Here is a 57671-nt window from a genome sequence, read left to right as displayed (position 1 = left end):
ACCGGCTCGACGGCGGCGGTCTCCTCGCCGCCCCCGCCGTGGCGCGGCTCGAGGCCGTGCTCGCCCGCGCCGAGCGCGAGCTCGCCGAGGCGGAATCCGCCGAACGGCGCCTCGACGACGCGGCGGTCGCGCTGACCGGCGACGAGCAGCGGCTCGAGGCCGCGCTCGACGCCGCCAGAACCGAGGCGGATGCCGCGTCGCGCGACCTGGCCGACCCGCGCCTGTCCGCTGCCGCCGAGGAGCTCGGTGCGGCGATCGCCGCCGGCTCGGCCGCGCTCGCCGAAGCACCCGCAGGGCTCCCGGATCCGCTCGCACGGCGGGCGCGGCTGCGCGCGCTCGGCGACCGGCTCGACACCGCCCTCGCCGAGGTGCGCCGCGCGGGCGGGCGGCTCGACGGCGCGAGGTCCGCGCTCGCCGGGGCGCTGTCGATCGCCGAGCACACGCTGCGCGAGGCATCCGCCGTCATCGATCGCGGGCGCGGCCGCGTCGGAGCCGACGCGCGCACCCGCCTGGCCGACGCCGAGCGCGAGCTGGTGATCGCCCGACAGGAACCCGACCCGGTGGCCGCGCTCGACGCCGCGCGCCGCGCCGCGGCCCGCGCCGCCGACGCCGACGCGCTCGCCCGCTACGACCTGTCGCGCTGAACGCCGGCGCCGGTGCGTCCGGGACGACCGGGCCCACGGGGAGAAATATGACGCGGCCGACATGAGCGCCGGCGCCGCCGCCGATAGGGTGCACGGGTGAGTTCGGCCGCATCGCAGTCCAGGTATCAGGTCCGCTTCGAGCAGGGCGCCGACGGTCTCGCGCGCGTCGGCGAGGGCATCGACATCGTGGTGTGGGCCGATCCGCTCGTCGACGACGAGACCGCCGGTGCCGCCGCGCTGGCCGCGCTCGCTGCCGCGAACGGCGTGCGCCCCGAGGCATCCGTCGCCGTCGCCGGCTTCGTGGATGCGACCGCGACCGCCCGCTGGATCCTCGCGGAACAGGAGCGACTCGGCCGCCGCGCCTACCTCGCGGTGATCGCCGCCGACCGCGGCGACGGTTTCGACGCGATCGACCTGCTCGCCGCGGGCGCCGTCATCGACGCGCTGACCACGCTCGGCATCGACGACACATCGCCCGAGGCCGCCGTCGCCTGCGCGTCGTTCGCGGGGCTGCGCCGTGCCGTGCGGCACCTTACGACCGCGTCGGGCGCCGGGCGTGCCGCCGCCGAGGCGGGGCGCACCCACGAGCAGCTCCTGGCGGCGGGGCAGCTCGACGCCTCCGACGCACCGCGCGTCGTGCGCCAGGCCGGCGCTCGCGGCTAAGCCGCTTTCGCCAGCTTGCGGGCCCGGTGCGCCCGCACCTTCGCCCGGTTGCCGCAGCGCTGCATCGAGCACCACCGACGGGTGGCCGCACGCGACGTGTCGAGGTACACCATGCCGCAGTCGTCGGCGCTGCACGCGCGGATGCGCCCGTGGCGATCGGGCGAGAACAGGTCGACGGCGTCGCGCGCGATCGTCGACATCGCCTGACCGACGGTCTGCACCGAGCGGCCCGCCTGCCGGGACCCGCCGGCGAGGGTCGGCGGGATGTCGGGGGTCGCGGCGACCAGGTTGATCACGTCGATGTCGTCGCCGCGCAGCTCCTGTCCGCGGCTCGCGGCCAGTGCGAGCCGCGAGATCGCGTCGCGCAGCATGGTCGCGTCGAACAGGTCGCGCGTGCGCGCCGCGCCGATCGCCACGGGGAAGCGGTCGCGCAGCCAGACGCTCAGGTCGTCGGGGCTGTGCAGCTGTTCGATGACGGATGCCTCGACGGCGAGCCCGCCCGTGTACCCGAAGTCGAGCGCGAGCGAGCCCGAGTCGAACCACCAACGCTGGCCGTCGGGGGAGACGATCCACTGGCCGACGGGGACGGAGACGGTGGAGACGGTCACCGTTCTATCTAAGCGGCTGGGGCGGGGTGCTCGTGTCGCCTGCGCCCAAGGTCGCGCCCGCGCCTGCGCTCGCCGCGAGCCGGCGCATCGCCGGCGTGATCTCGCGGCGGCGCCACACGATGAGGTTCGCCCGGTCGAAGCCGCGGCGGCAGAGCCCGCAGCTCAGCGCCCGCACGGGCGGCCGGTAGCGGTAGTGCACGTGGCCGGCGGGGCAGCGGCCGACCCAGGGCGCGAGTTCGTGCACGACGGCCCCGTCGTGCGTCCGGCGGCCGATGTAGCCGAGGCCCGCGGCGATCTGCGCCCACTTCGGGCCATGCCCGGCGCGCTCGCCGGCGAGGGCGTGGGCGACCTCGTGCAGCAGGATCTGGTGGATCTCGTCATCGCCGTAGCGTGCCGCGAGGTATCGCGACACCGTGATGCGCCGCTGGGTGTAGTTGCAGAGGCCGGCGCGTTTCTTGGCGTGGTCGAAGCCGAAGCTCCACTCGGCGGGGTCGAGGTGCTCGGCGATGAGCACTTCGGCCCACTTCCGCACCCGCTCCAGATCCGCCATGGACGAAGAATAGCCCCGCCCCGGTGACACCGCACCGACGACCTTCCGACGCCCGCGTCACCCCGCCGGTGCGAGCGGAACCCGCAGCAGCCGGTCGTCGTCGGGGCCGGGCGATCCGCGCCCGTCGGTGTTGTTCGTGAGCACCCAGAGTTCGTCGCCCTCGCCGGGCACCACGTCGCGGATGCGCCCCAGTTCTCCGGCGAACCAGTCGGCCGCGGCCGGCGCCGCCTCCGAGGCATCCGTCGCCGGGGAGACCGCCCAGACCCGCTCGCCGCGCAGCGCCGCGAGGAACACGGTGTCGCCGACGACCGCGAGCCCGCTGGGGCTCGCCTCCGAGGTCGCCCACTGCAGCACGGGGTCGCTGAACCGCTCATCGCCCGCGATGCCCTCGACGACCGGCCAGCCGTAGTTGGCCCCGCGGGTGATGCGGTTCAGTTCGTCCCACGTGTTCTGGCCGAACTCGCTGGCCCACATGCCGCCCGCGGCATCCCACCCGATGCCCTGCACGTTGCGGTGGCCGAGGCTCCAGACGCGGTTGCCGAACGGGTTGCCGGGCGCGGGCGCCCCGGCTGGGGTCATCCGCAGGATCTTGCCGTTCGGCGACGCCGGATCCTGGGATGCCTCGCGCACGCCCGCGTCGCCCGTGGTCGCGTACAGGAACCCGTCGGGGCCGAACGCGAGCCGCCCGCCGTTGTGGTTGCCGGCCTTCGCGATGCCGGTGAGCACCTCCTGCGGGGCGCCGATCGCGTACGAGCCGGGCCCGCCGGTGAGCGGCATCCGCACGATGCGGTTGTCGTCGGCGGCGGTGAACATCGCGTAGAGGTACGCCGGGTCGGTGCCGTCGGTCGGGCGGTGCGCGAGGCCGAGCAGACCTCCTTCGCCCGACGGCACGACACCGGGCACCTGGCCGACCGTGCGCAGCGAGCCGTCGCCGGCGACCTCGATGATGCGGGCGGTGTCGCGCTCGGAGACCAGCACGCCGCCGTCGGGCAGGCGCACCGCCGACCACGGCGCGTCGAGCCCCGTTGCGATGACGCCGGGGGCGCCCGCCGGCTGCATCGGCACGGGCGGGGGCGATGGGGTCGCGGGTGCGGTGAGGGTCGGGTCGGGCGAGGGCGAGCCGGGCCCGGATGCCTCGGGAGAGGCGAGCACGCTCGGCGTGGGCGCCGGCCCGGCGGTGCACGCGGCGAGCACGGCCGCCATCAGCAGCGACCCCGTCAGCCGGGCGACGGTCGACGCGGCGCGCCGGGTGCCCGCGCCGGCCGTGCGGCGCGCGCTCGAGATCGCGAGCGGATGCCGCATCGCGCGCCGATCGTCGGCCGATCCCATCTCTCCAGTGTCCCGCCGACGGCGGCACAATGGGAGCATGCCCGCGAGCATCGACCTGAACTGCGACCTCGGCGAGTCGACGCCGGCCAGGCCGATCGCCGACGAACCCCTGTTCGGCGTGGTCTCGAGCGCGAACGTCGCGTGCGGATTCCACGCCGGCGGCGACGCGACCATGCGCCGGTCGGTCGAGCTCGCGATCGTGCACGGCGTCGTGCTCGGAGCGCACCCGGGGTACCGCGACGCCGAGGGCTTCGGTCGCCGTGAGCTCGGCACGCCCGCCGACGAACTCGCCGCCGAGCTGCTCGCCCAGCTCGAGGCGCTCGACGGGGTCGCTCGTGCGGCCGGGCAGCGCGTGCGGTACGTGAAGGCGCACGGCGCGCTCTACCACCGGCTCGGCGTCGACGAGGTCGCGGCGCGGGCGCACGCGCGGGCGATCGCCGCGTTCGATCCGGCGCTCGCCGTGCTGGGCGCGGCGGGCGGCGCGCTCGAGCGGGCGGCGGATGCGACGGGGCTGCGGTTCGCCCGCGAGGCGTTCGCCGACCGCGGGGTGCGGACCGACGGGTCGCTCGTGCCGCGTGGCGAGCCGGGCGCGGTGCTCACGGACCCGGCTGCGGCCGGACGTCGCGCGGTCGAGCTCGCGGCGCGCGTCGACGTCGACTCGATCTGCTTCCACGGCGACACCCCGGGTGCGGCGTCGATCGGCCGGGCGGTGCGCGACGCGCTCGAGGCGGCCGGGTTCGCGGTGCGGTCCTTCGCGACGGAGCCCGTGGCATGACCCGGCGCATCCTGCCGAGCGGCGAGCACGCGCTGCTCGTGGAGTGCGCCGATCTGCCCGAGGTGCTCGCCCTGCACGACGCGCTCGCCGCCGACCGGCCCGCCGGACTCGTCGAGCTGGTGCCCGCGGCGCGCACCGTGCTCGTCGTGATCGACCCGCTGCGCCTCCCGCTCGAGTCGGCCGAGCGGTGGATCCGGCGCACGGTCGCGGGTGCGGCGGCTGCGGCGGCTGCGAGGGGAGGGGCGGATGCTCCCGAGCCGGCGTCGCCCGCACCGCTCGTCGTCCCCGTGGTCTACGACGGACCCGACCTCGCCGACACCGCGGCGTCGCTCGGCGTGAGCGCCGACGACCTGGTCGCGCGGCATACGTCGACCCCGTGGCGGGTCGCGTTCATCGGGTTCGCGCCCGGATTCGGTTACCTGGTCGGCGACGGCTGGCCGTTCGAGGTGCCGCGTCTGGCGTCGCCGCGCACGCGCGTGCCAGCGGGTTCGGTCGGTCTCGCCGGGGCGTTCACCGGCGCGTACCCGCGTGAGACCCCCGGCGGGTGGCGGCTGATCGGCCGCACCGACCTCGCGCTGTGGGATCCGAGCGCGCCCGACCCCGTGCTGCTCGTGCCCGGGCGACCGGTGCGATTCGAACGGGTCGGCCCGTGAGCGCGGCATCCGGTGCCGCCATCGAGGTGCTCGACACCGGGCCGCTCGCGCTCGTCGAGGACCTCGGCCGGCCGGGCCTCGCCCACCTCGGCGTCGCGCCATCCGGTGCGCTCGACCGCGGTGCGCTCGCGTTCGGGAACCGGCTGGTCGGCAACCCCGCCGGCGCAGCCGGGCTCGAGCTGCTCGGCGGCGGGTTCCGCGCCCGCTTCACCGCCCCGCGCTGGTTCGCCGTCACCGGCGCGTGGGGTGCGGTGCGACTCGACGGGCGGCGCATCCCGCCCGACGCGGCCGCGCACGCCGACGCCGGATCGACCCTCGAGCTCGGCGCACCCGAGCGCGGTCTGCGCTGGTATCTCGCGGTCCGCGGCGGTGTCGACGAGCCGCCCGTGCTCGGCTCGCGTTCGACCGACACGCTCGCCGGGATCGGCCCCGAGCCCGTCGCGACCGGGCGCATGCTGCGGTTCGGCGGCGAGCCCGAGGCATCCGTGCCCGCCTTCGACGGCGCGGTCGCGCCGCCGCCCGATGGTGCGGTCACCCTCGCGCTGCGCCCCGGTCCGCGCGCGGAGTGGTTCACGGATGCCTCGCGGCAGGCGCTGTTCGAGGCGACCTGGCGGTGCTCGCCCGCGGCCGACCGGGTCGGCGTGCGCCTCGACGGGGTGCCGCTCGAGCGCCGCGTCGACGGCGAACTGGCGAGCGAGGGCACGGTGCCCGGGTCGATCCAGGTGCCGCCGTCGGGGCTGCCGGTGATCCTGCTGGCGGACCGCCCGGTGACCGGCGGCTACCCCGTGATCGCGATCGTCGCCGACGCCTCGCTCGACGCCGTGGGGCAGCTGCGCCCGGGCCAGCCCGTGCGCTTCCGCCACGCGTAGCGGGCCGACCGCCCGCGGGAGAGGATCGCAGCGGGTGCGACGCCGGCCGGGTCAGCGCGAGAGGAAGACGGAGCGGGCCGGCGGCGGGCTCGGCACCGCGGTGGCATCCGTCGCGATCTTCGCGCCCGCGACGAATCGGCGCAGTTCGTCGCCCTCGACGAGCTTCGCGGGGGCGGGGTCGCTCGCGAGCAGTCGGGGCATCCGATCGAAGGGCAGCGGCGACGCGGAGGCGTACATCACGACGTTGCCGAAGCGGCGCCCCTTCAGCATCTGCGCGTCGGCGGCGATCGCGACGTGCGCGTGCACGTGCTGCAGGGTCGCGGCCTGCGAGCGGGCGAACGCGAGCCCGGCGCCGTCGGCCACGTTCACGGTGACGATGCCCGAGGGGCGCATGCGCCGCGCGAGCAGTTCGTGGAACTCCACGCTCGTCACGTGCGCCGGCGTGCGCGCACCCGAGAAGATGTCGACCACCGCCACGTCGACGGCCCCGTCGAGCCCGGCGGGCAGCTTCTGCAGCACCTCGCGCGCATCGCCCGTGCGCACCCGGATCTGCTCGCCGCGGGGGAGCGGCAGGTGCTCGCGCACGAACTCGACGAGGTCGCGTTCGAGCTCGACGACCTGCTGGCGGGATCCGGGGCGGGTCGCCGCGACGTAGCGCGGCAGGGTGAGCGCCCCGGCGCCGAGGTGCAGCGCGGTGATCGGCTCGCCCTCGGCCGCCACGAGGTCGATCGCGTGCCCGATGCGGCGCACGTACTCGAAGCCGAGCCACTCGGGGCGCTCGAGGTCGACGTGCGACTGCGGGGTGCCGTCGACGACGAGGGTCCACGAGCCGGGCTGCTGGCGCGACGGCTCGAGCCGGGCGAGGTAGCCGCTGTCGGCGAGGCGGCGTTCGGGGGCGTCGGGCACGGATGCCACGCTACGCCCTCGCCCCGATCACGGCACCGTCTGCACTCGGAGGCACCGCATTCGGTGCCCTCGACTGAAGACGGTGCCTTCGGTGCGGTTCGCGGTCAGCACGCGTCCCACAGCACGTAGTCGAGGCGCGGGCCGACGAGCACCTCGGCGGGGTGCGGGCCTCGTTCGCGCAGGCGCTGCTCGAGGAGCGGCGGCAGCCCATCCGGGGCGGCGACGAGCACCGCGTTGCCCTCCTCGGCGCCGCCGAGCACGGTCGGGTCGCCCGCGACGAGCAGCTCGGCCTCGGGCCGCACGCGCGCCACGACGCGCGCGAGTTCGCGAAGCCGCGCGAGCCCCGCGGCATCCGCCACATTGGCGACCAGCATCCCGCCCGTGCCGAGACGGTCGACCGCATCCGCCAGGAACGCGCGGTCGGTCGTGAACGCGGGCGGCTCCAACCCGGTGTAGAGGTCGAGCACCACGAGGTCGTACGCCGCCTTCGCGAGGGACGGCAGCGCCGTCGAGGCATCCGCCACCGAGATCGCCAGGTCGGCGCGGGCCGGAAGCGGCAGCCGCTCGAGCACCTGCCGAACCAGGTCGGCGTCGTGCTCGACGACGAGCTGGTGCGAGCCGGGCCGGGTCGCCTCGACGTAGCGGGGCAGGGTGAGCCCGCCGCCGCCGAGGTGCAGCGCGCGGATCGGCTGACCCGGCAGCCCGATCGCGTCGATCACGTGCCCGATGCGCCGCACGTACTCGAAGAACAGCCGGGTCGGGTCGGCGGGGTCGACGTGCGACTGCGCGTGCCCGTCGACGAGCAGGGTGACCCCGCCGGCGATGCCGTTCACGTCGAACTCGATGCCCATACCGGCATCGTGCCACCGGCGCCGCCGCACCGCTCGCCTACGGCGTCGGCGACCCCGGCGCGCGCTCGGCTTCGAACGCGTCGAGGGCGGCGGTGAGCAGGGTGTCGCGATCGAGGCCGGTCCGGGCCGAGAGCTCCGCGATGCGGCGTTCGAGATCGGATGCTCCGCCGGATGCGTCGTGGGTCGGCGCTGCCGCCGGCGCATCCGCCGGGGCGACGGCTTCGGGCCGATCGCGCAGCAGCCCGCCGATGACGGGCAGCACGATCGTGCCGAGTGCGTCGACGATCGCGACGATGCCGAGCACGCGCCAGTAGTCCAGGTTCGACGGCCACTCGGTGAGGATCGGCAGCAGGACCATCACGGCGACCACCGCGACGGCCGCGAGGGTGACCGCGAGCGCGACCCGGATGGCGGGGTGCCGTCGGCCGGCGAGGAGCAGCAGCAGATTCGCATGGGCGAGGCTGAGCGCGGCGACGGCGGCGATCAGGAACCCGCGACCGACCGGCTCGATCCATCCGGCGACCTCGGGCGTCCACGGAACCCAGATGGTCACGACCCCGAGCACGAGTGCGATCGCACTGACGGCGAGCCCGACGAACCCGACGACCCGCACCGAGCGACCGGCGATCGCGAGGTGGCAGAGCACCACGCTGCTGAACCCCGCGACGAGCAGCGTGGTGAACAGGACCCTGACCTGCGCGTCGCCGAAGTCGGAGCCGAGCAGCACGAGGATGCCGATGAGCGCGGTGACCGCGAGCGAGACCACCAGGACGATGACCGCACCCCGGCGGATGCCTCGCAATCGCGTCGTGCGGGGATCGCGGGGCGGGGCATCCGTCTGGTGCGTGCCGGGCGCGGAATCGGGCATTTGGCCTCCTCGTCAGGGTGGTGCGTGCACCAAGGATGCCGGTTCGCGGCCCGTCCGCACAGCGGCCCGCGCGGGGTTATACCCGAGATCGGCGACGAGGTCAAGAATTCGACTGGACATGGCGCGTCGGATCGCTTATAGTTGAGGTTTGCGCTCCCAGACCCAACTTGCCTTCATATTGCGGTCGGCTTCCATGCGAGTCCGGGGTCATTCGACCACCGGAGATGCATCCGTCTGAGGGGTCCACTCCACCACCATCGACAGTGAACACGGCCCTTCATCGGGCCCCGGAGGTCATTTCCTTGGCTGCTGCGCGCAACGCATCGACGCCCACCCAGAAGAACGGACGCGGTGCAAGCCGCCTCTCGTTCGCGAAGGTCACCGACACCCTCACCGTACCCGATCTGCTCGCCCTCCAGACCGAGAGCTTCGACTGGCTCGTCGGCAACGAGGCTTGGCGTGCACGCGTCGAGGCTGCGATCGAAGAGGGTCGTCAGGACCTGCCCGAGGCCACCGGTCTGGAGGAGATCTTCGAGGAGATCTCCCCGATCGAAGACCTCGGCGAGACCATGCAGCTCTCGTTCTCGAACCCCGAGCTCGAGCCCGAGAAGTACACCATCGAGGAGTGCAAGGAGAAGGGCAAGACCTACTCCGCTCCCCTCTACGTGAACGCCGAGTTCATGAACCACCTCACGGGCGAGATCAAGACCCAGACGGTGTTCATGGGCGACTTCCCGCTGATGACCCCGAAGGGCACCTTCGTCATCAACGGCACCGAGCGCGTCGTCGTGTCGCAGCTCGTCCGCTCGCCCGGCGTCTACTTCGAGCGCACCCCCGACAAGACGAGCGACAAGGACATCTACTCCGCGCGCGTCATCCCGAGCCGCGGCGCGTGGCTCGAGTTCGAGATCGACAAGCGCGACCAGGTCGGCGTGCGCATCGACCGCAAGCGCAAGCAGTCGGTCACGGTGTTCCTGAAGGCCCTCGGCCTCACCTCGGAGGAGATCCTCGAGGAGTTCGCCGGCTACGAGTCGATCGCCCTCACCCTCGAGAAGGACAACATCCTCACGAAGGAAGAGGCGCTGAAGGACATCTACCGCAAGCTCCGCCCGGGCGAGCAGGTGGCGACCGAGGCGGCGCGCGCGCTGCTCGACAACTTCTACTTCAACCCGAAGCGCTACGACCTCGCGAAGGTCGGCCGGTACAAGATCAACCAGAAGCTCGGCCTCGAGGCCCCGCTGACGGACTCGGTGCTCACCGTGCAGGACATCGTCGCCACGATCAAGTACCTCACCGCGCTGCACGAGGGCAAGGCGACCCTGCCGGGCCGTCGCAACGGCAAGGACGTCGAGATCCGTCTCGACGTCGACGACATCGACAACTTCGGCAACCGTCGCATCCGCGCGGTGGGCGAGCTGATCCAGAACCAGGTCCGCACCGGTCTCTCGCGCATGGAGCGCGTGGTCCGCGAGCGCATGACCACGCAGGACATCGAGGCGATCACGCCGCAGACCCTGATCAACGTGCGACCCGTCGTCGCGGCGATCAAGGAGTTCTTCGGCACCTCGCAGCTGTCGCAGTTCATGGACCAGAACAACCCGCTGGCCGGCCTCACCCACAAGCGCCGCCTGTCGGCGCTGGGCCCCGGTGGTCTGTCCCGCGACCGCGCGGGCGTCGAGGTCCGCGACGTCCACCCGTCGCACTACGGCCGCATGTGCCCGATCGAGACGCCGGAAGGCCCGAACATCGGCCTCATCGGCTCGCTCGCGTCGTTCGCGCGCATCAACTCGTTCGGCTTCATCGAGACGCCGTACCGTCGCGTGGTGAACGGCAAGGTCACCGACCAGATCGACTACCTCACCGCCGCGGAAGAGGACGACTTCATCGTCGCCCAGGCCAACGCGCCGCTGAAGGCCGACGGCCACTTCCAGGAGGACCGCGTCCTCGCCCGCAAGAAGGGCGGCGAGGTCGACCTGTTCCCGGCCGACGAGATCGGCTACATGGATGTCTCGCCGCGCCAGATGGTCTCGGTCGCGACGAGCCTCATCCCGTTCCTCGAGCACGACGACGCGAACCGCGCCCTCATGGGTGCGAACATGCAGCGTCAGGCGGTGCCGCTGCTGCGCAGCGACTCGCCGGTCGTCGGCACGGGTATGGAGGGCTACGCCGCGATCGACGCCGGCGACGTGATCACCGCCGACAAGGCCGGTGTGGTCGCCGAGGTCTCGGCCGACGCCGTCACCATCCAGCTCGACGAGGGCGGCACGCAGACCTACTACCTGCGCAAGTTCGACCGCTCGAACCAGGGCACGTCGTACAACAACCGCGTCGTCGTGAACGCCGGTGAGCGCATCGAGGTCGGCGAGGTCATCGCCGACGGTCCCGCGACCGACAACGGCGAGCTCGCGCTCGGCAAGAACCTGCTCGTCGCGTTCATGCCGTGGGAGGGTCACAACTTCGAGGACGCGATCATCCTCAGCCAGAACCTCGTGAAGGACGACGTGCTCTCGTCGATCCACATCGAGGAGTACGAGGTCGACGCCCGCGACACGAAGCTCGGCAAGGAGGAGATCACCCGTGATCTCCCCAACGTCAGCCCCGACCTGCTGGCCGACCTCGACGAGCGCGGCATCATCCGCATCGGCGCCGAGGTCCGCCCCGGCGACATCCTGGTCGGCAAGGTCACGCCGAAGGGCGAGACCGAGCTGAGCGCCGAAGAGCGACTGCTCCGCGCGATCTTCAACGAGAAGAGCCGCGAGGTGCGCGACACGTCGCTGAAGGTGCCGCACGGCGAGCAGGGCACGATCATCGGCGTCAAGGTGTTCGACGCGCAGGACGGCGACGACGAGCTCGGCTCGGGCGTCAATCAGCGCGTGGTCGTCTACATCGCCCAGAAGCGCAAGATCACCGAGGGCGACAAGCTCGCCGGCCGCCACGGCAACAAGGGCGTCATCTCGAAGATCCTGCCCGTCGAGGACATGCCGTTCCTCGCGGACGGCACCCCGGTCGACGTCGTGCTCAACCCGCTCGGCATCCCCGGTCGCATGAACTTCGGCCAGGTGCTCGAGACCCACCTCGGGTGGGTCGCCAAGCAGGGCTGGAAGGTCGAGGGCAACCCGGCGTGGGCCAAGCGACTGCCGAAGGCGGCGCACGAGGCCGCCCCGAACACCAAGGTCGCGACCCCGGTGTTCGACGGCGCGCTCGAGGCCGAGATCGCGGGCCTGCTCGACTCGACGCTGCCCAACCGCGACGGCGAGCGGCTCATCGACTCGTCGGGCAAGACGCAGCTGTTCGACGGCCGCTCGGGCGAGCCGTTCCCGTACCCCGTCTCGGTCGGCTACATGTACATCCTGAAGCTGCACCACCTCGTCGACGACAAGATCCACGCGCGTTCGACCGGCCCGTACTCGATGATCACCCAGCAGCCGCTCGGTGGGAAGGCGCAGTTCGGCGGCCAGCGCTTCGGCGAGATGGAGGTGTGGGCGCTCGAGGCCTACGGCGCGGCGTACGCGCTGCAGGAGCTGCTCACCATCAAGTCCGACGACATCCTCGGCCGCGTCAAGGTGTACGAGGCGATCGTCAAGGGCGAGAACATCCAGGAGCCCGGCATCCCCGAGTCGTTCAAGGTGCTCATGAAGGAGATGCAGTCGCTCTGCCTGAACGTCGAGGTGCTCTCGGCCGACGGCACGGCGGTCTCGCTCCGCGACACCGACGACGAGGCCTTCCGCGCTGCGGAGGAGCTCGGCATCAACATCTCCGCGCGCTTCGAGTCGTCGAACATCGACGAGATCTGATCCGCCAGGTACGAAACGACTTCAGGAATCTAGGAGAGAAATTGCTCGACGCAACGACGTTCGATGAGCTTCGTATCGGCCTGGCCACCGCCGAGGACATCCGCAAGTGGTCCTACGGCGAGGTCAAGAAGCCCGAGACGATCAACTACCGCACGCTGAAGCCCGAAAAGGACGGGCTCTTCGGCGAGCAGATCTTCGGCCCCTCCCGCGACTGGGAGTGCGCCTGCGGCAAGTACAAGCGGGTGCGCTTCAAGGGCATCGTCTGCGAGCGCTGCGGGGTCGAGGTCACCAAGTCGTCCGTGCGCCGTGAGCGCATGGGCCACATCGAGCTCGCCGCCCCGGTGACGCACATCTGGTACTTCAAGGGTGTGCCCAGCCGCCTCGGCTACCTGCTCGACATGGCGCCGAAGGACCTCGAGAAGGTCATCTACTTCGCCGCGTACATGGTCATCGACATCGACGAGGACGGCCGTCACGCCGACCTGCCCGGCCTCGAGAACGAGCTCCGGCTCGAGATCGAGACCATCGGCAAGCAGCGCGACGCGCGCATCGCGACGCTGATGGAGCGCAAGGAGACCGAGCTCGCCGAGCTCGAGGCCGACGGCGCCAAGGCCGACGTGCGCAAGCGCGCCGAGGCCGCCGCCGACAAGGAGATGGCCGGCGTCCGCAAGTCGGCCGACGAGCAGATCGCGCACCTCGAGCGCGTGTGGGAGGACTTCCGCACCCTCAAGGTCGGCGACCTGAAGCCCGAGGACTCGGTCTTCCAGGAGCTGCAGGACCGCTTCGGCATGTACTTCGACGCCTACATGGGCGCCGAGGCCATCAAGAAGCGCCTCGAGAGCTTCGACCTCGCGGCCGAGGCCGACGACCTGCACCTGCAGATCGCCGAGGGCAAGGGCCAGAAGAAGATCCGTGCGATCAAGCGCCTCAAGGTCGTGAACTCGTTCCTGCAGACCGGCAACTCGCCGGCTGCGATGGTGCTCGACGTGGTGCCGGTGATCCCGCCCGAGCTGCGCCCGATGGTGCAGCTCGACGGCGGCCGCTTCGCCACGAGCGACCTGAACGACCTCTACCGTCGCGTGATCAACCGCAACAACCGTCTCCGTCGCCTGCTCGACCTCGGCGCGCCCGAGATCATCGTGAACAACGAGAAGCGCATGCTGCAGGAGGCCGTCGACGCGCTGTTCGACAACGGCCGCCGCGGCCGCCCGGTCACGGGCACCGGCAACCGTGCGCTGAAGTCGCTGAGCGACATGCTGAAGGGCAAGCAGGGCCGGTTCCGTCAGAACCTGCTCGGCAAGCGCGTCGACTACTCCGGCCGTTCGGTCATCGTGGTCGGCCCGCAGCTGAAGCTGCACCAGTGCGGCCTGCCGAAGCAGATGGCGCTCGAGCTGTTCAAGCCGTTCGTCATCAAGCGCCTGATCGACCTGCAGCACGCGCAGAACATCAAGGCCGCCAAGCGCATGGTCGAGCGGAGCCGCCCGCAGGTGTGGGACGTGCTCGAGGAGATCATCCGCGAGCGCCCCGTGCTGCTGAACCGTGCGCCCACGCTGCACCGCCTGGGCATCCAGGCGTTCGAGCCGCAGCTCGTCGAGGGCAAGGCCATCCAGCTCCACCCGCTCGTGTGCGCGGCGTTCAACGCCGACTTCGACGGCGACCAGATGGCGGTGCACCTGCCGCTGTCGGTCGAGGCGCAGGCCGAGGCCCGCATCCTGATGCTGGCGTCGAACAACATCCTGAAGCCGTCGGACGGCCGCCCGGTGACCCTGCCCTCGCAGGACATGATCATCGGTCTGCACCACCTGACCACGCAGAAGGACGGCGCGAACGGCGAAGGCCGTGCGTTCTCGTCGATCGCCGAGGCGATCCTCGCGTTCGACCAGAACCGCCCGGGCGACATCAAGCTCGACCTCGGCGCGAAGGTGAAGATCCGTCTCGACGGGCTGCACTTCGCCGAGGGCGACGAGCCCGAGGGCTTCGAGCAGGGCAAGCCGTTCCTGTTCGAGACCACGCTCGGCCGTGCGATCTTCAACGAGGCGCTCCCCGCCGACTACCCGTTCTTCAACAAGCAGGCCGGCAAGAGCCAGATCTCGCAGATCGTGAACGACCTGGCCGAGCGCTACCCGAAGACCGAGGTCGCCGCGACCCTCGACCGCATCAAGGACGCCGGCTTCCGCTGGGCGACCCGTTCGGGCGTGACCGTCGCGCTCTCCGACATCGTCGAGCTCCCGCAGAAGCAGGAGATCGTGTCGAAGTACGAGAAGCAGGCGGCGAAGGTCCAGTCGCAGTTCGACAAGGGCCTCACGACCGACCTCGAGCGTCGTCAGGAGCTCATCCAGATCTGGACGAAGGCCACCGACGAGGTCGCCAAGGCCATGCAGGAGGAGTTCGCGAACAACGCCGACAACACCATCAACCGGATGGTGACGTCGGGTGCTCGCGGTAACTGGCTGCAGGTGCGCAACATCGCCGGTATGCGAGGCCTGGTGAACAACCCGAAGGGTGAGATCATCCCTCGCCCGATCATCTCGTCGTACCGCGAGGGCCTGAGCGTGGCCGAGTACTTCATCGCCACGCACGGTGCCCGCAAGGGTCTGGCCGACACCGCCCTGCGTACCGCCGACTCGGGCTACCTGACCCGTCGTCTGGTGGACGTCTCGCAGGACGTCATCATCCGTGAGGACGACTGCGGCACGACGAAGGGCCTCGACCTGCCGATCGCGGCGGTCGACGCGGCCACCGGCGAGCTGGTCCGCGACCCGAACGTCGAGAACTCGGTGTTCGCCCGGTCGCTGGCCGCGGACGCGGTGAACGCCGCGGGCGAGGTCATCGCCGAGGCCGGCTCCGACGTCGGCGACGTGCTGATCGACAAGCTGGTCGCGGCCGGCGTCGAGTCGATCAAGGTGCGCTCGGTGCTGACCTGCGAGTCGGCGGTCGGCGTCTGCGCGGCGTGCTACGGCCGTTCGCTGGCCACCGGCAAGCTGGTGGACCTCGGCGAGGCGGTCGGCATCATCGCCGCCCAGTCGATCGGCGAGCCCGGCACGCAGCTCACGATGCGTACCTTCCACACCGGTGGTTCGGCTTCGGCCGATGACATCACGCAGGGTCTTCCCCGCGTGCAGGAGCTCTTCGAGGCCCGCACCCCCAAGGGTGCGTCGCCGATCGTCGAGGCCCCTGGTCGCATCACGATCGACGAGACCGAGCGTCAGCGCAAGGTCATCCTCACGCCCGACAACGGCGACGAGCCGATCGCGTACAACGTGCTCAAGCGTTCGACCCTGCTGGTCGAGGACGGCCAGCACGTCGAGCTCGGTCAGCAGCTCATCGTCGGCACGGTCGACCCGAAGGAGGTCCTCCGGGTCAAGGGCGTGCGCGAGGTGCAGAAGCACCTGGTCGACGGTGTGCAGGAGGTCTACCGCTCGCAGGGCGTGCCGATCCACGACAAGCACATCGAGGTCATCGTCCGTCAGATGCTGCGCAAGGTGACCGTGGTCGACCACGGCGACACCGACCTGCTGCCGGGTGAGCTCGTCGACCGTTCGCGGTACAACGAGATCAACCGGGCCGCGCTCACCGAGGGCAAGCGCACCGCGTCGGCCCGTCAGGAGGTCATGGGTATCACCAAGGCGTCGCTGGCGACCGAGTCGTGGCTGAGCGCCGCCTCCTTCCAGGAGACGACGCGCGTGCTCACCGAGGCGGCGATGCAGGGCAAGAGCGACCCGCTGGTCGGCCTCAAGGAGAACGTGATCATCGGCAAGCTGATCCCGGCCGGCACCGGCCTGGCGAAGTACCGCAACGTCACGGTCGAGGCGACGGAAGAGGCGCGTGCCGAGCGGTACCCGAACCGCATCTTCGCCGACGACGCGACGTTCAACGAGGGCGACCTCAGCTTCGTCGACTTCGACGCGTTCTCGAACGACGACTTCACGCCGGGCAACTACAGCTAGCGTGAGGCGCGTCAGGCGCTGAGCCCGAAGGCCCCGCATCCGATCGGATGCGGGGCCTTCGGCGTTCCAGCCGGCACCCCCCGGGTCCGTCCTGCAGACACGGGCGGGTGGGCGGGCGACCGGCGGAGGGCACGGATGGCTCGGATGCCGCGTGGTTCCGCGGCACGCGGCATCCGCGTTGCTAGCATGATCGGCGACCGACGGCGCCCAGCGCGCCCGGAAGGAGCGCGATCATGAGCGACACGACGAACGGGCCGGATCCCGAGCGACGCGATCCCGAGTCCACCGACGCCGCCGATGAGGCGCTCGGGGGCACCGGGCCGGTCGACGACGAGCCCACGATCTTCGACGAGCCGGCTGCCTCCGAGGCATCCGAACCATCCGATGCATCCGCGGTATCCGGGCCCGACCTCGACGCCGAGCCGCTCGCGGCCGCCGAGCCCGAACCGGCCGCCGAGCCCGAACCGGCCGCCGAGCCCGTGGTCGACCTGGGGCCCGAGCCCGCCGTCGAGTCCGAGGCATCCGAGGTGATCGCAGCCGAACCGGTCGACGCCGCACCGGTCGTCGACGAGGCCGCCGAACGCGCCGCCGCCGAGGCGGCGCAGCGCGCCGCGCTCGACGAGGCGGTGCAGCGCGCGAACGCCGTGCCCATGCCCGAGACCGCGTTGCCGGCCCCGGTCGCCGCCGAGTCGTTGCGCGATCCGCTCGCCGCGGACGAGCCCGTCCGCCGCGAGACCTACGTGTCCGCCGACGGGTCGACCGACACCGTCGGCGCCGCCGCAGCCGGCGCAGCGGCGGGTGCCGCCGCGGGTGCGACCGCGCCGGGCGTCGGTGCCGGCTACCAAGCCCCGCAGACCGTCTACGTGCAGGCGCCCGCGCCGCCGCGCAACCGCGGCAACCGCGGGTTCGGCGTGCTCGTCGCGGCGCTCGGCGCGCTGGTGTTCGCGGCGCTCTACGCCGGCGTGGCGTACCTGCTGCTGTCGGCCCAGGGCGGTGACGCGGCGGGCGTCTTCGTCACCTTCGTCTCGCGTCCGGTGTTCTGGGTGCCGATCATCGCCGCGTTCGTCGGGTTCGCCCTGCTCGCGGCGATCGTGAATCGCGGGGCGTACTGGACGTACGCCGTGTTCGGGCTGCTGGTCGGCGTGCTCGTCTACTTCTCGTACATCGGTGCGGCGCTGCTCACCGTGCAGGCGTGGACCCTCACGTTCGAGCAGGCGCAGCAGTTCATCTCGCAGCGGTGGCTCGATCCGTTCGCCGTCGTGGCGGCGGTCATCGCACGGGAGATCCCGGTCTGGTTCGGCGGATGGATCGCCGCGCGCGGCCGCACGGTCACCCAGCGCAACCGCGAGGCGCTCGAGGCGTACGACCGCGAACTCGCCGCCGGGCCGAAGCTCAGCGTCGGGTAGGCGGGCGTCGCGGCGGCGGGTTCCGGCCGGCCAGACGCTCAGCCCGAGCAGGGCAGCTCGGCGAGCGACGCGTCGAGGTCGGGCGCCTCGCCCCAGCCCTCGAACACGAACGAGCCGTCGCCGCTGCCGTCGGCCGCGGTGAACGACCGGGGCAGCGGCGGGCCGAACCGTTCGACCACGAGCACGCCCAGCGCCGCATCCTCGGTGCCGACGACGACCTGCAGCGTGTCGACGTCGCCCGCGGGTTCGGCCACGCTGAGCGACTGCCCCTCGAGCAGCGCGCCGATGAGGTCGGGCGGCGAGAGCAACGGTGCGAGGCGCTCCAGCAGCGGGCCGGATCCCACCGTGCACACCACCGAATCGGCGGTCTCGGGTGCGCCGGTCGCTGCGGCCCAGTCGGCGTTGCCGAGGATGCGGGCTTCGCCGGCGGATGCCACGACGCGCACCTGCTGATCGCCGGCGTTCACCCGCGCATCGAACGCGTCGGCGCGGCCGCGGTAGTCGACCGTGAGGGTCCGGCCGCGGTACGCGTCCTCCGTCGGGTCGTCGGGCGCGACGAGCTCGGTCATCGAACCGGTCAGGTGCACCGGCCCGGCGTTGCGCACGGCGCCGAGCAGTTCGGCCTCGATCGCCTCGCTCGAGCCCAGCCACAGCCCGTTGCCGCTCGATCCGTCGAAACCCTCGAGGTCGATGCCGGCCGGCGGTGCGGGTGCGGGTTGCGCGCTGCCGGAGCATCCGCTCAGCAGCGCCGCGATCGCGATCGCCGCGACCGCGCCGCCGAGCCGGGCGCCGCGGAACCCGGCGCCGCCGGGCCGAGCGCTCCCGAACCTGGGGCCGCGCATCACGCGCCCGCGTCGGACACGCACGCGCCGGCGCCGCCCTGCGACTGCAGGGTCGCCGCGTCGAGCGTCACCTCGCCCGACACCTGCGCGGGCCGCACGACGAAGCAGGTCGCGTCGTCGTAGAGCCCGAGGGCCGAGGGGATCCACGCTTCGGTGCTGGCGACGACGAGTTGGGTGAGATCGGTCGCGGTGCCGTCGGCGGCGACCGCGAACAGCGCGTACTCGGCGTCGGGCCCGCCCCAGTCGAGGTGCAGGTTGCCGCCCTCGAGCGAGATCGACAGCCCGTCGACGCGCACGGACGAATCGGTCACGACCGAGACGATCCACCAGGCGACCGCGGCGCCCAGGGCGAGCACGGTGAGGATCATCGACACGATGAAGGCCGGATGCTTCCACCAGCGCCGTTCGCGCGCCGGCGCCGCGGCGAGCTCGGGGAGCACCGCGGCCCCGCCGCCGAGCGAGCGCGATCCGGCGCGCGCGCCGAGTGCGGGCTGGCCGGCGCCGTGGCCGATGACGCCGCGCTCGGCGGGCGCCGAAGGCATGATGCGGTCGACCATCGCTCGTCCTCCGGGGGTGGATGCAGGGATGCGGGGTCGGGCGAGCCGACCGCGTACCATGCTATATCGGTGTCCGCGCGGGTCTCGGGCGCCCTCGAGAGGAGCATGGTGCGGCGACGGATCCGGCACGGTGCGGCACTGGCCGCGGTGCTGCTCGCGCTCGCCGCGTCCGGCTCGTTCGGCCCGGGCGGTGGGCTCGCGTTCGCGGCCGAGCAGCCGTCGGATGCCCCGGCTCCCGCCGCGCCGACGACGATCGCGATCCCGTATCTGGGCACCGAGCAGATCACCCCCGCCGCACCGTGGCGCATCGCCGACTGCGCGGCGGTGACCGGCGCGAGTCCGCTCGTGGTGGGCTGCACCGAGGAGGCGATCGACCTCGCCGCGCCCGAGTACGACCCCGACGCGGGCCTCACGCGCCTGCAGGTGCCGTTCACCAACGGCGAGGTGGGCATGACGGTCGAGTACCTCGTCTCGCTCGCGAAGCCGGATGCCCCGGTGCTGCGTCCCTCGCAGGCCGCGCAGCCCGTGGCCGCCGGGTCGCTGCTGCGGGTGCCGATCAGCGATCTCGGTCTGACGTGCACGGCGTGCGCCGAGGGCGGTGCGATCGAGGCGGTCGGCGTCGATCCGGCCGCGGCGGGCAGCGCCTGGGCGACCCCGACGCACCTGGTGTTCCGGGCTGCGGCCGGGTACGCCGGGCCCGTCGAGGTGCAGGTGCGCGTCGCCGACGACTACGGCACCTGGTCGGTCGAGGCATCCGTCTACGCGGGCGTCTACCGGCCCTCGGGCCCGCCGGTCGTCGCGGTCGACGTCTTCGCCCCCCTCGAGGGCGGCGCCGCGACCGTCGACCTGGGCGACCTCGTCGCGTCGGTCGCCGGCGACGAACTCGTGCTCGTCGGCTGCGGCGGCGGCATGCACGGCCAGGTCGCGTGCAGTGCCGACGGTGTGGCGACGTACTCGGGTTCGGGAGCGATCGACCAGTTCTCGTTCCGGTTCGCCGCGGGCGGCGAGCAAGCCGGGGGGTCCGTGACGCTGGTGCCCGCCGATGCCGGGCTGCCCACGTCCGGGCCGGTGCCGATGGCGCCCGTCGTCGACGACGGCGCAGCATCCGACGGTGCGGCCGACGGTGACGGCGACGCCGACGCCGAGGCATCCGAAGCCGAGGGCGCGGCCGATGCCGCCGCCGGAGTCGCGCTCGCCGTGATCCCGGCCGAGCCGGTCGACCACGACGGCAGCACCGCCGGCGTGTTCACCCCGCTGGTCGCCACCCTCGACCGGGTGGGGGCCCGATGACGTTCCATGACGCGATGACGCGCCGAGCCGGCAGGTTCCGAGCCGCGACGTTCCCAGAGAGGCAGCACGTATGAGCCTGAGACTCACCATCGACGATCGCGCCGGCGGCGAGGCCGCCGGCACCTGGATGCTCGACGTCGACGAGGCCACCACCGTCGGCGAGGTCGCCGAGTCCCTCGGCCTGCCGCCGCAGGCGCTCACGAACGACCCGCGCCCCGAGGCCTCGCTCGCCGATGCAGGGGTGCGTTCGGGCGCGACCGTGCCCGCCGCAGCGTCGATCCGCGAACTCGGCGCCGGCACGCTCCGGCTCGAGATCGTCGGAGGCCCGTTCGCGGGGGACGCGCTGCCCGTCGCCCGCGGCGCCGCGGTGCACGTCGGCAGCGGAGCATCCGCATCGCTCGTGATCGCCGACCCGGCCCTGCTCGACCTGCACGCCGCGATCACCGTCTCCGACGGCGCGCCCGGCGCCGACGGTCGCCCCGCCCCGCTGACCGCCACGATCGCGCCGGCGCCCGGCGCCGATGTCTGGGTGAACGGCGAGCGGGTCGACGGGCACGCGGTCGTGGCGCCGGCCGACCTCGTGCAGGTCGGCTCGAGCGTGCTGCGCCTCGGCGTCGCGCCCGTGTCCGACGCCGACCTCACCGTCGACTCGCTCGGCGACCGCGGGTTCAACCGGCCCTCGCGGATCCGCGCCGCGGCGGTGCAGCCGGTGGTCTCGCTGCCCGGCGACAAGCCCGACGACAACGACGCCTCGCCGATGCCCTGGCTGTCGGCGATCATGCCGATCGTGCTCGGCGTCACCATGGCGGTGCTGTTCAACCGCGCCGTCATGCTCATCATGGCCGCGGCCAGTCCGATCATGGTGATCGGGTCGTTCCTCACCCAGCGCCGGCTCGCGAAGAAGAAGGGCCTGAAGACCGAGCAGGACTGGATCGACGACGTCCACGCCGCCGGCGACCGCATCGCCGACCTCGCCCGCCGCCAGCGCATCGAATCCTGGTACCGGCTGCCCGACCCCGTCGTGATCGGCGACATCGCCACCCGGCCGCTCGCCCGGCTCTGGGAGCGACGCCGCACCGACGCCGACGCGCTCGCCGTCCGCATCGGCGTGGGCGAGATCGAGCTCGACGCCCGGTTCGAGGGCGGCGGCAAGGACCGCGCCCAGCCGCGCCGGGTCGGCATCGCGCCCGCGCCGATCGCCCCCGACCTGCGCAAGGGCGTGCTCGGCGTCGCCGGGCCGGCCGACGCGGTGCGCAGCGTCGCTCGCGCCGCGGTCGCCGGGTACGCGACCCTGCGGTCGCCGCGCGACGCCGAACTCGTCGTGATCTGCCCCGACGACGCCGACTCGGCGTGGTCGTGGGTGCAGTGGCTGCCGCACGCCCAGCCCGGCGGGCCGGCCGGGGGATCGTCGCTGCCCGCCGCGATCGGCAACACCGACGACTCGCGACGCGAACGACTGCGCGAACTCACCGTCGAACTCGAGCAGCGTATGCGCAGCGCCGGGCAGCGGGGCGGCGAGACGCCCAACGACATCGTCGTCGTGGTCGACGGCGCCCGTGAATACCGCATGCTGCCCGGCATGGTGCCCCTGCTCGAGCACGGCACGGCGCACGGCATCCACGTCATCGCACTCGACAACGACCGGTCGCGGCTGCCCGAAGAGGCGCGCAGCGTGGTCGCGATCGACGCGTTCGACCCGGCGGTCGCCCGCGTCGAGACCGGCGACGACTACCACCCGATGGTGCTGCTCGACGGGCTGAGCGTGCCGCGCTGCGAGCAGATCGCGCGCAGTCTCTGCTCGATCCGGCACAACAGCGGCGTCGGCGATGACGCGATGCTGCCCACCGCGGTCCGCTACGCCGAACTGCTGAAGGTCGACCTCGACGACCCCGAGCCGATCGTGCGGCGCTGGCAGTCGCAGCCGCGCAACACGTTCGTGGTCGTCGGTGCGACCGGCGAGGGCGAGTTCGCGGTCGACATCTCGCGCGACGGCCCGCACGCGCTGGTCGCCGGCACGACCGGTTCGGGCAAGAGCGAGTTCCTCCAGGCCCTCGTCGTGTCGCTCGCGATGGCGAACCGGCCCGATGCCCTCAACTTCGTGCTCGTCGACTACAAGGGCGGGTCGGCGTTCGCCGACTGCGAGCGCCTGCCGCACACGGTCGGCATGGTCACCAACCTCGACGCCCGCGAGACCGAGCGCGCGCTCGCCTCGCTCGATGCCGAGCTGAAGCGCCGCGAGAAGGTGCTGCGGGACCTGAACGCGAAGGACGTCGATGCGGCGTGGGCCAAGGACGCGGATGCCTCGGCCCGACGCGGGCTCGCGAGGCTGATGATCGTCATCGACGAGTTCGCCGAGCTCAAGACCGAGCTGCCCGAGTTCATCGACGGGCTCGTGCGCATCGCGCGAGTCGGCCGATCGCTCGGGGTGAACCTCGTGCTGGCGACCCAGCGGCCCGCCGGCGTGGTCACCCCCGAGATGCAGTCGAACATCAACCTGCGGGTGGCGCTGCGCGTCACCGATCGAACCGACTCGAACGACATCCTCGGCTCGGCCGAGGCGGCGTTCATCAGCCCGTCGACCCCCGGCCGCGGGTACGTGCGAACGGGCCCGGGCGCCGCCCCGGTCGCCTTCCAGACCGCCCGCGTCGCGGGCATCCGGCCCGGCATCGCGCGCGCGGTGAAGGTGCTGCCGCGCAAGGCCCGGCTCGCCTGGGACCGTCTCGGCTACCCGGCCAGGTACCCCGCCGTCGCCGCGCAGGCGCAGAACACCGACCACGACGACACCGATCTGCGTGCGCTCGTCAACCTGGTGACCGCGGCGACCCAGCAGCTCGGCATCCCCAAGAACCCGTCGCCGTGGCTCATGCCGCTGCCCACGACGCTGCCGCTCGAGAAGTTCCAGGACCAGCCGATCCCCGACGGGCATGTCGTGCTCGGTCTCGAGGACGTGCCGGGGGAGCAGTCCCAGCGCAGCCTCACCTGGGGCGTCGAAGACGGCTCCCACCTGCTGTTCGCGGGCGGTTCGATGTCGGGCCGCACCACGGCGCTGCGCACCCTGCTCGCGCAGATCGTGCAGCAGTACTCGCCCGCCGACCTGCATCTCTACGTCGCCGACTTCGGCAACGGCGCCCTGCTGCCCCTCGTCGACGCGCCGCACACCGGCGCCGTCGTCACCCAGCTCGACGCCGACCGGCTGCCGCGCCTCATGCAGCGGCTCCTCGAGGACCTCGGCCGCCGTCAGGCGGTGCTGTCGGCGGCGGGCGTCGGCCACATCGTCGAACAGCGACTGAGCGCGCCCGAGGCATCCCGACTGCCCTACGCGCTCGTCGTGGTCGACGGCTGGGAGCGCATGCTCTCGACGATGAACCCTGATCAGCTCGTGACGTTCCGCGATCAGTTCATGCGGCTGCTGCGCGAGGGTCCCGCCGTGGGCGTGCGGGTGCTGCTCACCGGCGATCGGGCGATCTCGGGCGACAAGGTGTCGTCGTTCATCGACGAGCAGTACATCCTGCCCTTGCGCGACCTCAACGACTACCGTGCGTTCAGCATCATGGCCCGTGACATCCCGCTCGATCTGCCGCCCGGCCGCGTGCTCTTCGGGGCCGCCGGAACCGAGGCCCAGCTCGCCGTCCTCGTCCGCGACACCGCGGGCGAGGTGCAGACCGCCGCGTTCCGCCGCATCGTCGAGCAGGTGCGCGACCACTTCGACCAGTTCCCGCAGCTGGCCGAACTGCCGCAGCCGTTCCGCGTCGACCCGTTGCCGGGCCACTTCGCGCTGACCGCCGCGTACGACCTGCCGCTCGGCGACTCCGGGCCCGCCGACGGCCCGGTCGTCGCGGTCGGCGGCGACCTGCTCTCCCGGTTCACGGTCGACTGGCCCGCCGAGGGCGGGCTGCTCGTCACCGGCGGTCGGAAGTCGGGTCGGTCGTCGGCGCTCGCGGCGATCACGCACCAGCTGGCCTGGCGCAAGGTGCCCCTGCTCGTGGTCGCCACGCGCGATTCGATCCTCACCGAGGTCGCTGCGGGCCACGGCATCCGGGTGATCACGTCGGCGACCACCACGCCGCCCGAGCTGGAGGCGGCGCTCGAGGGGCTCGGCGACCACGTGACGATCGTCGTCGACGACGCGGAGGTGTTCAAGAATGCGCCCATCGAGCACGCGCTGACGGGCGTGAAGCACCAGTCCACGTTCCTCGTGGCCGCCGACTCCGAGTCGCTGTCGGGGCTGTTCGGCGGGCCGGTCGTCGAGGCAAAGCGGTCGCGCCGCGCGCTCGTGTTGCGTCCCGAGTCCTCGATCCTGGGAACGCAGGCGGTCGGTTCGCCGATCCCGAAGTTCATGCTCGGCCGGGGCACGCCCGGGTCGGCGGTGTTCACGACGCCCGCGGGCTGGCTGCCGGTGCGCGTCCCCGACATCCGCCAGTGAGCCGCAGTACGTAGACTGACCCGGGCGCCCGCCCGAACCGAAGGGAGCATCGTGGCATCAGCCCACTGCGTGTACTGCGACGCGACGCTGCAGCCGAACAGCATGTACTGCGTGCAGTGCGGTCAGCTCATCCCGCAGGCGAACGAGCCGCAGCGCCCGCCCGCCCCGCCGCAGTTCGGCCAGCCGCCCGCCGCCGTTCCGCCCGCCGGACAGCCGCAGCAGCCCGCCGCAGCCGCCGCAGCGGCGGCCGCTTCGCCCGCGCGCCCGAGCATCGAGCCGATCCCGTTGCCCCGCTCGCTGCCGTGGCAGCAGGCCGGGGCCGACCACGCGGTGGCGCAGCCCGCGCCGGCGCCCGCGCAGCCCGCGCCCGTCGAGCGGGTGGAGCTCGCGTTCTCGACCGGGCAGCGGGTCGTCGTCACGGGCAGCGCCGTGATCGGGCGCAAACCCACCGACACGGCGCTCGCGATGGGCGCCCGAGCAGTCGAGGTGCAGGACGACACGCGATCGGTCTCGCGCGTGCACCTGTTCCTCGAGGTCGCCGACGGCGTGGTGCTGGTCGGCGACGCGGGGTCCGCGAACGGGTCGCGGCTCGAGCGTGCGGGCCTCATGACACCGCTCGAGGCGGCCGGAACGCGCGTGCGCGCCCTCGTCGGGGACCGCATCTGGCTGGGCGACCTCAGCTTCGAGCTGCGGGCGGCGTGACCCGGTTCTCCACACGGGGAGTCCTCCCCATCGGAATTCCACATGGTTTGCGGCTAACGTGAACACGGCGCCGGATCGGAGCACGCTCTCCGGGGCAGGCGCACAGGTCACGATCCCTTACGGAGGAACCACCATGGCGGACATCCGCGTCACATCCGACTCCCTCGCCGGCGTCGCCGGCCAGCTCTCCAGCGGCTCGCAGTCGATCGAGTCCCAGCTCTCGAACCTCAAGTCGCTCGTCGAGGGTCTCGTCTCGGGCGACTGGTCGGGCGCCGCGTCGCAGAGCTTCAACGAGCTGTACTCCCAGTGGGACCAGGCCGGTCTCCAGCTGAAGGAGTCGCTGCAGGGCATCAGCGACCTGCTCAACCAGGCTGCGCTCTCGTACGAAGACAACGAGAACGCGATCGCCGGCACCTTCAACGGCTGATCCCCTTCCGGTTCCACCGGGTTCCACCGGGTGCCGACGGCGTCGCGCCGCCGGCACCCGCCCTGACTGGCATCGAGTGAGAGGGCCGAAATGGTCACCTTCAGAGTTCGCGCAGATCGGCTGAGCGAGGTCGCCGCGCTGATCGGCACCGTCGTGGCGACGTTCGACTCCAACCTGGCACAGGTCGACAGCGCGGTCTCGCGCGCCGTCGATGTGACCTGGGTCGGCGAGGACGCCGACAAGTTCGGTCAGAACTGGGCGGCCTTCCAGACGCTCGCCGGCCAGGTCCGTTTGGCGCTCACCGGCCTCCAGCACGGACTCATGGCGGCCGACACCACCTACACCGCGACCGAGTCGGGCATCGGCAAGGGCTTCAAGCAGCGTGAGCAGGCCGTCGGCGCGGTGCGCGGCAACACCGGCGGCCTCGGCCGCCGGGTCGCCGCCGGTGAAGAGAAGGCCGAAGACATGGCCGAGTTCTTCGGTCGCGACTACGCCGGCGACGACGAGGTCGAGCAGTTCGGCGGCGGGGCCATCGGCCACCGCCCCGGCACGGGTCAGGCGACCGGCGGGGGCAAGGGCGACACCGACGGCGACGGCGACGACGACTCGATCGGCACCGGCCCGTACATCGCGTCGCAGAACCTGGACTCGGGCATCTTGGGCGACCAGCCTGTCGCGTTCATCGCAGCCGAGCAGTCGGCCGGCGCCGAGAAGGGGAAGACGGATGTCTGAGCAGCAAGCCGACACGAGCGACCTGCGTCAGCTCGCGCAAACCATGAACGAGCTCGTCAACTACTGCTCGGCGCTGAAAGAGGGAGCCAGCGGTTTCGCGTACATGCTCCCCACCGAGTGGCAGGGCCCTGCGATGCAGGCCTTCCTCGGTTCCTTCGCGGCCTGGGCGGCCGGCGCGGCCGCTCTGCAAGATGTCGCCGAGAGCCTGCACGACCAGGTGCAGCTCTCGTTCGACGCCTACTCACAGACCATCGAAGATCTCGACTCCTCATGGACCGAGATCGAAGCGAACCTCGGCTAAGGGCTGACTCATGGCGCAGGTGAAACTCGACCCCGCTCGTCTGGTGCAAGACGGCGACCACCTCTACGCGATCGCGCAGACTGTCGACAGCGCGATCTCGACGCTGACCTCGAAGCTCTCGGGGCTCGGCGGCATGGCGGGCGACGACGACTCGGCCGAAGAGTTCTGCGAGGGCAGCGAGGGCTACGACGCCATCGCCGGCCCGACGATCGACGCCGTGCGTTCGATCTCGAACGGACTCCGCCTCCTCGACTCGGCGCTGTCGAACACCGCGCGTGCGTACGATGCGGCGCAGAAGCCGGCCGCCGGGCTCGATCCCGCGACCGCGTCGCCGGCCGAATCGACCCCGTACTTCGACGAGTCCACGACCCGGGTGCCGAGCGCGCTCGGGCCCGGTTGGCCGGGCCCGCTGGGCGAGTTCCAGGAGTTCCTCGAGTGGGGTCTGCACCAGCTCGGCGTCGTGATCCCCACCGGTGACGAAGACCAGCTGCAGAAGGCGGCCGATGCCTGGGGTGCGTTCGGCAACAGCCTGCAGAGCGCCAAGACGCGCGTCACCGGCAGCATGACGAACGTCAGCGCGGCGATGCTGCCGCAGCAGAAGGCGATGCTCAGCTGCCGTGACGGGCTCGCCGAGAGCATCACCAAGCTCGGCGAGAGCGCCGATGCCATGCAGGGGTGGATCGCCGACTTCCGCACCCAGCTGCGCCAGACGCGCGAAGAGCTCGGCTGGTTCCTCAAGCAGATGGCGATCGAGCTCGCCGCCGACCTCGCGATCGGCGGTCTCCTCAGCATCGTGACGGTGGGTATCGGCGCGCTCGCGACCGCTGCCAAGGCGACGGCGACGGTGCTGCGCTGGTGCCAGAACATCGCCCAGCTCATCATGAAGCTGAAGACGTTCCTCCAGGGCCTTCGCGGGGTCGCCGGCGTGCTCGTGCGCGGTGCCCTGCACATGGCGAAGGAAGGCATTCAGGCCGGACTCGCCAGCGCGATCGCGACGGTCGCGGTCAACAAGATGCGCCAGAACGACAAGGACTACACGCCGCAGGACGTGGGCGTCGCCTTCGTGTCGGCATTCGCGGGCGGTGCGATCGCGGCCCCTGTCTCGCGGGTGCTCAGCGGCGGGCACGGCGCAGGCCTCGGCCGACAGGTCTTCGGCGAGAGCACGGGCGGCGCGGCCGACGGGTTCATGAGCGCACTCGCCGAGTCGGGCATGACGGGCCAAGAGTTCAATCCCATCTCGAGCATGGCGTTCGGCGCCCTGCTCGGCGGTGGGATGACGCTCGCCGGACACGGCGTGAAGTCGGTGCTCCCGAAGCCCGGCAACGGCACGTCGGGCCCGGGTACCCCCGGCGGAACCACGACGGTTGACCCCTCGGTCGAAGCACCCACGCCCGCCAGCACCGGCGCCGCGTCGTCGTCGCAGGGCGGCGGCAACTCGTCCGCGGCGCCCGACACCTCGAGCATCCCGTCCTCGGTCTCGTCGGGCGGCAGCAGCTCGGCGCAGGGCGGCGGCGGCGTGCACGTCGACATCGACTCGCCCACGGCCGGCTCCGGTGCCGGCGGCGCGAGCAGCTCCGCGGCTGCGGCGAGTGTCGACCTGAGCGTGTCGACCCCCGACGCGGGCTCCGTCTCGAACGGCGGCACGCCCGACGTGTCGTCGAACGGTTCGGTTCCCGATGTCGCGTCGAACGGGTCGACTCCGGATGTGGCTTCGAACGGTTCGACTCCGGATGTGGCGTCGAACGGTTCGACTCCGGATGTGGCTTCGAATGGTTCGACTCCGGATGTCGCGTCGAACGGTTCGACTCCGGATGTGGCTTCGAACGGGTCGACTCCGGATGTCGTCTCGAATGGTTCCACGCCGGATGTCGCGTCGACCGGCTCGACCGCCGACGTGTCGTCGAACGGCTCGACCGTCGATGTCTCGTCGAACGGGTCGACGCCCGACGTGTCGTCGAACGGGTCGATCCCCGACCTCTCGTCCATCCCCGACGTGTCGTCGCACGGTCCGCTCGCCGACGCGTCGTCGCACGGTTCGATCGCCGACGTGTCCTCGACCGGCTCCGCGACCGACGTCTCGTCCAACGCGTCGATCCCCGACCTCTCGTCGATCCCCGACGTCGCCTCCCACGGCCCGCTCGATCTCTCGCCTTCGCAGGGCGACGTGTCGGTCGACGGCACCTCGCCGGCCGATGCCGGCGCCACCGCGACGCCGGCGACCGAGGGCGCAACGGCTCCTGCCGCGAACGAGGGCTCCTCGCTCGACCATGCCGCCGACCCGACGGCGGCCGACTCGACCGCTTCGGACACCTCGGCTGAGCAGGCTGCCTCCGAGGCATCCGATGGCGACGCATCCGATGCCGACCCCGCCGACGTCGACCTCTCTCCCGAGAACGTGGCCGCGGCGGGCGGCGGCGCGGCCGCAGCAGTCGCCGCCGGTGCCGGGCTGATCGGCGGGAAGCCGTCGTTCCTGCCGACCCACGTGGGCGGTGGCGGTTCGACGCCGAAGGCGCCGACGGCACCCGGCTCACCGAACTCGTCGTCGCCGACTGCGCCCACCACCCCGGCGACCCCCGGATCGCCGGTCGACGGCGGAACTCCCGCCGACGCGAGCGGCACGGGCTCGCCCGCTGACGCGTCGCCCACCGGTCCGGCCGAAGCCGGCACGCCGGCGAACGGCGACGGGACTCCCGGCGACAACGCCGACCCGAAGCCGCCGGCCGACGCCGTGCCGCACGCGACCACCGATCGCAGCCTGCCCGACATGGACGCGGCCCGCAGCGAGATCAACCCGAACTACGACCCGTCCGACCCGGCGAACGGGTACGCCACGAACTGCGGCAACACCACGGCGAACTACTTCGACTACCTGAACGGCAACCCGGTCTCCGAGGCCGGCACGGGCACGCTCACGGTCGCGGAGATGGAAGCCCGCACAGGCTTCCCGCAGACGACGGCGACGCCGGCGCAGATCGACGCCACCCTGCGCGAACTCGGTGCCGGTTCGCACTGCGTGGTCGGTCTCGACCGGTCGGTCATGATCGACGGCGAGCTGACCCCGACCGACGGCCACTGGATGACGGCGTACTTCGACGGCGAGACCGTCTGGGCGATCGATGCCCAGACCGACACCCGCACGCCCTGGCCTCCGCACGAGCCGAACGCCTCGCACTGGGATGCCTCGTTCCACCCCCAGAACGTCGTCAACCCCGACGGCTCGCACGTCTACGACGTTCCCGACGCGACGACCCCCGAGGCCGGCGATGCAGGGAGCACGCCCGACCCGGCGAAGACGGGTGCTGACGGCGCCGACTCGACGATCGATCTCGCCGCCGACCGGGCCGCGAACAGCACGACGTGGCAGAGCAAGGCGACGGTCGCACCCGACCACGCCTCGGACGGCTCGCAGGGCGCCGGCACGACGTTCAACGGCTACCAGATCCCCGAGCTGACGCCCGAGATCCGCCAGGAGCTCGATGCCCTCGCCGCGCAGGACGGCTCGCCCATCGTGCGCAACGAGGACGGCTCGTACTCGCTGAAGGAGTCGATCGACGTCGACTCGTTCGAGATGAAGAACCCGAAGCACGACTGGGTGGAGTTCCAGCGCCAGGTCGACCTGCAGCAGCAGGGGATCAACCAGCTCACGATCGCCGAGCTGCGGCACAACATGGACTTCTTCGACCAGCACGGTCGGGTCGCGAAGTCCGAGCAGGCCGCGGCGAACCAGGCACTCGCCGACAGTGGCACGCCGATGAACGGTCGGGCGGTGCTGCACGGTCCCGACCAGGTCGGCGGCGGTCGTCCCGACCGGTTCGACGGAGACGGCGATCTCGGCATCAACAGCTCGCTCGGCAACCAGTGGCGACGCCGGGTCGCCGACCTCGGCATCATGTTGGACGCCGCGGCGGACGCGATCGACCCGAAGCTTCGCGCACACATCAAGGTGAACGTCGACCTCAGCGCCACGAACGTACGCGACGGCCTCACGTCTGCCCAGCCGGCGACGTCGTCGCACGCGGTTGCGGCGACGAGCGCGGGTACCGCGACATCGAACACCACGCCGAGCGCCCCCGGGGTTCGCGCCGGAGCCACGACCGCGGGGACCGTCCAGCAACCCGGGGCGGATGTCACGCCGTCGCCCGATGTGATGTCGACCCCTGACCCGACCGCGACGTCGGGTTCCGACTCGGACCCGACCGGGCAGCCCGCGACAGCAGGCGACCCGGGTGAAGCATCCGGCGACAGCAGTGGCCACGCGGCGGACGCCGAGCAGACCGGACCAGCGACGCCCGGAGACTCAGCCGGGCTCGACGGAACACAGACGGACCCGTCCGACGCGTTCCTCGAGTCGGACCTGAACCGGCTGCCGACCGCCGAGTCGATGACGCATTCGGTCGATTCGACCAACCAGGAGGGGTATCGCACCGACCCCGCCCTGTACGGCAACAACTGCCACCGGGTGGTCACGGCACTCGAATTGCGTCAGCGCGGATGGGACGCGATCGCAGCGCCGACCGTTTGGGGCTTCGACATCGATGCGAACGGCCAGCAGGTCCCGACGCCGCAGGGCCGATGGAACGAATCGATCGCGCGCGACTGGGCCCAGAAGGACGGAACGGTTCGCGACTTCGAGGTGGTGCAGCCGACCCCGGGCGTGCCCGTTGCTCAGGCGCTCGCGGACCTCACCTCCGGGTGGGACATCGGTGCACGTGGCTTCATCTCGGGACAGTGGAAATCGGGTGGTGCGCACATCTTCACGGTGGAGAAGACCGCACAGGGTCTGCGCTTCGTCGACGCGCAGCCCTCCGTGCCGAAGCAGCCGGACTTCGGCCATGACGTCTCGCAGTACCTCGACGAACTGGTCTACGACTATTCGGACCCGGCGCGCCCGCTCCCGCAGCGCGGGCCCGCGTTCGGAATCCATGTGCTGCGTGTCGACGACCTCGTTCCCCGCGAGTCCGTGCTCGAGAGCGTGATGCCGGGCGACGGAGACAAGACGGCACAGATGCTGGAAGCGCTCGAGCCGGCTGACCAGTTGCAGCGGACCGCCGACTGGCAGGCGCAGAACGCCAGACTGATCGCCGAGTACGACTCGGTGATCCACGACCCGAGCGCGTCCCCGACGGACGTGGAGGCGGCGAAACGCTCGAGGCACGCCTTGATGAGGCAGAACGCGAGCCTGATGCGCGGTGAGAAGGCGATCCAGCAGTTCCTGGCGAACCCGCCGGCTCCGACCACGCCCTCGAACCCGCCGGCACAGCCCGGACCGAGCTCGAGCAAGCGGGCGATGGTCGCCGGGGCAGCCATCGGTGCCGCCGCGGCGGGCGCAGGAGCCGTGTTCGCCATGGAGTGGCTTGGCGGTGACGACGAGGATGAGTGAGACTGGCGACATGATGACGGTCGACGAGGCGCGCTCCGCGTTCGAGCAGTACGTCCGCGAGCACCCGCTCCCGCTGCAGGGAACGCTGCATGTCGACGGCTGGTTCGAGGATGCGGACGACTTCCTTCCGGTCTGGGGGGCGCGTGAGTTCTACGTCGACGGAGATCCCACGTACACCCGCATGGACAACCTCGTCGTGCTCATCGACAAGCGAAGCGGCGCCGTGCGACGGGAAGACCGTTTCGCGAGCTTCGACAAGGTCAAGAAGATGACTCGGGTCGCCTCTTCGTAGACCGGTCGACGGTCACGTGGAGGGGGTGCCCGAGGAGCGGTGCTCCAGTTGGGCGCGCCGGCGACGACAACCGTGCGCTCTTCATCGCGCAGCGCACAGCTGAGGTGCGTCTCGGCGACGGGGCGCTGAGCGCGGTGATCCACGCCACCCTCTCCGCCGCGCACGGCATCGCCTTGTCGCAGTCGCTTGAGCATCGAGCAGTACGACGCTCGTTGCGCCGTTCGCGGTGGTCGAGGTTCCGATCCCCGGCCGTTCGGCCTGAATCGCTCAGGTCGTGCGGCGTGGGAGGGTGAGGGACATGGCGGCATCGGCAGAACTGGACGCGTTCCTCGATTCGGTGGCGTCGTTCACGCCTGAACAGTTCGCGACGGTCTTGAGTGAGGCGCGACGGATCGGTGCGAAGGCACGGTCGGCGGCGCGGAAGGCCGCGAAGTTGTCCGCGGCCGACTTCAGCGCGCTCGACCATCGGGTGCGTGCGCTCCTCGAGCCCTTGCACGAGGCGTTGTCCGCCGCCGGCCCGGGTGCGGTGTCTTCGGCAGTATCGGACACGCTTTCGGCGGCGCACGGCATCGTACGTCGGACGCGTCTCTCGTCCGAGGAGTACCTGGCGCTCGTCGGGCCGTTCATCGTCGCGGGTGCGATCGCGCCCGAGGCCGACCAACCGATCGACGAGTAGCGCTCGGGAACGTCGACACCGACCGCCGTGTCGGAAGAATCACGATGCTGGATCAGCCCACCGTGCGCTTTCGAGGGTCGGTACCTTCCGACGATCGCCTCCGACTGGGTGCGGGCCGATGGCACGCGACGCCAGTTCTCACAGCTCGACGACGCATCGAAGTACCTCGACCGCATGTACTTCAACGACCCGAAGCGCGGGGACATCGAGGTGTTGCGCGTCGACGATCTCGTCCCGACCTCCGAGGTCGTGAAGACGGCCAAGCCCGACATCGCGTCCGAGCGCTCCCTCGTGGAGCAGTGGAGCCGCAGCACGGACATGGCGGACCGCCCCCGCGAGATGATCGATCGCGAGATCGCCGCGAACAACCGCTGGACGGCGAGGAGGACCAGAACTGGCGTCTCGAGGAGGGCCTCCGTCGGTTCGAATCCTCCCTCCCTCCGGTCGCAGCGCTCCCGCAGCAGAGCGCGCGACTCCCGCATTCGAGCGTGCTGCTCCCGGCTGCGGGGCTCTGGCCCGACCCGCACGCGCCGTTGGGTGCGGTGCGAGAATGGCTGAGCAACGACGAAGACGATGTCGACCAGGAGGCGTGACGCGTGGTGACGATCCAGGAGGCGCGGCGGTCGCTCGAGCAGCACTTCGGCGAGCATCCGCCGGCGATCTCGGGCCACCTGCACATCGGGTCGGAGTGGTACGAGGACGCGGACGATGTTCTTCCGACGTGGGGTTCTCGCGAGTACCTCGTGGACGGCCATGTGCAGTTCAACCGCAACGACAACCTCGCGATCTTCATCGCGAAGCGTACGGGTGAGGTGCGTCGTGAGGCGTACATCCTGAACCTCGACAAGATCGATGCGATGACCCCGGTCGACGCGCCCGATGCCTGATCTCGAGGCACTCGCGACCGATCCGCGTTTCGTGGCCGCGCTCTCGGCCGCGCGCTACGAGCGGTTCGAGTGGCACGAGGCACTGCTCGCCGTCGGCGACATGGAGGTGCTCTACCTGGTTCGTTCCGTCGGCGGGCGGTTCTCACTGAACCTCAAGTCCCGCTCGTCGGCGGAGCGCGAACGCGCGACGGCGGACGAGCTGGAACTGATCGTCGACTTCCTTCGGTTCCTCGTCCGGTCGGATGTGCAGGTCGTCCACCGCGGTGACACACTGCCGCCGGGGTTCCAGATCGAACCCGGCGCAGGTGCGCTCACGCTGGTCGCTCCTGACGAAGCGTGGCGCCTCACCGTGCCCGACGGTACGGCGGCTCGCGTTGGGCTGGTCGCCTTCGCGGTCGAGGGCCGCGATCGCTGACTGCTTCCGGTTCACGGCTGCTGTCGCTTTTCCCTAGGCTGGCGTCATGCCTACGCTCGATCCAGACGGCTCGCTCGACGCCTTCCTCACGGCGGTTTCCACGTTGTCCGCCGACCAGTTCGCCCGTGTCCGCGAAGCGGGAAAGCGTCTCGGCCCGGCGCCGCGCATCGCGGCGAGGAAGGAGGCGAAGCTGTCAGCCTCGGAGTTCAGCAACCTCGACAAGCGCGTGCGCGATGCGGTCCGGCCGCGGCACGAAGAACTCGCCGCACTTGGCGACGGCGCGCTGAGCGCGGCCATCCACGACACCCTCTTCGCCGCACACGGCATCGCTCGTCGTACTCAGTTGAACGTCGAGCAGTACGACGCGCTCGTCGCGCCGTTCGCGGTGGTCGAGGTCCCGATTCCCGCTCACGACGCCTGAACGCGAACGGCAGTACTCGCGTCAGTCCGCGAGTCGCTGCAGCGCGCCGGTGACGACCAGGTCGCGGATCCCACGGAAGTCCTCCGCGAGTCGGAACCGCAGGCCGCCACCGGGCTGGCCGAACCACGGGGCGACGAGTTCGGCGTGGACGAGGACGTCGCCGGCGGTGGTGAACCGGTGCAGGCGCGCGCCGTCGCGCAGCGAGGTCGGTGGAAGCGAACGTGCCTCGACCGGTGTTCCGGCGGGGAACAGGTAGACGCCGTCGAGCGCTCCGATGCGGTCGAGGACGAGCTCGGCGGGGAGCGAGATGAGCAGCGAGCCTTGACCGAGTCGGCCGGCGAGTTCGGTGTAGTGCGGGTCGGCGGCTGCGGCCAGCGCGTTCAGCTCTGCGGCGCTCGCCGATCGGGGCGCAGGGAGCTCGCGATCGACGTACTCGAGCAGGGTGCCGACGGCCTCCTCGGCCGAAGCGGACGTCGCCAGGGGGAACTCCCGACCGTAGTCGACGGTGACCAGCGTGTAGCCGTCGCCGCCGCCGCGAAGGGCGAGGGCGCGTTCCATCGGCAGCACCTCGTCGCCGGGGAGCACCACCTCGTTGGGGGCTGCGCCGCGCTGGCGGCAAGGAGGCCAGCCGGGCGACCCGTCCGTCGGCGGCGGAGAACTCCGAACTCGAACACCTGGTGCGCGAGTCGCTGCTGCCACGAGCCGAGGAACTGAACAGCGCACGCCCTGGGCTGCATGCCGACGCGAAGAGCGTCGGCGTGATCGCGGCGCGGGCGGTGCTGCAGCGCGGCCAGCTCACCGACGCACAGTACGACGTGCTTGTACTGCCGTTCGTGGAGGCCGGCGTGGACGCGCCGGGCCGCTGAGCAACCGGGTGAGGCGCGACCCCCGGCAGTCCACCCTGTCCACATGGGCAGCCCTCCCCATTCCCGCGGCCCGTGCGATGGGTAGACTTCCGCGGGGCGACGCGTCGCGTCGGCCAGTCACCCGAACCAGGAAGACCCCGCATGACTTCGTTCCGCAGTTTCGACCCAGTCGCGCCGATCTCCGACGAGACGATCGCCCGGTTCGCGGGGCAGGTACCCGCCGAGGTGGTCGACAGCTGGCGTCGCTACGGTGCCGGCCTCGTCGGTGACGGGTACTTCCGGCTGGTCGATCCGGCCCGGGCGGCCGAGATGCTCGACGGCGTGCTGGGGCTCCCCGAGGGCTCGACGGTGCTGTTCGCGACGGGTCTCGGCGATCTGATCGTGCACGCGAACGGTCTGTACCTGCTGGTCAAGCCGCGCTGGGGTGTGCTCGACGTGATCGAGGGCGTGGGTTTCGACGAACTGGTCGCCCACCTCGAGAATCCCGCCGAGCGGGAGTCCGCCTGGGAGTGGGAGCCGTACCCGGCTGCCCGCGACCGCGACGGCGTGCCCGGCTTCGAGGAGTGCTTCGGCTTCGTGCCGCTGCTCGCCCTCGGCGGGCCGAACACCGCCGATCACCTGCAGCTCGGCGGGCTCTGGGAGCACCTCGCGCTCATCGTCCGGCTCGCGGGTGTGCCGCAGGTGCGCGGGGTGGTCGCGTTCGGCGAAGGAGCGACGGATGCCTCCGGCGCAGCCGGTGCGGGTGCCGGTGCGAGCCGCGACCGACTCGTCGAGGTCGGTCACGAGCTCTTCGCGAAGCTGACGCAGAACGCGACCCTGAACGTCATCGACCTGCCCGACGGGCTCGGGGTCTGCGTCGTGCACGTGGCGCGCGGCGGCGGCAAGATCTACGTCGCGCCCGACGAGTCGGTGCTGTTCGTGGGCTCGGCCGTCGACTTCGAGGCGGGGCTCGGCGCGTTCCGCGACGGGGTGCGCACCCCGCGTGAGAAGTTCGATCTGAACGGGGGCGGCCGATGAGCGACACGCTCGCCGAGCGCTGCGCTCGCCTGCAGGCGCCCGTGACCGAGCTGATCGCGGTCAGCCTCTCGGCCGCCTACCGCCCGCAGGATCTGCCCGAACTGTCCCGGGCGATCCGCGCGGTCCGGGGCATCCTGGCCGAAGACCCGAGCGGTCTGCCCGACGGCCCCTTCACGCAGTGGCTGCCGACGGCGCTGCGCAACCTCGACCGCATGCAGGAGGCCGTCGACCGCGGCGATGCGGCCGCCTCCTACGCGGTCCTCACCGACAAGACCGACGGGTTCATCCGTCTCACGGTCGGCTGCGCCGGGTTCCCCGGCTGGTCGCCCGACGGCGAGGGCTGAGCCCCGACGGCGAGGGCTGCGCCCCGACGGCGAGGGCTGAGCCCGGCGAGCGATCTCAGCCGAACGCGGATCCGCGCTCAGCCCCGCAGGAACGGGTCGAGGAACCCCTTCACCGCGGCGGTCGACGCGGGCTTGGTGAACCCGTCGAGCGGCACTTCGCGCAGTGCGACGAAGGCGTTCTCGCGCAGGACGGCCGCCGGCAGCGGCTGCCAGGCGTTGCCGACCTTCCCGCTGACCGTGCCGTAGCCGATGCCGTCGGCCTTCGCGATCCACAGGGCGCACGCGACCGATCCGCGGCCCGCGGGCAGCGGCAGGTACAGGCGGGGGTCGCCGCTGCGGAACCGCTCGAGCACGGCCGGTGCGTCGGCGGCGGCGAGCTGGAGTCGCTGCGCGGTGAGCTTGCGCAGCCGGGTGCCGGTCGCGACCCGCTCCCAACTGTGCGACCAGGTGACGAGCAGTGAGATGCCGTAGGCGGCGGCGCCGAGGCTGAGCACCACCACGCCGGGGGCGACCAGGCCGCGCCCGCCCGAGCGGCGGCCCTCCCACGACGCGGCGTCGGCGAGGAGCCAGTCGTAGTTCAGCACGGCGAGCACGGCGCCGACGAGGCCCGCGACGGTCAACAGGATCGCGACGATCGTCTTCGGCATCGAACGGACCTGGCGCACTTCGTCGGGGATCGCAGCGAAGGGGAGTTCCTCGGGGGAGAGTTTCATGTTCGGTCCTTCTCGGAGGCAGCGGTGAGAGCGCGTCAGGCCGCCGGTGTCGGCCACTTGTGGTCGAGCATCGGGTTCTTCCAGCTGAAGTAGTCGAAGATCCCGGTGAAGCGGGCGGTCGGGATGCCGCGGCGCGCCGCCGCGTCCATCAGCACCTGGGCCGACTGCTGGGCGGTGCCGTCGTCGAGCACCGCGTCGAGCAGCATGGGGATGAGCCCGCGGCGAACGCCGTCGAACGGGTCCCACAGGCTCACCCGCTCGGAGCCGGGTGCCCCGGCGAACGCCTGCTTCAGTGCGGTGCCGTCGCGGACGCCGAGCTCGCAGAGCAGCGTCCCGCTGCCGGCCTTGAGCGCGGCGCCGGCGAGCACGCCCGACAGCGGGAGGCGGGCCATCCGCGCGGACCGGCTTCGGTCGTCGAGCACGCCGACGAAGACGATCTCGCTCCACGGGATGAGCGGGGCGCCGGCCATGCGCACCCCGTCGTCCGAGACGGCGAGAGCGAGCCCTTCGCCGCCCGCCGTGAGCAGACGCTGGGCGCGTCCGCGCTGGACGGCGGCGACCACGGACAGCACCGCCGCGAGCGCGCCGAGCGCTGCGAGGATCCCGATCGGCCACCCGTCGTCGACGAACATCATCACGGAGACGACGACGAGACCCGCGGCGAAGATCGCGCTCACCGCGAGGATCCACCCGTTCCAGCGCTTCGCGCGCGCGACCCTGGCGCGGTCGACGTGCGCCTCGTATCCGATGCTCGACATGATCCCCTGCGTTCCGGGCGCCTGCGGCGCCTCGGGCAGCATAACCGAGCGCGTACCCTCGAAGGGTGCCCGCCTCGAGGAACGACGCGTGGGTCGTCGCCGGTTTCGCCGCCGCGCTCGACCTCGCGCTGGTGGTGTGCGCGTTCGGGCTGGTGAGCCTCGCCACCGACGCCGAGGTCGTCGGCGACCCCGCCGTGGGCGTGCTCGTCGGGCCGCTTTCGCTCGGAGCATCCGTGGCCGCCCTGCTCGTGGTGCTCGGCTTCCGACTGCGCCGTCCCGACCGAATGGCCGGCACCGTCGTCTGGTCGGCGCTGGCCGCCTGGGCGGCGCTGGTCGCGGTCGCGATCGTCGGCCATGCGCTGTCGACGACCGGATCGGTCGCCGCGAGCGTCGTCTTCGGGTTCGCCTTCGGCATCGGATGGTTCGGGGTGCTCGTTCCGGTGCTCGCGGCGGTCGTGGCATCCGTCGCGGTGCTCGTCGCGCGCGGGCGCGCCGCCGGAATGGACCGACCGCGGTGGCCGTGGGAGCGCGATGGAGCCGAGTAGGGTGAACCGCGTGGAGGGGTCCATCGAGGCGCGAGTGAGCCACGAGGTCGACAGCTGGCTGCGCTGGCTGCCGCGGTGGCGCCCCGGCACGCACCGGGGTCGGGTGCGGCTGTGCCAGAAGTGCTTCGGGTCGCCGATCCTCGCGGCGGCCGGGCTCGACGTCGACGTGCCGCATCCCGTGCAGCACGCCTTCTCGATGCGCATGAAGGGCGTCATCGACGACGCCGTCGATGATTACACGGCCCGCAACCTGCCGATGCTGCACCGTGAGATCCGCCTCGCCGAAGAGCGCAAGGCGCGCCGCCCGTACCGCGCCGGTGAAGGCCTGGATCCCGAGTTCCGCGGGCTCGACCTCGACCCCGAGCCGGTGCCCGACCAGCCGTTCCTGTTCACCCTGTCGGGTCTCGAGGCGGCGGCCGCCGCCGAATCGGCCGAGCCGGCGCCGCGGCCGTTCACCCCCGAGGAGAAGGAGGCGCTGCGCGAGGAGGTGCGCCTGGCGGACGAGTTCGCCAAGCAGCTCGGCCGGCGCATCTGCGTCGAGCTCGCGCAGCACCGCTACCGCATCTCGAATGCGGTGGAGCGGCTGGTCGAACCGCAGGTGGCCGATCTGCTGGCCGATCTCGACCGCGAGCTGGATGCCCCGGGCTGGCCGGGCTGACGCGCCTGATCGCCGCCGTTGACGCTCTCGGCGAACATCGCCCCGGAGCATCCGCGCTCATTTGACCACCGCGTTACGTCGCATTACCATTGATCGGGTGTGCGCGTTGTCGCGCGCCTGCGTCCTGCGCTCGGGAGACCGATCGCCGGGCCGGGTTCTCAGCAGCGCACCTCAGGGCTTCCGGCGCCATCGCCGGAACGGGCCCCCACGGCATACCCACCACCGAAGGCACTGCGGTTCCGCAGTGCCGGTGGGTCGTGATGTGAAACCCATCATCGCTGTCACCGTGCAGCACAACAAGGAGATGCAGTGCCAACTATTCAGCAGTTGGTCCGCAAGGGCCGCACGCCGAAGGTCACCAAGACCAAGGCGCCGGCCCTGAAGGCCAACCCCCAGCAGCGCGGCGTGTGCACGCGTGTGTACACCACCACCCCGAAGAAGCCGAACTCGGCGCTCCGCAAGGTCGCCCGTGTGAAGCTCTCGAACGGCACCGAGGTCACCGCCTACATCCCCGGCGAGGGCCACAACCTGCAGGAGCACTCGATGGTGCTCGTGCGCGGCGGTCGTGTGAAGGACCTCCCCGGCGTCCGGTACAAGATCATCCGCGGCGCGCTCGACACGCAGGCCGTCAAGAACCGCAAGCAGGCTCGTAGCCGCTACGGCGCGAAGATGGAGAAGAAGTAATGCCTCGCAAGGGTCCCGCTCCGAAGCGCCCCGTCGTCGCCGACCCGGTGTACGGCTCGCCGGTCGTCAGCCAGCTCGTCAACAAGATCCTCATCGACGGCAAGAAGGACCTCGCTCAGCGCATCGTCTACGAGGCGCTCGAGAACGTCGCGACCAAGTCCGGCCAGGACGCCGTCGCGGTCCTGAAGAAGGCCCTCGACAACGTGCGCCCCACCCTCGAGGTGCGGTCGCGCCGCGTCGGCGGCTCGACCTACCAGGTCCCCGTCGAGGTCAAGCCCCACCGCGCGAACACCCTGGCGCTGCGCTGGCTCACCAGCTACGCCAAGGCCCGTCGCGAGAAGACCATGACCGAGCGTCTCACCAACGAGATCCTCGACGCGTCGAACGGCCTGGGTGCCGCGGTCAAGCGCCGCGAAGACACCCACAAGATGGCCGAGTCGAACCGCGCCTTCGCCCACTACCGCTGGTAGTCGGGCAGAGCGGATGCCACGAGCCCAGCACGTGGCATCCGCTCACCCCCACCCGCTTTCGTTCCTGAACCATCCCGGAGGAACCCCGTGGCACAAGACGTGCTCACCGACCTGAGCAAGGTCCGCAACATCGGCATCATGGCCCACATCGATGCCGGCAAGACCACCACCACCGAGCGCATCCTGTTCTACACGGGCGTCAACCACAAGCTCGGCGAGACGCACGACGGCGCCTCGACGACCGACTGGATGGAGCAGGAGAAGGAGCGCGGCATCACGATCACGTCCGCCGCGGTCACCTGCTTCTGGAACAAGAACCAGATCAACATCATCGACACGCCGGGCCACGTCGACTTCACCGTCGAGGTGGAGCGTTCGCTGCGCGTGCTCGACGGCGCGGTCGCCGTCTTCGACGGCAAGGAGGGCGTGGAGCCCCAGTCCGAGACGGTGTGGCGTCAGGCCGACAAGTACAACGTGCCGCGCATCTGCTTCGTCAACAAGATGGACAAGCTGGGCGCCGACTTCTACTTCACGGTCGACACCATCATCAACCGCCTCGGTGCCAAGCCGCTCGTGCTGCAGCTGCCGATCGGCGCCGAGAACGACTTCGTCGGCGTCGTCGACCTGATCGAGATGCGCGCGCTGGTGTGGCCGGGCGACGCCAAGGGCGACGTGACCATGGGCGCCAAGTACGAGGTCCAGGAGATCCCCGCCGACCTCAAGGACAAGGCCGAGGAGTACCGCCAGGTGCTGCTCGAGACCGTCGCCGAGACCGACGACGCGCTGCTCGAGAAGTACTTCGGCGGCGAGGAGCTGACGGTCGCCGAGATCAAGGGCGCCATCCGCAAGATGGTCGTCAACTCCGAGATCTACCCCGTCCTGTGCGGCTCGGCGTTCAAGAACCGCGGCGTGCAGCCGATGCTCGACGCGGTCATCGACTACCTGCCGTCGCCGCTCGACGTGCCCGCCATCGAGGGCCGCAACCCGCGCAACGAGGACGAGGTCATCGAGCGTCACCCCGACGCCAACGACCCGTTCGCCGCGCTCGCGTTCAAGGTCGCGGTGCACCCGTTCTTCGGGCGCCTCACCTACGTGCGCGTGTACTCGGGTCACCTCGACTCGGGCGCCCAGGTCATCAACTCGACCAAGGGCAAGAAGGAGCGCATCGGGAAGATCTTCCAGATGCACGCCAACAAGGAGAACCCGGTCGACTCGGTCACCGCGGGCAACATCTACGCCGTCATCGGCCTGAAGGACACGACCACGGGCGACACCCTGTGCGACCCCGACAACCAGGTCGTGCTCGAGTCGATGACCTTCCCCGAGCCCGTCATCGAGGTCGCCATCGAGCCGAAGACCAAGGCCGACCAGGAGAAGCTGGGCACTGCGATCCAGAAGCTCGCCGAAGAGGACCCGACCTTCCGCACCGAACTCAACCCCGAGACCGGCCAGACCGTCATCAAGGGCATGGGCGAGCTGCACCTCGACATCCTCGTCGACCGCATGAAGCGGGAGTTCAAGGTCGAGGCGAACGTCGGCAAGCCCCAGGTCGCGTACCGCGAGACCATCAAGAAGACGGTCGAGCGCCACGACTACACCCACAAGAAGCAGACGGGTGGTTCGGGCCAGTTCGCGAAGATCCAGTTCAAGCTCGAGCCGCTCGAGGTCGAGGGCGACAAGACCTACGAGTTCGTCAACGCCGTGACCGGTGGCCGCGTCCCGCGCGAGTACATCCCCTCGGTCGACGCCGGCTTCCAGGACGCCATGCAGTACGGCATCCTCGCGGGCTACCCGATGGTCGGCGTGAAGGCGACCCTCACGGACGGCGCGGCGCACGACGTCGACTCGTCCGAGATGGCGTTCAAGATCGCCGGCTCGATGGGCTTCAAGGAGGCCGCGCGCAAGGCCGGCCCCGTTCTGCTCGAACCGCTGATGAGCGTCGAGGTCCGTACTCCCGAGGAGTACATGGGCGACGTCATCGGCGACCTGAACTCGCGCCGCGGCCAGATCCAGTCGATGGAGGACGCCGCCGGTGTGAAGGTCGTGCGTGCGCACGTCCCGCTCTCGGAGATGTTCGGATACATCGGAGACCTGCGGTCGAAGACCTCGGGCCGCGCGGTGTACTCGATGGAGTTCGAGAGCTACGCGGAGGTCCCGAAGGCTGTGGCCGACGAGATCGTCCAGAAGAACAAGGGCGAGTGAGTTCCCTCCGGGGAATTCTGCCTGGGAGCGCAGCCCGACCGGGTCGCGTAACATATACACACAACCCCGTAACCCACCGAGTGCAATCCAGCGCCCGGCGAGGTTGCATGTAGTCCTGAGGAGGACCCACAGTGGCTAAGGCCAAGTTCGAGCGGACCAAGCCGCACGTCAACATCGGTACGATCGGTCACGTCGACCACGGCAAGACGACGCTCACCGCGGCGATCTCGAAGGTGCTCGCCGACAAGTACCCGTCGGCCACCAACGTGCAGCGCGACTTCGCGTCGATCGACTCGGCTCCCGAGGAGCGCCAGCGCGGCATCACGATCAACATCTCGCACGTCGAGTACGAGACGCCGAAGCGCCACTACGCGCACGTCGACGCTCCGGGTCACGCCGACTACATCAAGAACATGATCACCGGTGCGGCTCAGATGGACGGCGCGATCCTCGTGGTCGCGGCGACCGACGGCCCCATGGCCCAGACGCGTGAGCACGTGCTGCTCGCCAAGCAGGTCGGCGTGCCCTACCTGCTCGTCGCGCTGAACAAGGCCGACATGGTCGACGACGAGGAGATCCTGGAGCTCGTCGAGCTCGAGGTCCGCGAGCTGCTCTCGTCGCAGGGCTTCCCCGGCGACGACGCTCCGGTCGTGCGCGTTTCGGGCCTCAAGGCGCTCGAGGGCGACGAGAAGTGGACCCAGTCGGTCCTCGACCTCATGGAGGCCGTCGACGAGTCCATCCCCGACCCGGTGCGCGACAAGGACAAGCCGTTCCTCATGCCCATCGAGGACGTCTTCACCATCACCGGTCGTGGCACGGTCGTCACGGGTCGCGCCGAGCGCGGCACGCTGAAGATCAACTCCGAGGTCGAGATCGTCGGCATCCGCCCGACGCAGAAGACCACGGTCACCGGTATCGAGATGTTCCACAAGCAGCTCGACGAGGCGTGGGCCGGCGAGAACTGCGGTCTCCTCCTCCGCGGCACCAAGCGCGAGGACGTCGAGCGCGGCCAGGTCGTCGTGGCCCCGGGCTCGATCACCCCGCACACCGTGTTCGAGGGCACCGCGTATATCCTGTCGAAGGACGAGGGTGGCCGCCACAACCCGTTCTACGCGAACTACCGTCCGCAGTTCTACTTCCGCACCACGGACGTCACCGGCGTCATCACGCTGCCCGAGGGCACCGAGATGGTCATGCCCGGCGACACCACCGACATGACGGTCGAGCTCATCCAGCCGATCGCCATGGAGGAGGGCCTCGGCTTCGCCATCCGCGAGGGTGGTCGCACGGTCGGTGCCGGTACGGTCACCAAGATCATCAAGTAAGTCCTCGCACTTACGTCGATCTCCTGAGAGGGGTCGGGCCTTCGGGCCCGGCCCCTTTCGGCGTCTGCGGATCCGGAGAGGATCTCGCATTCCGTGACATTGCCGTGCGAGGTCGGTAACGTCGAACGCGACGTCGAATTGGGGGAACTCGATGTTCGCACCACTGCACACGCCTGCGGCCGACTCGACCCGACGCTCATCCGACGGCGTCAGTTGGGCGCGGGGCGTGGCGGCCACGGTGTTCGCGCTCGTGCTCGCCGTCGCGCCGGCCGCCACCGTGAGCGCGCTCGACGGCTCGGATGCCGAAGGCAGCCCGAGCACGACGAACGCGCCGTCGGAACCGGGGGATCCGCCGGTGGCGGAGGGCGAACCTGCGCCCGGGGCATCCGGGGAACCTGCGCCCGAGGCATCCGATGATGCAGCGCCCGAGTCATCCGGACAACCGGCACCCGAGGCATCCGGTGACGTCGCGCCCGAGGCATCCGAACCGTCCGCCGGAGCGGAGCCGCCCGAGGCATCCGTCCCCGCCGAACCCGCTGCGCAGCCCGCGTCCGCCGTCCCCGCCCTCGCGGCTGCGGCCATCGCTCCCGAGGCACTGGTCGGCTTCGACGACGCCGTGGTGGCCGATGCGCTCGCGATCGCGTGGTTCGGCGAGACCGACCCCGGCACGCGCCTGACCTTCCTGGCGGCGCTCGCGCAGGCGCCGGCCGGTGCGACGATCCACATCGACAACGCGCTGGGAACCGCGTTCCGCTTCACGACGGCGGCATTCGCCCGGTCCCAGCCGGTGACGATCGATGCCGCGCAGCAGACGCAGCTCTTCTTCGCGCGGCTGAACTTCACCGGTGACGCGCTGACGTTCACGCCGAACATCGTCCTCACCCCGACGGCCAACACCCAGATCATGGTGAACGTGACGTCGGCCGCGCCGCCGACGATCACCGGGCTGCAGGTCGCCAACGACCCGGTGACGCCGCGCACGGGCGGAACCGCGGTGCACCTGAACGCGACCAGCGGGGCGACCGTCGCGGGGCTCACGACCCTCGGGATCGCCACGGGCGCGAACCTCGCCACCTCGAGCGGCGCGACCGTGACCGGCGCCTCGATCACGGGCGCGACGAACGGCATCATCACCACGGCGGGCAACGCGAACGCCGGGGCTCAGGTGGCCGGTGCGGTGATCGAGGCGGCGACGCTCGGCATCTCGCTGGGCGCGACGACGGGGGCGTCGATCATCGGGTCGACGATCACGGGTGCGGCGAACGGCATCAATCTGCTGAACTCGAGCGGCGCGACGATCACCGACACCACGCTCACCGGGGTCACGAACGGCATCATCACGATGGCCGGCAACGCCGGTCAGGGCGCGCAGGTGAGCGGGGTCGTGATCGAGGCGGCGACGCTGGGCATCTCGCTGGGCGCGACGATAGGGGCATCCATCACCGGCTCGTCGATCACGGGTGCGGTGAACGGCATCACCCTGGTGAACTCGAGCGGCGCGACGATCACCGACACCACCATCACCGGTGTCACCAACGGCATCACCACCACGGCCGCGAATGCCGGTCAGGGCATGCAGGTGACCGGGGTCGTGATCGAGGCGGCGACGCTGGGCATCTCGCTCGGCGCGACGACGGGAGCGACGTTCACCGACGTGGAGATCATCCGATTCGGCGATCCGACCACCAACGTCGGGATCTCCGGCATCAACGTGAACAACGCGCGTGACGTCACCATCGTGGATGCGACGGTGCAGGGCTTCCGCAGCGCGGTCTGGGTCGCGAACACGAACAACGCCGCACCGCTCGCGATCACCGGCGGCGAGTTCGACGGATTCGTCACCGGCATCAGCACCGGATCGACCGTTGACGCGGTCGTCACGGATGTCACCGTGCGGGGACGGACCAATGCCAACGGTGTGATCGCGACGATCGCCGTCGAGGTCTCGCCGACGGTGTCGCCGTCGGGCTCGGCGACCGTGACCGGGCTTGTGGCCGAGGGCGTCCGCAGCGGCGTGGTCGTCCCGGTCGCCAACACCTCGACCGGCATCCGCGTCGAGGACAGCGAGATCACGATCGCGCCCGGCACCTCGGGGTTCGGGGTCAACCTCGGCGGTGCGAGCCAACCGGTCGTGCAGGATGTGACCGTCGTCGGCCCGGGAACCGCGCCCACGAACACCGGCATCACGACGGCGCGTTCGAACGGTGCGACCATCGACCGTGTCGATGTCAGCGCGCTCACCAACGGCATCTCCTCGACACGGGTCGCGGGGTTCCCAGCGGACCGGCTGGCCGGCCCCACGATCACGAACGCGACGATCACCGACGTCGTGGTCGGTGTGTACTTCGGCCAGACCGACGGCGCGGTGCTCCGCGACAGCGTCATCACGGGGAGCGGCGACGCGGTGTTCGGCCACGAGAACGAGAACGTCACCGTCGAGCGGGTCTCCTACACCAGCACGGGCGGTTCGCCGGGGCTCTGCCCCTCGGGCCAGAACAGCACCGTGCGGTTCTACTACACGAACGGGCTGACGGTGAGCGAGGTGACCGGCGCAGGCGCGAGTCAGGGGCTCTACCTCGACATGACCACCGACGTCGTGGCCGAACACCTCGAGTTCTCGGGGATGACCTGCTGGGCGCTCGCCTACGCGGAGGGTGCGACCGGGGTCGTGATCCGCGACGCGTTCGTGCACGACAATCTGGGCGGCATCGCGAACTTCACCATGAACCCCACGTCGACGCCTCCCGATCTGCGGATCGTGAGCAGCGACATCCTGATCGAGGACAGCACGTTCGCCACCACGCCCGTCGGCATTCACCTTCCGCTCGGCGCGTTCGACTTCACGTTCCGGAACAACACCGTGAGCGGCGCGCTGAGCCACGTCATCACCGCGCAGCCGGCGCACGACGTGACCGTCGAGGGGAACCGCATCGACTTCACCGCGCCCGGTGCCGACCCGGCCGTCCCGCCGGCGACCCCGCAGGCGGCGATCCTCGTGACGACGACCTGGTTCAACCTCGACACGCAGTCGGCGTCGAACTCGGGCATCAGCGTGGTCGACAACGTGTTCACCGGGGACGGGCCGTTCGTCGGCGTGGGCTCGGTGAGCGCCACCGATCTCGGCACCCCGCTCGCACCGCCGAATCCGAGCGCCCAGCGCACGCTTCGCGACACCGTCGAGGTGTCGGGCAACGTCTTCCCGACCGACTCCACCGCGATCGTCACGGTCGCCAACGCCGAGCAGGGCGAAGACGCCGACGCGACGAACGACCTGGTCGACGGCGTCGTGGCCGTCGATGCTCGCGACGGGAACGACTGGGGTTCCGAGTGCGGGCCGCGCGAGACGGTGACCGGGTACGACGGCGGCGGGGCGTACATCCATCCGGTGGCTGCGACGCAGGTGCTGTATCCCCAGCTGTGCGACGGGGAGCCCGCCATCGAGGTGAGCGGCATCCCGCACTGCACGCCGACCGGCGGCTTTTTCGACTACCGCATCGAGCTGACCGGCTACAGCGAGGCGCCTGCCGAGCCCATCGCGCTCATCTGGTGGAGCGACGAGACCTTCCTCGCACGCGATGCCACGATCGACCCGACCGACATCGACGCGCTACTGGCCGACGGGGCGTTCGGTGTGGAGCACATCTCCGTGCCGCCCGACTGGGCGCCGGGACAGGCGATCACCGGCACCATCGGCATCCCGATGTTCTTCCACGACCACCTCGACGTGCTGCCGACCGTCGAGGCGCGCATCAATCCATCCGATGCGTTCCGGTTCCCGCAGCCCGACCTCGCGTCCGAGCCGTGCGCGGCGGCGACGGCCGGTCCCGGCGAGGTCAGGGGCGTCGCGGTGACCGGGTTCGACGCGGGTGGCGCCATCACGTTCGCCCTCGCCGTCCTCGGTGCCGGAACCTTGCTCATCATCGGGCGTCGGAACGCCCTCCGGCAAGGGGTCCACCGGCGGGCGCTTCCGGTCTCGAGGCCGTGATGTGCTGACAAAGCTTCAAGTGTGGGGTTAGTCTTCGGAGCAGGGTGTCGTTCGGGGGGAGCGGCGAGTGACAGGAACGCAGAACCGAAAGGCACGGGCAGGTGCGCGCTCGCGCGCTCGCGTCCGAGCACTGGCGCTGGCGACCGTTCTCGCGCTGGTCGGGGGTTTCGTGGTGGTCGCGTCGGTCGCGGGGGATTCGGCCGCACCGCCCGCCGCCGCCGAACCGCCGGAGCCGCCGAGCGATCCGCCGCTCCTCGATCCGCCCGTGCCCTTCGATCCGAACGACGCGACGGTGCGCGTCTTCGTCGGCTCCGACCGGCTTGCGAACGGTACCGGCGAGTCACCGCTGGCCGGGGTCACCCTGGCGCTCTCGAATACGCAGGGCGGGACGCTGCTCGGTCCGGACTGGGCGAAGTGCGTCTCGCAGCCCGACGGCTACTGCACGTTCAACGTCCCGATCGGGGGCGGCGGCGTCCCCCAGTACACGTACCTGTGGGTGCGGCAGACGGAGTCGCCGCCGAACTACTTCATGAACGAGCGGTTCGGAACCGGCAGCACCGGGGCGACCGACTCGTCGTACACCTTCCCGACGCCGCGGCTGCGGGCCGGAGCCGTCTACGAGAGCGGGAGTGCGTACACCGGGACCACTCCGGGCGGCGCACAGCCGTCCGCCGCCTTCATGTCGCTCACGGGCGAGACGGCCACCGAGGCGCGATCCTCGAGCGGCGTCTGGCAGGTCTCGCGCAACAACCCCGCGCCGGTCGCGAAGTGCGGCGCCAACGTCGCCGTGGTCATCGACCTGTCGGCATCGGTGAATCCGTCGCTGCCCGACCTGAAAGCCGCCGCGAGTCAGACCGTCCAGGCGCTCGTCGGCACGCCGTCGTCGGTGGCGCTGTTCACCTTCGGCACCAATGCTCCCCGGCAGCCGGGCGAGAACCTGCCGCTCACGCCGGTCTCGACGCAGGCCGGCGCGAACACCGTCATCGCCAAGATCAACGGCTACCCGGCGCTGACCAATCAGGGCACGAACTGGGACCGTGGCCTGGCCCAGGTCGGCACCGGCTTCGACGTCGTGATCGTGATCACCGACGGCAATCCGACCTTCTCCGAGCCGGGTGCGGTCGGACCCGGTGCGACGACGCGGTTCAAGGAGCTCGAGAACGGCATCTTCTCCGCAAACCGCGTCAAAGCCGGGGTCAACTCCACCGGTGCGGTCGGTCAGCGCATCATCGCGGTCGGCGTCGGCGCCGCCCTCGACTCAGCGACCGCCCGGCGGAACCTCGCCGCGATCTCGGGGCCGGTCCCGTATCCGACGCTCGGGTTCGACTACATCGCGACGCCCGATTACGGAACGGCGGGGCAGATCATGCGGGCGCTCGCTCGGGCCGAGTGCCCCGGTTCGGTGAGCATCATCAAGCGCGTCGTCCGGCCGGGCGGCACGATCGCGGATGCGCCCACCGCCGGAGGCTGGACCTTCGACGCGTCTGCCGTCGGCGGCACGCTCAACCAGCCCACCGCGGTCACCGACAACGACACCGGCGGTGTCAACTTCGCGATCGACTACGCCGAGGGTGTGGACGTCGCACGGTTCACCGCGGCCGAGCGGATCGGCGATAAACCCGGCTACTCGCTCATCCCGGTGGGCGGGCGGAACGCGACCTGCACGACGCTGGACGGCGCACCGGTGACGGTGACGAACGCCGCCACGGGAACCGGCTTCTCGATCGACGTGAACAAGCTCGACCAGATCACCTGCACGGTCTACAACCAGGCTCCCGACACCTCGGCCGCGCTCATCGTGAACAAGTTCTGGACCATCAACGGCGGGCCCCGTATCGCCGAGACGAACCAGCCGAGCGGTCTGAGTGCCGCGCTCACCGTGAACGGAGCCCCCACCGCGTGGGGGAGCGCGACCAGTGGATACTCGGTCTCGCAGAGCCCGGTCGTCGCCGAGACACGGGACACCACCCTGCCGGAGTGCGAGTTCACGGGCGCGACGATCGGACGCCCGGGCGGCCCGACGTCGCCGTTCGAAGACTCGCAGGCCGTGCCGCTCACGGTCGGCAGCAACGTCTACGAGATCGTGAACAACTACGACTGCTCGGCGAGGCTGACCCTGCACAAGGCCATGCGGAACGGGCCGGGAGACCCCACTGCCTGGCAGCTGCACGCGGCGCTCGCCCCTGAGAATCCCGAGAACCCGCTTCCGCCGAATCCGATCCCCGGTTTCGACGGCCGGACCGGGGTGACCGGCGAGGTCACGCCGGGCGTCGAGTACCTGCTTTCCGAGTCGGGCGGCGATCCGAGATACATCCCGAACGGCTTCGAGAGTCCGGATGTCACGCCGGGCGCGATCGGCTCGTGGGACTGCGAGTTCGTGCATCCCGACGGGTCGCGCACGCCCACCACGGACGGTTCCGACGGCGACGTGACCATCGGCATCGGCCTGCACCTGGAATGCTCCCTCGACAATCTGACGGCTGCGCTGACGCTCAGCAAGACCGTGATCAACGACAATTTCGGCACGGCCGTGCCGTCGGACTTCAGGTTGCGCGCCGTGCCCGTCGGTCCGCTTCCGCTTCCGGCGGGGGTCGACACGGTCGAAGTCGAGGGCAGTGAGGCGGGTGTGCTCACCTGGATCCGGCCCTACATCGAGTACGAACTTCAAGAGACGACCGTGCCGGGGTACGAGAGCACCCGCATCGAGTGCATCAACAACCAGGGCGACTGGGAGGAGATGGTCAGGTTCACCCCGGCCCGCCTGGCCAACATCCAGTGCCGGTTCACGAACGACGACCTCCCGGCGAACATCATCATCACGAAGGAGGCGGTGGGCTTCGGCACGTCGGATACGCGTTCCTATGGCTTCAACGGGACGTGGGCCGACGGTGGGAGCTTTACGATCGACGCGCCGGGAGACGGCACCCTGACCGATGAGGTCTTCGAGAACGTCGCACCCGGCAACTATTCAGTCGAGGAGGTGACGGATCCCGATTCGGTGCTGACGGCGCTGTCCTGCAACATCCAGGGTAGAGATGAGCTGTTCGACACCGCCGATCGTCGAGCCGAGTTCACTCTCGTCGCGGGCGACACGGTGCAGTGCTTCTTCACGAACGCGGCGGCCGGCACGATCCAGATCATCAAGCTCACCGAACCGTTCAACTTCGGGGGGGTCCCGTTCCCCTTCACGTTCACCGGCGCCAACGGGCAGCAGGAGTTCGACCTGTTCGGCGCGCCGTCGCAGGACACCTCGCGCAGTTTCAATCAGCTGCCGGCGGGCACCTACGTGATCGACGAGCAACTCCCACCAGGGTGGCGCCTCGCCGACATCGAATGCGGCGCGAACGAAGGCGAGGTTTGGGAGCCGAACATACCCGGGGGCAGCGTCACCATCCATCTGCCTGTGGGCGGCGCCGTAACGTGCTTCTACACCAACAGCGCACTCCCGCCCACCGGCACGATCGTGAAGAACGTCACGGAGGGGCCTGACCGCGAGTTCAACTTCACGCTCCAGCCGCTGCCGAGCGGCACCCCGACCCTGTACAGGGTCACGACGAGCAGCGGCACCGGTACCACGACTCTGCCGCTCGACGCACTCGAAATCAACCAGCGGTACTCGCTCACCGAGACCGTGCCGGGCGGGTGGACCCTCGAGAGCCTGGTGTGCAAGGTCACCGCCGCCGACGGTACCGAGACGACGTTGGACGGGCCCGAGTTCTCGGTCGGCCCCGGTGGCAGCGTCGTCTGCACCGCTGACGACGCTGCGAATCCGGCCACCGGCACGATCACGAAGACCGCGCTGGGCCGCGACGGCACCTTCACCTTCCTCATCGACACCGTGCCGCCGACCCAGGCGTTCGAGCCGATCGTCATCACGACGACCGGTCAGACCGGCGCGGCGAACCTCCCGCCGCTCACCGCAGGACAGACGTACAGCCTCGTCGAACAGCCGATCGCGGGCTGGGCCGCCAGTCCCCTGCGGTGCACGCAGCGTCCTCCAGGGGGCACCGCTGCGCCCATCAACGCGGCGGGCTTCGTCGCGGTCCCCGGCGGGGTCATCAACTGCGCCGCCGACAACACCGCGCTCCCGCTGGTGGCCAAGACGGTCGCCTCCGCGGTTCCCGAGAGCGGCGACACCTGGGTCGTGACCTACTCGCTGACGGTGACGAACCCGACGATCCAGAACCTCACCTACGATCTCGCGGACGGGCTCGGCTTCCCGGAAGGCGTCGAGGTCCTCTCGGCGAGCGCGACGAACGATGCCGGCGTCGACACCTCGGGGTGGGACGGCACGCCCGGCGCCGAACTCGCGAGGGGGGTGCCGATCGTCGGCGCCCCGACGGGTTCGGCGACCGTGCACACGTACACGATCACGGTGCGCGCGCGGATCGGCTCGAGCTTCTCCCTCGATGACCGTACCTGCACGGCAGAGGGCGGCGGCTTCTTCAACGGGGCATCGATGACGCACAACGGCATCCCGTACCCCGCGGAGGCGTGCGCCGACATCGCGGTCTCGCGGCTGACGCTGCACAAGGTCGTCGAGAACGGCGACTCCGGCAAGACGGGGACGCCGGCGGATTGGGAGCTGATCGCGACCCCGCAGGAGATCCCGGCCCAGGGCACCGTCCGCGGCAACGGCGGCAACGGCGTCGAGCAGGTCGCGGTGCTGCCGGGCTCGTACGTGCTGAGCGAGGAGTCGGAGCAGACCGGGTACCTCCCGGGCGCGTGGAGCTGCGACGGCGGCGTGCTCGACGGCGACACGCTCGTCCTCGAGGACGGCGCCGCCGCATCCTGCGAGATCGTGAACACCGCGGTGGCGCTCACGGTCGACAAGACGCACGACGAGCTTCCGGACGGCTCGGTCGAGTCGGGCTCGGGCGAGCCGGTCACGTACCGCGTGACCGTGTCGAACACCGGGGCGGCGGTGCCCGACGTCGTCGTCACCGACGACCTGCCGACGGGGCTCGCGCTCGATCCGGCGAGCATCGTCGCACCGGACGGCTGGGATGTCTCGGGCTCGACGCCGACCCGATTCACCGCGAGCTACACGCTCGGTGCGCTGCCGGCGGGGGAGTACGCGTTCAGTTACGTCGCGATCGTCGGCGACATCCCGCAGCCCGACTCGTCCGTGCCGATCGGCCCGCTCGTGAACACGGCGTGCATCGGTACGCCCGACCCCCTCGCGTGCGATGACGACGACGTGCCCGTCGCGAGCGTGGCGCAGACCCTGTCGGCGTTCTGCCGTGCCGATGCCGCGTACGCCGCCTGGACGGTCACGCCGTCGGAGGTCGGCGAATCCCCGACCGTCGTGCTCATCTGGTGGCCGGCCGCCGCCTACGAGAACCGCGACCCGTCGATCCCGGCGTCGGATCCCGATGCGATCCTCGCGGACGGTGCGGTCCGGGTCGATCGGGTCGCGGTGCCCGCGGGCTGGACGAGCGGCACCCCGATCGCGGGCGAGTCCCTGTGGCCGGGAACGGTGCTCGATGCGAGCGGCACCGGGATCGGCTGGCCCGGATGGCGGCAGCAGGCCGACGGAACCTGGGTGAAGGATGCCTCGGCCCCGTACTTCTCCGTCGCCGAGAGTGCGGTCGTGGAAGTGCGGGTGAACCCGTCGGTTTCGGCCACGCTGCCGTACCCCGCCATGGAGACGGACGCGTGCGCGACGCGGCCGCGCACGCAGGTTCCGGTCACGGGCGCGGATGTCGCCGGATGGCTCATGCTCGCGACGCTGCTCCTGGCCGCCGGGCTGGGGGTTCGAGCGGCGAGCGGGGGACGCCGCCGGCGGGCATGAGCTCGCGGCATCCTGCGACCTCGCTGGGAGTCGGGTGCGCGCGACACGCCCGGGTTGCAGCAGTGTGCCGGCTATGGCAAACTTGATGAGTTCAACATTCCGTTGGGCGTGCTCCTGCGCGCCGGGCGGATCACTGCCAGGCAGTGCATAACCACCGAATCCACGCGATCGGGTCAGGTTAGGCCGCGGGCAGCAGAACCGACAACCGACACCACGAACGCACGGGCTGCGTGTATTCACGCTGGCCGTGCGTTCCGCGCGGGCGACACGCCCGGGCGCGTGGGTCGGGGCTCGAAGGTCGAGCGTGTCGAGGCCATCGCGGCTGTGTTCCTACAGAGCAGCGGGGTGCCTTCGACAGGCTCGATCAACAGCCGTTGACATGAGAACAGTGGTGCTCCACCGGAAGTGCGCTGCATGACTTGGGACACCCGGCGTCCGATGCCCTCGGAAGGGGTATGACGCCTTGACAGAGAGAGAGTCCGAGATGGCGGGACAGAAGATCCGCATTCGACTGAAGTCGTATGACCACGAGGTCATCGACACCTCGGCGCGCAAGATCGTCGACACGGTGACCCGCGCGGGCGCCACGGTCGTCGGCCCCGTGCCGCTTCCGACCGAGAAGAACGTGGTGTGCGTCATCCGTTCGCCCCACAAGTACAAGGACAGCCGCGAGCACTTCGAGATGCGCACCCACAAGCGTCTCATCGACATCGTGGACCCGACGCCGAAGGCCGTCGACTCGCTGATGCGCCTCGACCTCCCGGCCGACGTCAACATCGAGATCAAGCTCTGAGGTATCTGATGTCCACCGCTACCAAGAACGTGAAGGGTCTGCTCGGCACCAAGCTCGGCATGACCCAGGTGTGGGACGAGAACAACAAGCTCATCCCCGTGACCGTCATCGAGATCGCTCCGAACGTGGTCACCCAGATCCGCTCCGTCGAGAAGGACGGCTACACCGCCGTCCAGATCGCCGCCGGCGCGATCGACCCCCGCAAGGTCACCCAGCCGCTCCAGGGCCACTTCCGCGAGGCGGGCGTCACCCCGCGCCGTCACCTCGCCGAGGTCCGCACCGCCGACGCCGCGAACTACGAGCGCGGCCAGGAGCTCACCGTCGAGGGCACCTTCGAGGCCGGCCAGCTGGTCGACGTCGTCGGCACCTCGAAGGGCAAGGGCTTCGCCGGTGTCATGAAGCGCCACAACTTCAAGGGCGTCTCCGCTTCGCACGGTTCGCACCGCAACCACCGCAAGCCCGGTTCGATCGGCGCGTCCTCGACGCCCAGCCGCGTGTTCAAGGGCATGCGCATGGCCGGTCGCATGGGTGGCGAGCGCGTCACCGTCCTCAACCTCCGCGTGCACGCGGTCGACGCCGAGAAGGGCCTGCTGCTCGTCAAGGGCGCCGTCCCCGGTGCGCGCGGCCGTCTCGTGTTCGTCCGCAACGCTGTGAAGGGGGCGTAGTCCATGGCTACCGCCAACACCATCGACGTCCTCGACGCGACCGGCAAGAAGTCCGGCACGATCGAGCTGCCCGCCGAGATCTTCGACGTGCAGACCAACGTCCCGCTGATCCACCAGGTCGTCACCGCCCAGCTCGCCGCCGCGCGCCAGGGCACGCACAAGACGAAGAACCGCGGCGAGGTCTCGGGCGCGGGCCGCAAGCCCTTCAAGCAGAAGGGCACCGGCCGTTCGCGCCAGGGCTCGATCCGCGCACCTGAGCACACCGGCGGTGGCATCGTCCACGGCCCGCAGCCGCGCGACTACTCGCAGCGCACCCCCAAGAAGATGATCGCCGCGGCGCTGCTCGGCACGCTGAGCGACCGCGCCCGCGCCGGCCGCATCCACGCGGTCGAGGCCTTCTTCCAGGGCGAGACCCCGAAGACCAAGGACGCGGTCGCCCTGCTCGCGCAGGTGGCCCCGGCCAAGCGCTTCCTGGTCGTGCTCTCGCGCGACGAGGAGCTCTCGGAGCGCGCCGTGCGCAACATCCAGTCGGCGCACGTCCTGCTGGTCGACCAGCTCAACGCCTACGACGTGGTCGTCTCCGACGACATCGTCTTCAGCAAGGCGGCCCTCGAGGTGTTCATCGCCGCGAAGTCGCCCAAGAAGGAAGAGGTCTCCGCATGAGCGCCGCGCACAACAAGGACCCGCGCGACATCATCATCGCGCCCGTCGTCTCGGAGAAGAGCTACGGCCTGATCGACGAGGGCAAGTACACGTTCGTCGTGGACCCCCGTTCGAACAAGACCGAGATCAAGCTCGCCATCGAGAAGATCTTCAAGGTCGAGGTCGCCTCGGTCAACACCCTGAACCGTCAGGGCAAGACCCGCCGCACCCGCTTCGGCATCGGCAAGCGCAAGGACACCAAGCGCGCGATCGTGACCCTCAAGTCCGGTTCCATCGACATCTTCACCGCTGTCGGCTAAGGGGCAGAGAGAAACATGGCTATTCGCAAGTACAAGCCCACGACCCCGGGTCGTCGCGGTTCCTCGGTCGCCGATTTCGCCGAGATCACCCGGTCGACCCCTGAGAAGTCGCTCCTGAAGCCGCTGTCGAAGACCGGTGGCCGCAACAACCAGGGTCGCATCACCACCCGCCACATCGGCGGCGGCCACAAGCGCCAGTACCGCGTCATCGACTTCCGTCGCAACGACAAGGACGGCGTGCCCGCCAAGGTCGCGCACATCGAGTACGACCCGAACCGCACCGCGCGCATCGCGCTGCTGCACTTCGCCGACGGCACCAAGCGCTACATCCTCGCGCCGAACAAGCTGTCGCAGGGCGACACGGTCGAGTCGGGCGCCAACGCCGACATCAAGCCGGGCAACAACCTGCCGCTGCGCAACATCCCCACGGGTACCGTCATCCACGCCATCGAGCTCCGCCCCGGCGGCGGCGCGAAGATGGCCCGCTCGGCGGGCGCCTCGGTGCGCCTCGTCGCGAAGGACGGCCCCTACGCGCAGCTCCGTCTGCCGTCGGGCGAGATCCGCAACGTCGACGCGCGCTGCCGCGCGACCGTCGGCGAGGTCGGCAACGCCGAGCAGTCGAACATCAACTGGGGCAAGGCCGGCCGCAAGCGCTGGAAGGGCGTGCGCCCGACCGTCCGCG

Annotated in this window: 47 protein-coding genes (2 of these 47 running past the window's edge); 36 read left to right on the top strand and 11 right to left on the bottom strand. The window is 70.8% G+C overall.

Annotated elements, in window-relative coordinates; genetic code table 11:
• A protein-coding gene (locus MTO99_RS10725) for a hypothetical protein (protein WP_243553601.1) crosses the window boundary here: on the top strand, nucleotides 1–644 show its 3' portion. It extends 613 nt beyond the left edge of the window; 644 of the gene's 1257 nt are visible here — the last part of the coding sequence; its start codon lies beyond the left edge, outside the window; its stop codon occupies nucleotides 642–644.
• A gap of 96 nt (nucleotides 645–740) precedes the next feature.
• Nucleotides 741–1307, top strand: a complete 567-nt coding sequence (locus MTO99_RS10720) for a hypothetical protein (RefSeq protein ID WP_243553600.1) — start codon at nucleotides 741–743, stop codon at nucleotides 1305–1307.
• On the opposite strand, the gene MTO99_RS10715 is transcribed toward MTO99_RS10720, so the two are convergent.
• The 3 genes from MTO99_RS10715 to MTO99_RS10705 are packed head-to-tail and all read right to left on the bottom strand — an operon-like array spanning nucleotide 1304 to nucleotide 3794.
• Entirely contained in the window at nucleotides 1304–1915 is a 612-nt protein-coding gene (locus tag MTO99_RS10715; RefSeq protein ID WP_243553599.1) for a CGNR zinc finger domain-containing protein, read from the bottom strand. The genes MTO99_RS10720 and MTO99_RS10715 overlap by 4 nt on opposite strands.
• A gap of 4 nt (nucleotides 1916–1919) precedes the next feature.
• Complete coding sequence (locus MTO99_RS10710; RefSeq protein ID WP_243553598.1) at nucleotides 1920–2465, bottom strand: SprT-like domain-containing protein; 546 nt, start codon at nucleotides 2463–2465, stop codon at nucleotides 1920–1922.
• Between the two features lie 57 nt (nucleotides 2466–2522).
• Nucleotides 2523–3794 carry a PQQ-dependent sugar dehydrogenase gene (locus tag MTO99_RS10705; protein ID WP_243553597.1) on the bottom strand — a complete coding sequence of 424 codons (1272 nt, stop codon included), beginning with the start codon at nucleotides 3792–3794 and terminating at the stop codon, nucleotides 2523–2525.
• 37 nt (nucleotides 3795–3831) lie between these two features.
• Here MTO99_RS10705 and MTO99_RS10700 point away from each other — a divergent pair, with 37 nt between their 5' ends.
• The 3 genes from MTO99_RS10700 to MTO99_RS10690 are packed head-to-tail and all read left to right on the top strand — an operon-like array spanning nucleotide 3832 to nucleotide 6091.
• Nucleotides 3832–4569: a LamB/YcsF family protein gene (locus MTO99_RS10700; RefSeq protein WP_243553596.1), complete on the top strand. Its 738-nt coding sequence runs from the start codon at nucleotides 3832–3834 to the stop codon at nucleotides 4567–4569.
• Nucleotides 4566–5222: a 5-oxoprolinase subunit B family protein gene (locus MTO99_RS10695; RefSeq protein WP_243553595.1), complete on the top strand. Its 657-nt coding sequence runs from the start codon at nucleotides 4566–4568 to the stop codon at nucleotides 5220–5222. Before MTO99_RS10700 ends, MTO99_RS10695 begins: the two co-directional genes overlap by 4 nt.
• Complete coding sequence (locus MTO99_RS10690) at nucleotides 5219–6091, top strand: 5-oxoprolinase subunit C family protein (RefSeq protein WP_243553594.1); 873 nt, start codon at nucleotides 5219–5221, stop codon at nucleotides 6089–6091. The genes MTO99_RS10695 and MTO99_RS10690 overlap by 4 nt, the downstream gene beginning before the upstream one ends.
• Nucleotides 6092–6142: 51 nt before the next feature.
• On the opposite strand, the gene MTO99_RS10685 is transcribed toward MTO99_RS10690, so the two are convergent.
• The 3 genes from MTO99_RS10685 to MTO99_RS10675 form a co-directional block, all read right to left on the bottom strand.
• Nucleotides 6143–6997, bottom strand: coding sequence for a spermidine synthase (locus MTO99_RS10685; RefSeq protein WP_243553593.1), 855 nt, complete (start codon nucleotides 6995–6997; stop codon nucleotides 6143–6145).
• A gap of 104 nt (nucleotides 6998–7101) precedes the next feature.
• On the bottom strand, nucleotides 7102–7848 hold the full coding sequence (locus MTO99_RS10680; protein WP_243553592.1) for a spermidine synthase: 747 nt from the start codon (nucleotides 7846–7848) through the stop codon (nucleotides 7102–7104).
• 37 nt (nucleotides 7849–7885) lie between these two features.
• Nucleotides 7886–8716, bottom strand: a complete 831-nt coding sequence (locus MTO99_RS10675; protein WP_243553591.1) for a hypothetical protein — start codon at nucleotides 8714–8716, stop codon at nucleotides 7886–7888.
• A 302-nt stretch (nucleotides 8717–9018) separates the two neighbouring features.
• Here MTO99_RS10675 and rpoB point away from each other — a divergent pair, with 302 nt between their 5' ends.
• The 3 genes from rpoB to MTO99_RS10660 all read left to right on the top strand — a co-directional run bounded on the left by rpoB (nucleotide 9019) and on the right by MTO99_RS10660 (nucleotide 17863).
• The gene (gene rpoB, locus MTO99_RS10670) at nucleotides 9019–12510 is read left to right on the top strand and encodes a DNA-directed RNA polymerase subunit beta (RefSeq protein ID WP_243553590.1); all 3492 of its coding nucleotides are present in this window, start codon (nucleotides 9019–9021) and stop codon (nucleotides 12508–12510) included.
• A 41-nt stretch (nucleotides 12511–12551) separates the two neighbouring features.
• A complete protein-coding gene (rpoC, locus tag MTO99_RS10665) occupies nucleotides 12552–16457 on the top strand; it encodes a DNA-directed RNA polymerase subunit beta' (protein ID WP_243553589.1) in 3906 nt (1301 codons plus the stop codon).
• Between the two features lie 233 nt (nucleotides 16458–16690).
• On the top strand, nucleotides 16691–17863 hold the full coding sequence (locus MTO99_RS10660) for a hypothetical protein (RefSeq protein WP_243553588.1): 1173 nt from the start codon (nucleotides 16691–16693) through the stop codon (nucleotides 17861–17863).
• Nucleotides 17864–17901: 38 nt separating this feature from the next.
• On the opposite strand, the gene MTO99_RS10655 is transcribed toward MTO99_RS10660, so the two are convergent.
• Together MTO99_RS10655 and MTO99_RS10650 are read right to left on the bottom strand one after the other, a co-directional pair.
• The gene (locus MTO99_RS10655; RefSeq protein WP_243553587.1) at nucleotides 17902–18705 is read right to left on the bottom strand and encodes a hypothetical protein; all 804 of its coding nucleotides are present in this window, start codon (nucleotides 18703–18705) and stop codon (nucleotides 17902–17904) included.
• On the bottom strand, nucleotides 18705–19262 hold the full coding sequence (locus MTO99_RS10650; protein WP_243553586.1) for a hypothetical protein: 558 nt from the start codon (nucleotides 19260–19262) through the stop codon (nucleotides 18705–18707). The genes MTO99_RS10655 and MTO99_RS10650 overlap by 1 nt, the downstream gene beginning before the upstream one ends.
• A 69-nt stretch (nucleotides 19263–19331) precedes the next feature.
• Here MTO99_RS10650 and MTO99_RS10645 point away from each other — a divergent pair, with 69 nt between their 5' ends.
• From MTO99_RS10645 to MTO99_RS10590, 12 genes are all read left to right on the top strand, one after another.
• Nucleotides 19332–20552, top strand: coding sequence for a hypothetical protein (locus MTO99_RS10645; RefSeq protein WP_243553585.1), 1221 nt, complete (start codon nucleotides 19332–19334; stop codon nucleotides 20550–20552).
• A gap of 70 nt (nucleotides 20553–20622) precedes the next feature.
• Nucleotides 20623–24975 carry a type VII secretion EssC family protein gene (locus MTO99_RS10640; protein ID WP_243553584.1) on the top strand — a complete coding sequence of 1451 codons (4353 nt, stop codon included), beginning with the start codon at nucleotides 20623–20625 and terminating at the stop codon, nucleotides 24973–24975.
• A 51-nt stretch (nucleotides 24976–25026) separates the two neighbouring features.
• On the top strand, nucleotides 25027–25677 hold the full coding sequence (locus MTO99_RS10635; RefSeq protein ID WP_243553583.1) for an FHA domain-containing protein: 651 nt from the start codon (nucleotides 25027–25029) through the stop codon (nucleotides 25675–25677).
• A gap of 133 nt (nucleotides 25678–25810) precedes the next feature.
• Entirely contained in the window at nucleotides 25811–26104 is a 294-nt protein-coding gene (locus MTO99_RS10630) for a WXG100 family type VII secretion target (RefSeq protein ID WP_149161145.1), read from the top strand.
• A gap of 90 nt (nucleotides 26105–26194) precedes the next feature.
• Nucleotides 26195–26836 carry a WXG100 family type VII secretion target gene (locus tag MTO99_RS10625; RefSeq protein WP_243553582.1) on the top strand — a complete coding sequence of 214 codons (642 nt, stop codon included), beginning with the start codon at nucleotides 26195–26197 and terminating at the stop codon, nucleotides 26834–26836.
• Entirely contained in the window at nucleotides 26829–27137 is a 309-nt protein-coding gene (locus MTO99_RS10620) for a WXG100 family type VII secretion target (protein WP_243553581.1), read from the top strand. The genes MTO99_RS10625 and MTO99_RS10620 overlap by 8 nt, the downstream gene beginning before the upstream one ends.
• A gap of 10 nt (nucleotides 27138–27147) precedes the next feature.
• On the top strand, nucleotides 27148–32517 hold the full coding sequence (locus tag MTO99_RS19260; protein ID WP_243553580.1) for a polymorphic toxin type 15 domain-containing protein: 5370 nt from the start codon (nucleotides 27148–27150) through the stop codon (nucleotides 32515–32517).
• Between the two features lie 10 nt (nucleotides 32518–32527).
• Nucleotides 32528–32809, top strand: coding sequence for a hypothetical protein (locus MTO99_RS10610; RefSeq protein WP_243553579.1), 282 nt, complete (start codon nucleotides 32528–32530; stop codon nucleotides 32807–32809).
• Between the two features lie 298 nt (nucleotides 32810–33107).
• Complete coding sequence (locus MTO99_RS10605) at nucleotides 33108–33485, top strand: hypothetical protein (RefSeq protein WP_243553578.1); 378 nt, start codon at nucleotides 33108–33110, stop codon at nucleotides 33483–33485.
• A 596-nt stretch (nucleotides 33486–34081) separates the two neighbouring features.
• A complete protein-coding gene (locus tag MTO99_RS10600) occupies nucleotides 34082–34372 on the top strand; it encodes a hypothetical protein (protein WP_243553577.1) in 291 nt (96 codons plus the stop codon).
• Complete coding sequence (locus MTO99_RS10595) at nucleotides 34365–34787, top strand: hypothetical protein (RefSeq protein WP_243553576.1); 423 nt, start codon at nucleotides 34365–34367, stop codon at nucleotides 34785–34787. The genes MTO99_RS10600 and MTO99_RS10595 overlap by 8 nt, the downstream gene beginning before the upstream one ends.
• Before the next feature lie 46 nt (nucleotides 34788–34833).
• Complete coding sequence (locus MTO99_RS10590) at nucleotides 34834–35208, top strand: hypothetical protein (protein WP_243553575.1); 375 nt, start codon at nucleotides 34834–34836, stop codon at nucleotides 35206–35208.
• A gap of 21 nt (nucleotides 35209–35229) precedes the next feature.
• Here MTO99_RS10590 and MTO99_RS10585 read toward each other — a convergent pair whose 3' ends face one another.
• Complete coding sequence (locus MTO99_RS10585) at nucleotides 35230–35766, bottom strand: TNT domain-containing protein (RefSeq protein ID WP_243553574.1); 537 nt, start codon at nucleotides 35764–35766, stop codon at nucleotides 35230–35232.
• Between the two features lie 119 nt (nucleotides 35767–35885).
• Here MTO99_RS10585 and MTO99_RS10580 point away from each other — a divergent pair, with 119 nt between their 5' ends.
• The 3 genes from MTO99_RS10580 to MTO99_RS10570 all read left to right on the top strand — a co-directional run bounded on the left by MTO99_RS10580 (nucleotide 35886) and on the right by MTO99_RS10570 (nucleotide 37435).
• Nucleotides 35886–36074, top strand: coding sequence for a hypothetical protein (locus tag MTO99_RS10580; protein ID WP_243553573.1), 189 nt, complete (start codon nucleotides 35886–35888; stop codon nucleotides 36072–36074).
• Between the two features lie 141 nt (nucleotides 36075–36215).
• Nucleotides 36216–37091: a T6SS immunity protein Tdi1 domain-containing protein gene (locus MTO99_RS10575; protein WP_243553572.1), complete on the top strand. Its 876-nt coding sequence runs from the start codon at nucleotides 36216–36218 to the stop codon at nucleotides 37089–37091.
• Nucleotides 37088–37435, top strand: coding sequence for a hypothetical protein (locus MTO99_RS10570; protein WP_243553571.1), 348 nt, complete (start codon nucleotides 37088–37090; stop codon nucleotides 37433–37435). Before MTO99_RS10575 ends, MTO99_RS10570 begins: the two co-directional genes overlap by 4 nt.
• A gap of 77 nt (nucleotides 37436–37512) precedes the next feature.
• Here the strand turns inward: MTO99_RS10570 and MTO99_RS10565 are convergent, their stop codons facing one another.
• Together MTO99_RS10565 and MTO99_RS10560 are read right to left on the bottom strand one after the other, a co-directional pair.
• Nucleotides 37513–38148, bottom strand: coding sequence for a hypothetical protein (locus MTO99_RS10565; RefSeq protein WP_243553570.1), 636 nt, complete (start codon nucleotides 38146–38148; stop codon nucleotides 37513–37515).
• Nucleotides 38149–38183: 35 nt separating this feature from the next.
• Nucleotides 38184–38906: a hypothetical protein gene (locus MTO99_RS10560; RefSeq protein ID WP_243553569.1), complete on the bottom strand. Its 723-nt coding sequence runs from the start codon at nucleotides 38904–38906 to the stop codon at nucleotides 38184–38186.
• A gap of 65 nt (nucleotides 38907–38971) precedes the next feature.
• On the opposite strand from MTO99_RS10560, the gene MTO99_RS10555 reads away from it, so the two are divergent.
• The 13 genes from MTO99_RS10555 to rplB all read left to right on the top strand — a co-directional run.
• The gene (locus tag MTO99_RS10555; RefSeq protein ID WP_243553568.1) at nucleotides 38972–39451 is read left to right on the top strand and encodes a DUF6121 family protein; all 480 of its coding nucleotides are present in this window, start codon (nucleotides 38972–38974) and stop codon (nucleotides 39449–39451) included.
• Between the two features lie 10 nt (nucleotides 39452–39461).
• Nucleotides 39462–40109: a spermidine/putrescine ABC transporter substrate-binding protein gene (locus MTO99_RS10550; RefSeq protein WP_243553567.1), complete on the top strand. Its 648-nt coding sequence runs from the start codon at nucleotides 39462–39464 to the stop codon at nucleotides 40107–40109.
• Nucleotides 40110–40418: 309 nt separating this feature from the next.
• Nucleotides 40419–40793, top strand: coding sequence for a 30S ribosomal protein S12 (rpsL, locus tag MTO99_RS10545; RefSeq protein WP_056734914.1), 375 nt, complete (start codon nucleotides 40419–40421; stop codon nucleotides 40791–40793).
• On the top strand, nucleotides 40793–41263 hold the full coding sequence (gene rpsG / locus MTO99_RS10540; protein WP_243553566.1) for a 30S ribosomal protein S7: 471 nt from the start codon (nucleotides 40793–40795) through the stop codon (nucleotides 41261–41263). Before rpsL ends, rpsG begins: the two co-directional genes overlap by 1 nt.
• Before the next feature lie 87 nt (nucleotides 41264–41350).
• Nucleotides 41351–43465, top strand: a complete 2115-nt coding sequence (fusA, locus tag MTO99_RS10535; protein ID WP_290428383.1) for an elongation factor G — start codon at nucleotides 41351–41353, stop codon at nucleotides 43463–43465.
• A gap of 131 nt (nucleotides 43466–43596) precedes the next feature.
• Nucleotides 43597–44790 carry an elongation factor Tu gene (tuf, locus tag MTO99_RS10530; RefSeq protein ID WP_243553565.1) on the top strand — a complete coding sequence of 398 codons (1194 nt, stop codon included), beginning with the start codon at nucleotides 43597–43599 and terminating at the stop codon, nucleotides 44788–44790.
• A 151-nt stretch (nucleotides 44791–44941) separates the two neighbouring features.
• Entirely contained in the window at nucleotides 44942–48775 is a 3834-nt protein-coding gene (locus MTO99_RS10525) for a beta strand repeat-containing protein (protein WP_243553564.1), read from the top strand.
• A 265-nt stretch (nucleotides 48776–49040) separates the two neighbouring features.
• Nucleotides 49041–54569, top strand: coding sequence for a prealbumin-like fold domain-containing protein (locus MTO99_RS10520; protein ID WP_243553563.1), 5529 nt, complete (start codon nucleotides 49041–49043; stop codon nucleotides 54567–54569).
• 484 nt (nucleotides 54570–55053) lie between these two features.
• The gene (rpsJ, locus tag MTO99_RS10515; RefSeq protein ID WP_017201594.1) at nucleotides 55054–55362 is read left to right on the top strand and encodes a 30S ribosomal protein S10; all 309 of its coding nucleotides are present in this window, start codon (nucleotides 55054–55056) and stop codon (nucleotides 55360–55362) included.
• Between the two features lie 8 nt (nucleotides 55363–55370).
• The gene (gene rplC, locus MTO99_RS10510; protein ID WP_243553562.1) at nucleotides 55371–56027 is read left to right on the top strand and encodes a 50S ribosomal protein L3; all 657 of its coding nucleotides are present in this window, start codon (nucleotides 55371–55373) and stop codon (nucleotides 56025–56027) included.
• A 3-nt stretch (nucleotides 56028–56030) separates the two neighbouring features.
• Entirely contained in the window at nucleotides 56031–56690 is a 660-nt protein-coding gene (gene rplD / locus MTO99_RS10505) for a 50S ribosomal protein L4 (RefSeq protein WP_243553561.1), read from the top strand.
• The gene (rplW, locus tag MTO99_RS10500; protein ID WP_243553560.1) at nucleotides 56687–56989 is read left to right on the top strand and encodes a 50S ribosomal protein L23; all 303 of its coding nucleotides are present in this window, start codon (nucleotides 56687–56689) and stop codon (nucleotides 56987–56989) included. The genes rplD and rplW overlap by 4 nt, the downstream gene beginning before the upstream one ends.
• Before the next feature lie 15 nt (nucleotides 56990–57004).
• Nucleotides 57005–57671 carry the 5' portion of a 50S ribosomal protein L2 gene (gene rplB / locus MTO99_RS10495; protein WP_243553559.1) on the top strand. 173 nt of this gene lie beyond the right edge of the window, so 667 of the gene's 840 nt are visible here — the first part of the coding sequence; it begins with the start codon at nucleotides 57005–57007; its stop codon lies beyond the right edge, outside the window.

The organism is Agromyces larvae, from assembly GCF_022811705.1.
Lineage (GTDB): Bacteria > Actinomycetota > Actinomycetes > Actinomycetales > Microbacteriaceae > Agromyces > Agromyces larvae.
The sequence above is the reverse complement of the archived record's forward strand: the minus strand, read 5'-3'. Positions and strand labels throughout refer to the sequence as shown.

Coding starts and splice junctions, on each gene's coding strand:
- MTO99_RS10710 (WP_243553598.1), bottom strand. CDS start 2,465: ATGGCGGATCTGGAGCGGGTGCGGAAGTGGGCCGAAGTGCTCATCGCC.
- MTO99_RS10705 (WP_243553597.1), bottom strand. CDS start 3,794: ATGGGATCGGCCGACGATCGGCGCGCGATGCGGCATCCGCTCGCGATC.
- MTO99_RS10700 (WP_243553596.1), top strand. CDS start 3,832: ATGCCCGCGAGCATCGACCTGAACTGCGACCTCGGCGAGTCGACGCCG.
- MTO99_RS10695 (WP_243553595.1), top strand. CDS start 4,566: ATGACCCGGCGCATCCTGCCGAGCGGCGAGCACGCGCTGCTCGTGGAG.
- MTO99_RS10680 (WP_243553592.1), bottom strand. CDS start 7,848: ATGGGCATCGAGTTCGACGTGAACGGCATCGCCGGCGGGGTCACCCTG.
- MTO99_RS10675 (WP_243553591.1), bottom strand. CDS start 8,716: ATGCCCGATTCCGCGCCCGGCACGCACCAGACGGATGCCCCGCCCCGC.
- MTO99_RS10660 (WP_243553588.1), top strand. CDS start 16,691: ATGAGCGACACGACGAACGGGCCGGATCCCGAGCGACGCGATCCCGAG.
- MTO99_RS10655 (WP_243553587.1), bottom strand. CDS start 18,705: ATGCGCGGCCCCAGGTTCGGGAGCGCTCGGCCCGGCGGCGCCGGGTTC.
- MTO99_RS10650 (WP_243553586.1), bottom strand. CDS start 19,262: ATGGTCGACCGCATCATGCCTTCGGCGCCCGCCGAGCGCGGCGTCATC.
- MTO99_RS10640 (WP_243553584.1), top strand. CDS start 20,623: ATGAGCCTGAGACTCACCATCGACGATCGCGCCGGCGGCGAGGCCGCC.
- MTO99_RS10630 (WP_149161145.1), top strand. CDS start 25,811: ATGGCGGACATCCGCGTCACATCCGACTCCCTCGCCGGCGTCGCCGGC.
- MTO99_RS10625 (WP_243553582.1), top strand. CDS start 26,195: ATGGTCACCTTCAGAGTTCGCGCAGATCGGCTGAGCGAGGTCGCCGCG.
- MTO99_RS10620 (WP_243553581.1), top strand. CDS start 26,829: ATGTCTGAGCAGCAAGCCGACACGAGCGACCTGCGTCAGCTCGCGCAA.
- MTO99_RS19260 (WP_243553580.1), top strand. CDS start 27,148: ATGGCGCAGGTGAAACTCGACCCCGCTCGTCTGGTGCAAGACGGCGAC.
- MTO99_RS10610 (WP_243553579.1), top strand. CDS start 32,528: ATGATGACGGTCGACGAGGCGCGCTCCGCGTTCGAGCAGTACGTCCGC.
- MTO99_RS10605 (WP_243553578.1), top strand. CDS start 33,108: ATGGCGGCATCGGCAGAACTGGACGCGTTCCTCGATTCGGTGGCGTCG.
- MTO99_RS10595 (WP_243553576.1), top strand. CDS start 34,365: ATGCCTGATCTCGAGGCACTCGCGACCGATCCGCGTTTCGTGGCCGCG.
- MTO99_RS10590 (WP_243553575.1), top strand. CDS start 34,834: ATGCCTACGCTCGATCCAGACGGCTCGCTCGACGCCTTCCTCACGGCG.
- MTO99_RS10585 (WP_243553574.1), bottom strand. CDS start 35,766: ATGGAACGCGCCCTCGCCCTTCGCGGCGGCGGCGACGGCTACACGCTG.
- MTO99_RS10575 (WP_243553572.1), top strand. CDS start 36,216: ATGACTTCGTTCCGCAGTTTCGACCCAGTCGCGCCGATCTCCGACGAG.
- MTO99_RS10570 (WP_243553571.1), top strand. CDS start 37,088: ATGAGCGACACGCTCGCCGAGCGCTGCGCTCGCCTGCAGGCGCCCGTG.
- MTO99_RS10565 (WP_243553570.1), bottom strand. CDS start 38,148: ATGAAACTCTCCCCCGAGGAACTCCCCTTCGCTGCGATCCCCGACGAA.
- MTO99_RS10560 (WP_243553569.1), bottom strand. CDS start 38,906: ATGTCGAGCATCGGATACGAGGCGCACGTCGACCGCGCCAGGGTCGCG.
- rpsG (WP_243553566.1), top strand. CDS start 40,793: ATGCCTCGCAAGGGTCCCGCTCCGAAGCGCCCCGTCGTCGCCGACCCG.
- MTO99_RS10525 (WP_243553564.1), top strand. CDS start 44,942: ATGTTCGCACCACTGCACACGCCTGCGGCCGACTCGACCCGACGCTCA.
- rpsJ (WP_017201594.1), top strand. CDS start 55,054: ATGGCGGGACAGAAGATCCGCATTCGACTGAAGTCGTATGACCACGAG.
- rplC (WP_243553562.1), top strand. CDS start 55,371: ATGTCCACCGCTACCAAGAACGTGAAGGGTCTGCTCGGCACCAAGCTC.
- rplD (WP_243553561.1), top strand. CDS start 56,031: ATGGCTACCGCCAACACCATCGACGTCCTCGACGCGACCGGCAAGAAG.
- rplW (WP_243553560.1), top strand. CDS start 56,687: ATGAGCGCCGCGCACAACAAGGACCCGCGCGACATCATCATCGCGCCC.